Origin of the sequence: Parabacteroides goldsteinii DSM 19448 = WAL 12034 (assembly GCF_000969835.1) — a bacterium.
GTDB lineage: Bacteria > Bacteroidota > Bacteroidia > Bacteroidales > Tannerellaceae > Parabacteroides > Parabacteroides goldsteinii.
In genome coordinates this window covers 1,881,768-1,939,438 of sequence record NZ_KQ033913.1, presented here as the reverse complement: position 1 = coordinate 1,939,438, position 57,671 = coordinate 1,881,768, and the positions used below count along the sequence as shown (strand labels likewise).

Sequence of the window (57,671 nt, the reverse complement as noted above, 5' to 3'; positions counted from 1 at the left end):
CCTTGTGGGAGTGAGTATGCCGGTATTCTTTGGCATTGATTTTGCCAAACAATCGGCCGAGGCGGCAACCATTACCGGGGCGCAGCCGATGATGTCGTGGCCGATGATCCTGTTGCATGTTCTTATTGTCTCTTTCCTTTCTAATATAGGAAAACTTTTCCCGCTGTTCTTCTATCGCGACCGACGCAAACGTGAGCGTCTGGCATTGTCGATCGGTATGTTTACGCGTGGTGAGGTAGGAGCAGGTATTATTTTCATCGCTCTCGGATACAATTTAGGTGGACCGGCCCTGATGATTTCTGTCCTTACTATTGTGTTTAATTTAATTTTAACTGGTATCTTTGTGGTCTGGGTAGAAAAATTGACCCGCAGCGCCTATCAGCTCGAAATGGCAGAGAAGCAAAGACAATAACACAGTTAGGAATTACGGAGACAGGTCAGCAAGCTGTCTCCGCAAATATTTTAAACACAATGGATCGTACTATTAATGTTATCCTGAAACCATTGCGCCGTTTCGCTACACAGAAGTCGAGCGCCAGTTTTCTATTGTTTATGGCCACCATACTGGCTATGATACTGGCCAATTCCCCTTGGGCGTATGCTTATCATCATATATTATCTTATCCCATAGATCTTCAGATCGGTAAATTCAATTTGTTTTCGCATCACGGAGAGCCGATGCCGATGCTGGCTTTTGTGAATGATGCCCTGATGGCTGTATTCTTCTTTGTGATAGGGTTGGAGATCAAGCAGGAGGTTTTGATCGGCGAACTCAGTTCGGTCCGTAAGGCGATCCTTCCGGTAATTGCCGCTTGCGGTGGTATGATCGTGCCGGTCCTTTTCTTCCTTCTGGTGTGTAATACAGGACCGGAAGCACGCGGGGCTGCTATCCCAATGGCTACCGATATCGCTTTTGCCCTTGCCGTTCTGGGACTTTTGGGGAAGCGGGTTCCTCTGAGTATGCGAATTTTCCTGACGGCGTTGGCTGTTGTCGATGATATCGGCGGTATAATTATTATCGCTTTGTTTTATAGCGGGCATATTGCCTATCAGCCGTTGCTGATTTCCCTGGCCCTGTTGGCGTTATTGTATGCCGGAGGGAAGATGCGGGTAAATAATAACCTGTTCTATTATATTGTCGGTTTTTTTGTCTGGATTTTGTTCCTGGAATCGGGTATCCATCCTACCATTGCAGGGGTATTGGTTGCCTTCACCGTTCCTGCCCGTCCGAAGATCAACCTGAACGATTTCACCTGTGATATGACCGGCTATCTGAATATGCTGGACTATACGGAGGTGCGCCAGTCTAAAAAGGCCGCCGTGCTGACTCCGACGCAGATACAGGTATTGAACAATATCCATTCGCTGGCGGATAGAACGATCAGTCCGTTGCAAAGCATTGCCGACAAATTGCATCCGATGGTAAATTACCTGATCCTTCCGCTGTTTGCCTTTGTGAATGCCGGTGTCACGTTCGGCGATATCCAGCCTGCGTCTTTGGTCAATGTGCCGTTGGCAGTCTTCCTGGGATTGTTTGTCGGAAAGACATTGGGGATTTTCTCTTTTACCTATTTCTTTGCCCGTACAAGCCTCGCCTCTATGCCTGCGGGAATGACACGTTGGAATCTGTTTGGTGTGTCGATGTTAGGAGGTATTGGTTTCACAGTTGCACTGTTCATCGCTAACCTGTCGTTTAACACTACGGATGCTGTAGGCATGGATTTGCTGAACCAGGCTAAACTTGGCGTATTTACGGGATCGTTTGTCTCTGGACTTTGCGGATACTTATTGCTGAAAAAGGTGCTGCCGAAGGCGGCAAATGAGTGATAACATACATTTGACGCACCTTTCTGCAATCAGATTCTTATACTTCCCAAATCTTATACCCCTTATTCGCAACGACATAAATAACAAATTGGCGAATATGGAAATCCGGCAATAATTCTTTGGCATCGGCAGCATAGCGGCACACCTGTTCGACATCTTCCGGATACAGCACTTTCACGTATAGCATAGGGTATCTTATAACTTCTCATAGCGAAACATGTTAATCATTCCTCCCAGATAGAGAGTTTTAAGAAATGGGACTAAAGTCCAAAGAACTAAATACTTTATTAGTCAGTCAGCTAAAGCAGACGGCAAATGAACTTGTAATAGCCAAGTGACATTGATGACAAGATAGCTCAAATATGACAAGGTATGAGCCAGCTTTTTGCGAATATATATAATAATGCGGAATAATCTGAAAGATCTCTTCGGAAGCGAGAAGCCTTCCGTAAATAAGTTCATCTATAAATTCAATCAATTGCCTTCAGAAAAGCAGGTCAGAGTTTTAAAGGCGGTACGCGAAGCCGCCTTTTGTGACTGGAATGAATTGCCACCGTATTACCGTGATTTTCTTCTCTCCCTGTTCAGCCGCTACCGGACAGAAACCCTGGATTCCTTACATCAGGATACGATTCTGGGTGAAATGACTTTTCAACTGAAGAATCCTCATTTGATCTTGCGTGTAATAGCCTTGCTGGAAGGGCGGAAGAATGGGGGATCTCCGTGTTATCTGGATGTTGCCTTCTGTTTTCTGCTGGTCTTCCCTTTCCCTTGTTCGGTGGAATACATCGGAGATTGCCTGCGCACCAAATTTGTGACCGTCGACGATATCGACTTGTTAATAACTGTTGGTGATTTGCAGGATGGAGCGGGACATATACCGTTTAAATCTAAATAAGTATAAATAACGGCCATAATTGTCTGCCGGAATATGCGGGAGAAAATAAGTTTTAGTCAATATACAGGTTTTTGCCCGGGGGAACTCCTCTTTTCGGGTGAGTGATTTTCGTATTCCGGCAGAATACCCGTTTGGTTGCTGTCCTATCTTTGTTATGTGCTCCGATAGTGGACATACAATTCATACATTATTCATTTAATACATTAATTATTATGGCAATGAAGTTTAAGCTGGTTACGAGAAAGAACATGGGCCGGATCAAGAAGAAGTTCCGGAGAAAATTTATGCACAGATGGTGTGTGGCGATTATGTTCCTTTTGATGAATTTGTGGAAGAGGTTGCCGACAGTTCGGGTGTGGGGAGCGCCGGGGTAAAGGCGGTGATCGACCGTACGGTCGTTGTGCTGGTTCGCCATATGCAACACGGACGAAGAGTACAGGTGGGAGACCTGGGACATTTCCGCTATAACTTCGGATCAGAAGGAGTGCCGGATGAAAAGAGTTTTGCAACGAACATGATCCGCGAGCCGAAGGTTCGTTTCTTTCCGGGGAAGGCGTTGCGCGTGGCTAAAAGTCGGACGAGTTTCGAGAAGATTGCGCTTGGCGATAAGGCGGAAGAGAATGGTGGCGGAAGTGGCGGTGACAGACCGGAGATTGAGTAATTGAGTATTGAAGATCGGCGGTTCAATATGTAAGGTTATGAAACGGTTGACGGTTCAGTTGATTATTGCAATCCTGCTCACAATGAGCGGGATTGTCCTTCTCTTCAGCGGATTCTGGATCGATCCCGCATTGGAAGAGTTTACCTACAGCTGTATCGCGGTAGAAAATGCACTCGACAACACGCCTCCTGCCGCAGCAAAGACGGCTTTGAATCATCTGGTTACTTATTTGCTGGAACCTTTACGGAAGTTTTACAAATCCCCTGTTGCGATCCTTAGCGGATACCGTAGCGATGCCGTGAACCGTCTTGCCGGCGGTGTTGTTGCCAGCCAGCATCGGAAAGGGGAGGCTGCTGATTGTTATGTGGCAGAGGGACCGGAGCAACTACTGGCAGCTCTGCAAAACTCCGGCCTCCCTTTCGACCAGGCTATCTTATACAAACGCCGCCGTTTCCTGCATCTTTCCTTAAAGCAGTTCGGAAGGAACCGGATGCAGGTACTTGTTTATATGATTTGTGTTATTTGTTTGTTTCCGGGCTGCGGATTAAGAAGGAACATACGCCAATCGGAACAGTACGGTTACAGCGATTCCGTCGTTTTCATCCGTAGTGACAGCCTGTTACTTCAACAACATTCAGCCCTTCACGACTCTTTATCTTGGGAATTAAAGCAAATCATCTATCTTCCGCCAGACACGTCCGGCAGGTAACCCCTGCAAAGCATCACCTTCGCCCGTCTTCTCCATACCACCCACCAAACCGACAGCCTTATTACCGAAACCGGTTCACAACAATCCAGGTCCGCATATACGGAAGAAAGATCACTTACACAGAAAGAACATCGCGCAACGGGCTATCGGGTTTTGATATTGATGGTAGTCGGGGGAGGCTTATATTAGTACTTGGAGATATCTGGCAAGAAAATATCAGTCGTAAAGCAATATTTAAGTTGAAACTTATTAGAAAAGAAATATATCCTTATCTTTGTACAAAATGATATATCTGAACAATGATTACAATGATATCAATAGAGAACTATAAGTCAATAACCAAACTGGATTTTTCTCCGGGACGTTTTAATATACTTATAGGGGAGAATGGAGGAGGAAAATCTAATCTTCTTGAGGCCATATCATTTGGGGTAGCTGCTTCTTTGGATAAATTAGATAATGAATTTCTTGGATTGAGAGGTATCAGAGTTACCGAACCTCAGTTTGTGATGTCATCATTTGAGAATAATCCTCCAAAAGAAATTGTTATTTCTTTTCTAACTGATAGGAAAACTTCAAGTATAATTTGTCGGATCGATCCTAAAACAAAAAAGGCAGAATTGTTTGCTGGCTTTCCTATCAGCGGGAATGCGGAAGCGGAACCATTGAGTTATGAAACTATCTCACATATTAAAAACATATTATCTAAAGAAGGGATTTATGTGAACAAGCTGGATATTAGATCCACTTTAGCTGCAGAAGCACATCCTTTTTATGGAAAAGTAGATCCGGAACTTGGGCGTTTTGTTTTTTATTGTCCGGAGGAATCTGCCTTACGTACATTTCGTGATGAATATCAATTATTACCTTTGGGTAGAAAAGGCGAAGGTGTCTTTAAATATTTGAAAGAATTGTCCCAATCTGAAGAAGGAAAGCTTGTTTTAAATGAAATCAATGAGAACCTGTCTCTCCTTGATTGGTTTCATCATATAGAAGTTCCTGCTACAGGGTTATCAAATGATTATACGGTATATATTAAAGATCGCTATTTGACAGATACTATGTCGTATTTTGATCAGAGAAGTACCAATGAAGGTTTCCTGTATCTGTTGTTCTATTTCACATTGTTTATTTCAAAAGATACTCCTGCTTTCTTTGCAATTGATAATATAGAATCGTCTTTTAATCCGAAATTGTGTACTAAAATTATAGAGGTTTTGCAAAAGTTAGCGGTAAAACATAATAAGCAGGTGATCTTGACTACTCATAATCCATTTATATTAGATGGCTTGGATTTATCGGATGAAGATCAGAGATTGTTTGTTGTCAGACGAAATGATGAAGGGCATACGAAAATCAGGCATATTGAATATAAACCGGAACGAAAGAAAAAACTGTCAGAGCTTTGGATGAGTGGAGCTATCGGAGGATTGCCGGATAACTTTTAATATAGATACGGAAATGACCATCGCATTAGTAACAGAAGGTATCTCCGAATACCGCATAACAAAGCATATTCTTACAAAATACTTTAAAGGGTATAACGAAGATATTGACATCAATCAGATGCCACCGAAATTGACTGAAGATGAAAAGAAACAGGCTGATGGTGGTACCAAAGGTGGTTGGGTTGAGGTTTTGAAGTATTGTGAGAACCAGGAAAAACTGGAATCAATCGTTCAAAGTTTGAGTAACATTTAATACAGATTTATTATGTGTAGGATATTTACTTTTCTATTGTTTTGTCTGGTCTCGTTTTCTATGTCTGCCCAATCCTCGAAGGTGGAAGTCTCTTATGAACTTTGTAAGGATGATATGACACGGGAATTGATGGATTTTCAGGATATTCGTTATTATCAGGTATTTATTAAAGGTGATTTTTCAGGAAAGATGTGTAATTTGGTGATGGTACATTGTCGGGATGGTCAGTTGTCCTATGATGAACCGATTCGTTTTCAGGAAAAGGATTCGACGATCCGGCTGACCTATTTTGCCCAGTCTATTGATAATGATACAGCCAAAATCTCTCTGAAAAGTAAAGCTGTACATTCAACTCGTAAATATGATGTGAAGAACTGTAAAAGTCATATACTTATGGAAACCTATACGGAAGTTCCTCTGATTACGGCGGATACTATACCGGTAATTGCTTATACAACAGGCTTGGTTCAAAATTTTATGTTTGAAGGGAAACCTGTAACCGGTATTGATTATTGTGGATTACGTTTTGCGAAAGTTAATCCTAAAGAGTGGTCGGAAAAGTACGGGGTAAAGGACTTTGTTTATTATATCATTTATTTTGAACCTTTCGACATAGGGAAAGAATAACTATTTCACCTCGAAAAGTATCTTACGCTGATTACCCCAGTTGTCGATCAGAGTGAGCATGTGTTTACCGGACTCCACTGTGCAGGCGATCTGGTGGTTGTCTGTTGTTTCTCCAAGGTACGTGTCGTCGAGATGCCAGTAGATGGTGGCGTCGGGACGGGCATGGGCGGCTTTGAAGATAAACTTCTCCTGTTTGCCGGAGAATCCTTTCGGTAAGTATAAGATGGCGTTGTGTTCCGGGTAGATCAGTTCGATCTGCCGGCTTTGTGCCTGTTCGCATCCCGGTTTGATGGGAGGGAGGGGGACGTAGTCGATATGGTAGTTACGGTAATAATATTCCTGTGAAGGCGGGAGCACGAACCAGGGACGGGTGATCATCCGGTCGACAGACTCGCAGGAACTGTTTACACGAAAACGTCCGTCTGCCGATAGATGGACGAGTTTGTGGTAAGGACATACCGGGGTGTTGATGCCGGAACGGGGGATATACAATGTGTCCGTCTGATCACAGATCCGGGAGGCTTTGTGTCCGCTGTTGCGACAGATCACCGCCTGTTCCAGTTCGTCGTAAGGCATATCGAACCAACTGCTGCCGGGTAACAGTGAGAAGAGGTCGAAGAGGACAGGGGCTGCATTTCCTACTCCTGTCAGGCCCGGGCGACCTTCGCCAGACGCATTTCCCACCCATACGCCGACGACATAGCGGGGAGTAGTCCCGATAGCCCAGGCATCGCGTCCTCCGTAACTGGTCCCGGTCTTCCAGGCGATCTGCTTCATCGATTCGAATTGTTGCCAGTCGGCTTCTTCTTCCGGGCGGTTGAGGGTGGACATGGCTTCGTAAGTAAACCAGATGGAGGCGGCTGATAATAATGGCTTATCGGTAAGTCGCTTGTCTGTGATTGATTGTATGGGTTCTTTTTCTTTGTTGGGGAATGGTGTCAACGGATGAATATCCTGCGGATTATATCGTCCGTTGTAAGGACGGTAATGGGTGAGAACCCGGGACAGGGAGGCATACATTCCGGATATATCCCATAAAGTACCTTCTGCGCCTCCCAGAATCAGGGACGCTCCGTAATGTTCTTCCGAGAAACGGAGGGAGGTCATACCTAATGTCTTCAGTAAGGTCATGAAACGGCCGGTATTATATTGCGACAACATGCGGACCAGAGGTACGTTCAGCGAACGTTCGATTGCCCGGTGGGCAGGGACGGCACCGTTAAATGTCTTGTTATAGTTCTGCGGCATAAAACCGTTGATGTTCAGAGGTACATCCGATACGAGGGTGGAAGGGAGTATCTGTCCGTCGTGCAGCATGCCGGCATAAAGGAAAGGTTTCAGGATGCTCCCCGTGCTACGGGGGGAAGTGATGATATCGACCTGGTTTCCCCGTTTTTCGTCGGCCTGGAAGGTGGCATTTCCAGCATAGGCCAGGATTTCTCCGGTTTCCACGTCGGCGATAAGGGCAGCCAGGTTATGGATATGGTTGGAACTGCTGTATTCCCGGGCATAACGGTTGACGAGTTCCTGGGTTTGTTTCTGCAAGGAATACTGTACCGATGAGGTGATACGTATTCCCGGTGTGCCGGCGGCCAGCCGTTCCAGCAGATGAGGAGCTTCGTTGGGCAAGGGCACCGGGGCTTCCGGCAGGGGTTCCATGCAGGATAGTTCGTATTCGGTATTGTCGATGATATTTCTTTCTTTCAGCGTGTGCAGGAGTTTGTCGCGTTTTGTTTTCAGTTGTTTTCGGTTCCTGCCCGGATGGATAAGGGCGGGAGAGTTGGGTAGTACGGCCAGTGTGGCACTTTCCGCCCATGAGAGATCGGAAGCGCTGCGTCCAAAGTAACGCCAGGCCGCTGTCTCGATGCCGACAACGTTCCCTCCGAAGGGGGCATGGGAAGCATACAGGTTGAGTATTTCCTTTTTACTATGGGTCGTTTCCAGGAAGAGCGCCCAGCACATCTCGATACTTTTTTCGTACACGGTACGATCCCGGTTTCCCCGGGCGAGGCGTGCTAGCTGCATGGTCAGTGTACTTCCTCCGCTGACGACGCGGTGGTACCGGACATTCAGATAGGCGGCACGCAGAATGGCCGCCGCGTCTATCCCCGGATGATAAAAGAAATAACGGTCTTCATAAGTAGTCAGGCAGGTAATGAATTTATCCGGCAGAGAATCGGTCGCCGGAAACCGCCATTGCCCGTCCGGTGCAATCCTCGCCCCCAGCAGGTTACCCTCCGAAGAGTAAAGTAATGTCGAGTAAGATACGGGGAACAGGGTACGGGGAACCAGCAGGTACATCCCTCCCCAAAGAAACAGGATAAACAGCAAAATAGATATTATCCAGGTTTTATTTATCGTCATAATGCCCTAAAGCTGATACTATATAAACTGTCACGATATTTTCATCTACTATGATCTCTGCTCTATGTAATGTTTTAGTTGCCATACTTTCCATTGTTATAGTTATTACAAAGATAAGGATAAAAATGAAAGATCAGGTGGAATACGTTCTATCGTAGAATATAATTCTTTATATTTGTGAAATAAGTAGATGTGCTGATGTTTGTTTTTGATCTTGAATAAGTAGTAACCGTTAATTGGAAGAAATATGGCAAGGTATCTTTATTTGATGTGTTTATGCTATTTGTTGTGCCTGTTGGGCAGTTGTACTTCAAAGAGTAGTGAAGGCGAGACGGGAGAGTTGCCTTTTAACCCGCATGTGGAAGCGTTTACCTCGGGTAAAATATCCAGGTATACACCGGTGTATCTGATATTCAATCAGGATATACCACAGGATAAATTACAGAGCGACCGGTTGTCGAAGCTGGTCCGCATCAAACCGGATATAGCCGGAGAGTTCTCTTTTGAGAATAACCGGACTATCGTTTTCAAACCTGCAAAAGAGTTTGACCGGAATACCTCCTACAAGCTGACGGCCGACCTTTCCGAATGGTTTGACGTGACAGGCAAGGACAAGCAGTTTACCTTCGGCTTTTCTACTTTCCCTATGGCGTTGCGTGCCAATCTGGAATCGATGGAGATCAACAAGAAGAACGAGAACGGTTATGATGTACTGTGCACTTTGCTGACCCCCGATAAGGAGACACCGGAAACAGTTGAATCGTTGGTCCGCTTCTCAGAAAAGGTGGATGCTGTATGGCAACACAGCCCCGACGGTAAAAAACATCAGGTTACCTTGCAGAATGTACAGGCCGGAACCGACGGAAGCCGTACGCTTACCCTTTCCGTTGCCCCGAATAAACTGGGCGTTGCCGAAGATAAGCAGCTATCCGTAAGTATCCCGGATATGAACGATTTTGAGGTTTATGACGTGACTTATGTGACGGAACCGGAACGGTATGTGGAAGTGACGTTCTCTAAAGAGCTGGATTCTTCGCAGGATATGCAGGGATTGGCCTTTATCGCCGGGAATACCTCCGAGACGGTGAATGTGGAGGGGAACCGTCTGCGTTTATATCCCGATGCTCAACGTACGGGAGTTATGAATGTACATCTGAACCATCAGATACGCAGTAAGAACGGCCTTACTCTGAAAGAAGATATTACCCGCCAGGTCGAGATCAGCAGCCTTCTGCCGGATGTCAGGTTTGTCGGGCAGGGAGTTATTATACCGCAATCCACTCAATTGCTTGTGCCTTTCCAGGCCGTTTATCTTCGTGGCGTTGTGGTACGTGTGATAAAGATATTGGAGCAGAATATCGGCCAGTTCCTCCAAGTGAATAATCTGGACGGGACTTCGGACCTGATGCGTGTGGGCCGCCTGGTTGCACGTAAGACGATCTTCCTGGATGAAGACGGCAGCGATCTTACCCAATGGAACACCTATGCTATCGATATGAAGCAAATGATGGAACCTGAACCCGGTGCCATTTATCGTGTCGAACTTTCTTTCAATAAAGATCTGTCGGCCTATCCTTGCGACGATTCCGTGAAAGTCTCCCGCGAGCAATTGCTTGCTGAAGATGAAATCAAATTCAAAGAGGAAAGTTCGCGTTTCGATAATGGCGGATACTATTATTATAATGGTGATTTCGACTGGAGTGATTATAATTACAGCGAACGGAATGACCCCTGTTCGAATAGTTACTATTATAATAAGGTAGAAGGCAAGAATGTGCTGGCAACCAACCTCGGCCTGATAGCAATGGCAGGTGAGGATAATGAAATGACAGTCCTGGTGCATAACCTGATGACGACTCATCCGGAGAATGGTGTCAATGTCGCAGCTTACAACTACCAGAACCAGCAGCTGGCATCGGGTATTACGGACAGCCAGGGACAGACCCGTCTGAAGATAACTTCGGGCAAGCCTTTCTATCTGATCGCTTCTTTGGGAAATGAACGCTCGTATCTGCGTGTGGATGGCGGATCGGCATTGTCGTTAAGCTCTTTCGATGTCTCCGGCGAGGTCGTACAGAAAGGCATTAAAGGATTTATCTATGGTGACCGGGGCGTCTGGCGTCCGGGCGATACCTTGTTCCTGAGTTTTATGCTGAACGACCGTGCCAAAAAACTTCCCGCCAACCATCCGGTGGTAATGGAACTGTATAACCCGTTGGGACAATTATATCTGCGTAAGACACAGACCCGGGGAGAACTGGGTGTGTATTCGTTTGCCATGCCGACGGAACCGGATGCACCGACAGGCGCCTGGAATGTAACTGTAAACGTGGGAGGCGTCAGCTTCACCAAACGCCTGCGTGTGGAATCCATCAAGCCGAACCGTCTGAAGATCGACCTGTCCATGCCCGAAAAGACATTATTGCGCGGCGAACCGCTGAACGCACGTCTGCATACGGAATGGTTGCAGGGAGCAACGGCAAGGAACCTTAAATACGATATTCAGGGAACCTTTATCTCTACACCGACCACTTTCGGCAGCTTTAAGGATTTCTATTTCGATGATCCTTCGAAAGTGTTTAACAGCGAAGAGAGCAAACTGATTTCCGGAACGACCGACGAGAAGGGAGACGCCCTTGTGCAGGCGAAGTTTGAGATCGGTTCGACGGCCCCGGGTATGCTGATGGCAAACTTCGTTACCCGTGTGTACGAAGAATCGGGCGATTTCAGTATCGATGCCAACCGGATGTTGTATTCGCCTTATAAGCGCTATGTCGGTATCAAGTCGCCGCAGCAGACACGCGAACAACTCAATACAGGAAGTAATTACACCTACGAAGTCGCTTCGGCCGATTACCTGGGTAACCCGCAGGCCAATACGGAACTGGAGGTGCAGGTCTATAAAGTGTATTGGTACTGGTGGTGGAGTTCCGACAACAGTAGCCTGGCAAACTATGTCTCCGACTCCTATAACAAACCCGTCAAAAATATGACAGTCCGTACCGGGGAGAACGGGCGCGGGACCTTTAGCTTATCGTTCGGCAATGAAGAGTGGGGCACTTACTTTATTTCCGTGAAGGATAAGGAAAGCAAGCATTCGACCGGTGTCATGAGTTATTTTGACTGGCCTTATAACGAGGGACGGAGGAATGCCGACGGCAGTGAATCGGCCAGCATGCTGACCTTCAAGACGGATAAGGATAATTACCAGCCGGGCGAGAAACTGGTTATCACCATCCCTTCAGCCAAAGGAAGCCGTGCCGTTGTCAGCATAGAAAACGGCACGAAGGTATTGTCCGTCACCGAACATACCTGTGACGACCAACAGACCGTAATCAAACAGGACGTGACCAAAGAGATGCAGCCGAATGCCTACGTCTATGTGACGTTGTTGCAGCCTCACGGAATCACGAAAAACGATTTGCCGATCCGTATGTACGGCGTTGTCCCGTTCACGGTGACCTCTCCGGAAAGTCATTTATATCCCCAGATCAGCATACCGGACGAGATCAAGCCGGAAGCCAACTATGAGGTAACCGTTTCCGAAAAGGACGGCCGCGAAATGGCCTATACCTTAGCCATTGTGGACGAAGGCCTGCTCGACCTGACTCGTTTCCGCACCCCTGAACCCTGGAAGGCGTTCAATGCCCGCGAAGCCCTGGGTGTAAGTACCTGGGATATGTATAATTTCGTAGTCGGCGCTTACGGCGGACGTATCGAACAATTGTTCAGCATCGGTGGCGACGATGCCCTTAACAAGGGGCCGAAAGCCATTGTGAACCGTTTCAAGCCGGTTGTCATGTTCGACGGCCCGTTCCTGCTGAAGAAAGGGGAGAAGCAGCGTCATTCCTACCGGATGCCGAACTATAACGGTCGGGTGAAGGTCATGGTCGTAGCCGGCAACGGTGAAGCCTACGGAAATGCCGACAAGAGCGTTTTCGTGCGCAAGCCTGTGATGTTGCTCGGAACGTTGCCCCGTGTGATCGGTGTCGGTGAAGAGATGGTTGTCCCCGCCACCGTATTTGCTACCGAGAACGGTGTCGGAAATGTCAATGTCTCGATCAGTTGTTCCGATAATATGGAAGTTGTGGGACCGGCCACCCAACAATTGAACTTTACGGAGAAGAGCGACAAGCTAGCCTCGTTCCGTATCAAAGTGAAAGACCAGCCGGGAGCCGGACGCGTAACGATCACTGCATCGGGCAAAGGCGATAAGTCGGTTTACACGACGGATATCGAGATACGTTCAGTCTCCCGTCCGCAGGTGAAGGTATTGCCTGTCACCCTGGAAGCCGGCAAGTCCTGGAAAGAAACGGTTCAGATGCCGGGAATGAAAGGTACCAATTCGTTGACACTCGAAGTATCCGACGTGCCGCCTTTGAACCTGTCTTCCCGCCTGTCATACCTGATCGGTTATCCGCACGGATGCGTCGAACAGATCACCTCCAAAGGTTTCCCGCAATTGTACGTCGGTGAATTTGCTGCTTTGTCGAAGGCACAGCAGACAACGACCGGAAACGCTGTTAAGGAAGTCATCCGTCGCTTGCGTTCTTACCAGACGGTAGACGGTGCATTCTCTTACTGGCCCGGCGGAACCAGCAGCAATGCCTGGGGAACGGTCTATGCCACCCACTTCCTGCTTTCTGCCGAGACGAAAGGATATCTGGTGCCCGACGGCATGAAACGGAATGTCCTGAATAACCTCCGCCGTGTGGCACGCGACTGGAAGCCCGTCAACTCCTATTATTCCCGTTCGGAAGAGATGACGCAAGCCTATCGCCTCTATGTCCTCGCCTTGGGACAGACGCCGGAAGTAGGCGCTATGAACCGCCTGAAAGAAAATAAATCGTTGCAACCGATGAGCCGCTGGCTGCTTGCCTCCGCCTATGCCTTGATCGGCCGCAGCGACGTGGCAAAGAACCTGATCGAAAAGACTACGGAGCTGAAAACAGATTATTCGGACTACGACCTTACATTCGGTAGCGACCTGCGCGACCAGGCCATCCGCCTGATGACGCTTACCCTGCTCGGAGACGGTAAGGAAGCCGCCCTGCTCACCCGTGACATCTCGAAAGAACTTTCGTCGGACGATTGGCTGAGTACGCAATCCACGGCCTTTGCCCTGGTATCCCTCTCCGAATACATGGCAAAATACAAGGTGGGCGGATCGATGGATTTCACCTATTCCTGCGCCGGAAAGAATGACAAAGTCAGCTCCGTCAAGAGCGTTTGGACGGAAACCTTACTGGAAAAAGCTGGGGCATCCGCTTCCGTAGAACTAAAGAACACCGGAACATCGACCTTGTTCGCCCGCATCATTACCGAAGGTATTCCCGAACAGGGCAAGGAAGAAGCCTATGCGAACGGCCTGTCGCTGGCCGTCAGCTACACCGACCAGAACGGCCGGGCTGTGAATATAGCTGACATGCAGCAGGGAACGAATTTCATAGCCGTGGTGACGGTCAAGAATCCTACCGCCCGTGGCATAAACAACCTGGTCTTGACGGAAATATTCCCTGCCGGCTGGGAAATCCTGAACACCCGCTTCCTGAACGACGGGGCGACAGACAAGACAGCCACAGGCATAAATTATCAGGATATTCGCGACGACAAGGTGTATAGTTACATCGACTATCTGCCTTCCGGTCGCCAGGTAACGGTAAAGATCAACCTCTGTGCTGTTTATCCGGGACGTTTCTATCTGCCCCCGGTTTATTGCGAAGCCATGTACGATAATCTGGTACGGGCGAATACCGAAGGGAAAGAGGTGGTTGTAGAGTGAAAAAGAGTCTTTTAGGTCTAAGAAATCCCGGTTAACTGTTTAAAGTGGACTTCTTAGGCCTAAAAAGTGGCTTTTCAATGGTGAAAGTTTATCTTTTAGGCCTAAAAGACGTGTTTCAAACGTTTAAAGTAGACTTCTTAGGTCTAAGAAATGACTTTTCACCGTTTAAAGTTCATTCCCTAGGTCTAGGAAGGCAACTTTCACCGTTTAACCGGCATTCCCGAACTTCCAAATCGTAAGATAGTCCAACTACATCGAAACAAATGCTTGTTTTATTCAGAAGTAACCTTTTTATCTTTGCCGTGGATAAATACAACTGATTCATGAAGAAAAAACACTTACTCTTTGCTTTGTTTTGTAGCGGACTTCTATCCTGTACAGCGCCTACAGCAACTCAACAGTTAGCCGGGGATATCCTGGCCGACCAAAGTTTTCATACCGTCGACAGTATGGCCCGTGCCGTAATCCGCAGCGGTTTTAATGCCGGAAGCGGTTACTCCCAGATATGGGCGCGCGATATGAATACCTTTATTGAAGTGGCCTGCGAAGAAAGCAACCCGTCCGATCTGCGCAATGCGATCCTGCTGTTTTTTGCCCTGCAACAGCCAAACGACGAGATGATAGACGGATATGTCCTGAAAACAGACTTCAACTGGGGTGACGATCATCCTTATTATTCTGATGCTGCGCCCGACCATGTCGCTTTCAAGAATACAGTCGAAACAGACCAGGAATCTTCCCTGATCCATATCGTAGGAAAGTATATTCGCAAGACCGGCGACACCTCTATCCTGAACGAAGTGGTAGCCGGCCGTACCGTCTACGACCGTATGGTCGGAATGATCGACTATCTGATGAAGGAACGTTATAACGAACAATATGGCCTTCTCTACGGAGCCATGACGGCAGACTGGGGCGACGTGCAACCCAACGACGATTTCGGTTGCGATATGAATGAATTGTCGGACCCAGCGATCGATGTCTACGACAATGCCATGTTTATCATCGCCCTCGATTTTATGCAGGAAATGACTGCGGATAATGTGGATAAGACCCGCTGGAAAGAACTTCGCCAGCATATAGCAGCGAATACCCGCAAACATCTCTGGGATGAACAGCGTCAGAAGTTTATTCCCCATATCTACCTGGAGAAATCTCCGATACCGGAAGGCTTTAACGAACTGGATGTGCATTATCACGGAGGAACCGCCATCGCGATAGAAGCCGGCCTGTTGTCTCCCGAAGAAATAGCCGTTGTCAATGCGCAGATGTTGGAGAATGTCCGCCTGTCCGGTATGCCGAGTATCGGTCTTACGTTGTATCCTACTTATCCGGAAGGGTTCTTCCGTGGTGGAATGTCCAAACCCTATATTTATCAGAATGGGGGAGACTGGACCTGGTTCGGCGGTCGTATGATCCAGCAGCTTATTGCCAACGGCATGGTGAAGGAAGCCTACGAAGAAGTGCGTCCGATGATCGATCGCGTCATAAAGAACCAGGGATTTTATGAATGGTACGGCAAAGGCGGCGTACCCAGCGGTTCCGGTCATTTCAAAGGTTCGGCCGGGGTACTGGCGAAAGCTATCGAGATGTTCAATCAATGGTCGGAAGAGAATAAATAATAAAATATCATATAAATGAGAAAAAGTAATTACGATAAAAGCCCCTCGACAACCGTCGACGGGGCTCTTTGGAAAGGTTGGGAGTCTGTTTTGGATAAGTTGAAGGACGTATGCAACGTCCCGGAAGAGTTGGCACGAAAGGTCGTTGTCATTGAATGTTATCATGGTGTATACCCGGAGGAACTGGCTGAACACCTGGCAACATTGCATCCTTCTTTGATGATTCATTCGGATCAATGTTTTAAAGGCGTAGAAGATATTGAGAAGATGACGCGTCCTTATCTGACAGACGATCGCCTTTTTGGACGCCGTGCCCCGTTTTACTATGCAGACTTCCTGGATGCGGACAAAGTAAAAGAATGCCGGGAAAAGATAAAAGCTGCGACCGGACTGGTAATCGTTTACGGGCATGCTGCGGCAGAGGTTGTTCCCGAAGCTGATGTACTGGTCTATGTCGATATGGCACGTTGGGAGATACAACAACGTTTCCGCCAGGGAAAGATCGACGGCCTGGGAGTAAAAAAACGGGAGGAAGCGCCTTCGCTCCATTACAAACGCGGATATTTCATTGACTGGAATGTTTGTGACGCCCTGAAAAAACAACTGTTACCGAAAGCAGATTACTGGCTGGATACTCATATCCCCGGTATGCCTAAAATGATAACCGGCGAAACCCTGCGTGCCGGACTGGAAAAGACAGCCCGTAAACCGTTCCGTGTGGTTCCTTTCTTCGACCCGGCCCCCTGGGGAGGACAATGGATGAAGGAAGTTTGCGACCTCGATAAGGAACAAGCAAACTTCGGCTGGTGTTTCGACTGCGTGCCCGAAGAGAACAGCCTGTATCTGAAAGTAGAAGGCGAACTGTTTGAGATGGCCTCTAATAATCTTGTATTTTATCAAACCCGTAACCTGTTGGGAGGCCCGGTCGAATCGCGCTTCGGACAGGATTTCCCGATCCGTTTCGACTTCCTGGATACGATGGGAGGGGGCAACCTCAGTTTGCAGGTACACCCGACTACCCAGTATATCCGTGATACGTTCGGCATCTATTATACACAGGACGAAAGTTATTATCTGTTGGATGCCGGAGAGGATGCAACCGTTTACCTCGGTCTGAAAACGGGCGTGAACCCGGATGAGATGATCGACGCATTGAATGAAGCCCAGGTATCGGGTAAGCCGTTCGATACGGAGAAGTACGTAAACAAATGGCCGGCCAGGAAACATGATCATTATCTGATCCCGAACGGCACTATCCATTGCTCCGGTTCTAATGCGATGGTACTGGAGATCAGTGCTACCCCGAGCCTTTTCACATTCAAGTTATGGGACTGGGGACGCCTGGGGTTGGACGGCAAACCGCGTCCTATCAACATCACCCACGGTTCGCATGTGATACAATGGGAACGGCAGACGGAGTTTGTACGCGACCAGTTGGTCAATCATTTCGAACCGCGTGCCGAAGGCGAAGGCTGGGTAGAAGAACGTACCGGTCTGCATGAAAATGAGTTTATCGAAACCCGCCGCCACTGGTTTACCGGCACAGTGCCGCACAATACAGGTGGGGGAGTCAACGTTTTTAATGTGATAGAAGGAGATGAACTGATCGTGGAAAGTCCGGTAAATGCGTTCGAACCGTTTATCGTTCATTATGCCGAGACATTTATCGTACCGGCCGTAGTCGGTGATTACACGATCCGCCCGTATGGCATTTCAGAAGGAAAAACCTGCGGAACGATCAAGGCTTATGTACGGACGAAAGGATAACAATCGAATATCAATTAAACACACATATATATAATGTATAACGATAACCGCATAGTAATGACCCTTGATGCCGGAGGGACCAACCTGGTCTTTTCGGCTATCCGTGGGGGAAATGAGATAGTGACTCCTATAACGTTGCCCTCTTGTGCCTGTAATCTGGAACAGTGCCTGGGGCAATTGGCAACAGGTTTTTCCCGGATTCGCGAACAACTGACGGAAGCCCCGGTTGCCATCAGTTTTGCTTTTCCCGGACCAGCCGATTATCCGGCCGGTATTATCGGTAATCTGCCGAACTTTCCTTCTTTCCGCGGAGGCGTAGCGTTGGGCCCGTACCTGGAAGAAAAGTTCGGCATCCCTGTCTTCATCAATAATGACGGCGACCTTTTTGCTTATGGCGAAGCTCTTACCGGCGCATTGCCGGAGGTAAATCTTCGTTTGGAAAAGGCGGGAAGCATTAAGCGTTATAAAAATCTGCTCGGCGTAACACTCGGTACCGGTTTTGGTGCCGGAGTCGTGATAAACGGTGACCTGCTGATGGGAGACAATGCGGCCGGAGGCGATATCTGGTGCTTCCGCAACAAGAAACACCAGCAATATATCGTAGAGGAAAGTGTCAGTATCCGAGCCGTGCAGCATGTCTATCGTGAGCTTTCCGGCGACACTTCCGCTTTGACTCCGAAAGATATTTTCGATATCGCCGAAGGTACCCGTCCCGGAAATCAGGATGCCGCCCGCCGTGCCTTTGCCGAATTGGGGGAAATGGCCGGGGATGCCATAGCGCAGGCCATCACTTTGATCGACGGTCTGGTCGTGATTGGCGGAGGACTGACCGGTGCTGCCAAATATTTCATGCCTGCCTTGCTTGAAGAGATGAATAGCGAGACCGGTATGATGGACGGAAGCCGTTTCAGCCGTCTGCAAAGCAAAGCATTCAATTTGGATGACGAAGCGGACTTCAACCGGTTTGCCCGAGGGGAAGCGGTGAAGATACCTGTTCCCGGTTCGGATCGCCAGGTGGATTACGACCCTTGCAAACGCATCGGTGTCATGATAAGTAAGCAGGGGGCCAGCCGTTCGGTCGCTTTGGGTGCTTATGTATATGCCTTGAATCATTTATAAGAATGTAAAAATAAATACGCCATGAATACAAACTGTTTAATAACTCCGGTTCTCACCCTTCTGACAGGCTTGCTGGTTGTTTCCTGCTCGCCGGTGAAAGAAGAGAAGGCGGTTGCGGAGAACCTGTCCCAATATGTGGAACCGCGTATCGGGACGGCACATTGCCGCTGGTTCCATTTCACCCCCGGTGCGATGCCTTTCGGTATGGCGAAACCTGCTCCATCGACAAACGCCCATTTGGGGAATAACTCCGGCTGGGAAGCAACCGGCTATGACTATCGCGATACTTCCATTGAAGGTTTTCCCTGTCTCCACGAGTTTCAGGTGGGTGGTATCGTCCTGATGCCGACGGTGGGTGAGTTGAAGACTGTCCCCGGTGCCGTGAATGATTCGACCGGAAGCGGTTACCGTTCCCGTTTCGATCATTCGGAAGAGATTGCCACTGCCGGTTATTATTCTGTGAATCTGCAAGACTACCATATCCGGGCAGAACTGACAGCCACCCCTCGTGTGGCTTTTCAGCGTTATACGTTCCCTGCTTCTGAAGAAAGCCGTATCCTGTTCGATATAGGTAACCGGCAGGGTGAAAGTGGTGCTGTGAAGGATGCCTCCGTTACGTTAAATGATGACGGGACGGTTGAAGGCTGGGTGATTACCTTGCCGGAATATGTAAAGAAATACCAGCCGGGCGCAACAGTGCCGTTGTATTTTTCTGCCCAGTTGGATAAACAGCCTTCCGGATATGGCACCTTCATCGGTGAAAAGGTACAGCCGGATGCAAAACAGGTTTCCGGAGTCGGTTCGGGATTATATCTTACCTATAAGACTGCGGAAGGAGAAAGCATTACTGCCAAGGTCGGCCTGTCATATACCTCTGTGGAAAATGCCCGTCTGAACCGTGATACGGAAGCCCGCACGCTTACCTTTGACGAGGCGAAAGAGGCGGCTCACCGGCAATGGGAAAACTACCTCGGACGCATCCGGGTAGAGACACCGGTCAAAGAAGATAAGGTGAAATTCTATACCGGTCTTTACCATGCCCTGCTGGGACGCGGCCTTGCCAGCGATGTAAACGGAGCCTATCCCCGCAACGACGGTAGTGTAGGGCAGATACCTTTGGAAAATGGCAAGCCTGCCCATAACCTTTATAATACCGATGCAGCCTGGGGAGCGCAATGGAATCTTTCGCAAGTTTGGATTCTGGCTTATCCTGAATATGCATCCGATTATATCAGCAGTCATTTGCTGGTCTACAAAGATGCCGGATGGTTGGCAGATGGCTTGGCCAATAGCCGTTATGTATCGGGGGTAGGGACCAACCTGCTGACTACGATTCTGGCCGGGGCTTATCAGTGCGGTATCCGTGATTTCGATGTCGACCTGGCTTATGAGGCTTCTATTAAAAATGAACTCGACGGTACGAACCGTCCGCTGGGGGCCGGAAAGGTCGATACGGATAAGTTCCTTGAATACGGATATGTCCCCCATCTGGAAAATGGTAATGGTCCCGACGAGGCCTTTATGTTCTCCGCTTCCCATACATTAGAATATTCTTACAGTGCCTGGGCAGTCGCTCAATGGGCAAAGAAATTGGGTAAGACTGACGACTATGATAAACTGATGTGGCTGTCGAAAGGCTGGGAACGTATCTATGATCCGTCCACTAATTTTGTTCATCCGAAGAAGGCTGATGGAAGTTTCATTGATAACTTCAACCCGATGCAGGTGTGGCGCGGTTTCCAGGAAGGAAATGCCTGGCAGTACACGTTCTATGTGCCGCATGATGCGGAAGGCCTGGTCGGCAAGGTCGGAGCCGATGTTTTCAATCAGCGTCTCGACAGTATCTTTACTGTTTCCCGCGAGCTGATCTTCAGCGGTGGTACGGAGGTCGGAGCCTTTGCCGGTCTGCAAACTTTGTATAATCATGGCAACCAACCTTGCCTCCATATCTCCTGGCTGTTCAACGAGGCGGGACGTCCTTCGCTGACCCAGAAATGGGTACGTGCCATTCTGGACGAGTTCTATGGAACGGACGGTATTCATGGTTACGGTTACGGGCAGGATGAAGACCAGGGACAGTTGGGTGCCTGGTATGCGATCGCTTCCCTGGGACTGTTCGATGTCAAAGGACTGACAGACCCGCAACCTTCTTTTGCTTTGGGCAGCCCTGTATTCGATAAAATAACGATTCAGCTGAATAATACATACTATAAAGGAAAAGAATTTGTTATCGAAACAAAGAACAACAGCAAAGAAAACTATTATGTTCAGCAGTACCGTCTGAACGGTAAAGTCTATCCAACTACCCGCATTCCTTTTGAAACAATTGCAGCGGGAGGACGTCTGGAACTGGATATGGGGAATCAGCCGGTAGATACATATAATGATTATTGAAAAAACAATACATACCATGAATAAACAAAATTCGAAAGCCATTTATCCCATCCTCTTCGGTTTCTTTGTGATGGGTTTCGCTGATGTTGTCGGCATAGCAACCAACTATGTAAAGGTAGACTTCTCCCTGTCCGATACATTGGCAAACCTGATTCCGATGATGGTTTTCCTTTGGTTCGCCCTGTTTTCTATTCCGACAGGAGTTATGATGGGAAAGCTCGGACGACGTAACACGGTGGTCATCGCGTTGGCTGTTACAGCTCTGGCGATGTTGCTGCCTCTGTTCTTTTATGACTTTGCCTGCATCCTGCTGGCCTTTGCCTTATTGGGGATCGGTAATACTATTTTACAGGTTTCCCTGAATCCGATGGTGGCTAATGTAGTTAGTCCGGACCGTATTACGAGTGTCCTGACTCTGGGGCAATTTATCAAGTCGATTTCCTCTTTCCTCGGCCCGATCATTGCCGGGGCGGCTGCCTCTTTCTGGGGTGACTGGAAATTGATATTCCTTGTTTACGCAGTAACGACACTGATCTCTACGATCTGGCTGATCTCCACGATCCCGGGAAAGGAAAAGCTGGAAGAGGCCGGGGCTACCTTTGCTACCACCTTATCCCTGTTCAAGGATAAATATATCGTATCCCTGTTCCTGGGGATCCTTTTTATTGTCGGTATAGATGTCGGCTTGAACACTACTATCCCCAAGTTGCTGATGGAACGGACAGGTATGCCCGTTTCCGAAGCCGGACTGGGTACCAGCCTTTATTTTGCCGCCCGTACGATTGGTTCGTTTGCCGGAGCTTTCCTGCTGGCGAAACTCTCCGGTGCCCGCTTCCTGAAATATAGTATGTTTGTTGCGATAGCAGCATTTGTCTTGTTGTTGCTGGTTCCGGATATGTGGAGCATGTTTGTTATGATCGTTATTGTAGGGTTGGCGTGTGCGAATGTCTTTTCGATCATCTTCTCATACGCCCTTCAGCACAAGCCGGAACGGGCAAATGAAATATCCGCTCTGATGATTATGGGAGTATCCGGTGGTGCCCTGATAACGCCGTTGATGGGAATTGTAGCCGATGGTTTCGGACAGGTTGCCGGATTGTCCATCCTCCTGCTTTGCATCCTTTATATTTGTATAATCTCTTTTAGAATCGATAAAAAATAGATGCTTATGAAAACGCTTAAAACCTTATTCCTGACAGGGCTGGCATTGTTTGTCCTGTCATCCTTTGCCTGGAGCGCTTCGACCGCTCCGCCGGGGATCGAGACGCATCTCTTTCCCGCTTTGTATAAAACAGCGAAAGGACCGGTACAGAAAGTACGGGTTACGGTAAAACACGAAGGAGCCTCCGCCAATGCAACGATTACCCTGGGCGATCAGTCCCGGAAAGTGAAATTGAATGACGGGCCGAATCCCTTCTTTTTTGAGATACCGCAGGTACAGTCTACCGTGCAGTTGCCTCTGACAGTAACTGTCGGTAAGGAACAAGAATCTACCCGGGTGGAAGTAAAACCTGTCCGTCACTGGCAGATGAATATGGTGCAGCATACGCATACCGATATCGGTTACACCCGTTCGCAAACCGAAATCCTGGCAGAACATCTCCGTTACATCGACTATGCGCTCGACTATTGCGACGCCACCGATAATTACCCCGACTTTGCCAAGTTTCGCTGGACCTGCGAAATCGCCTGGGCCGTCAGCGAATACCTGAAATGCCGCCCTGCCGAACAGATCGCCCGCCTGAAAAAGCGGGTAGCCGAAGGACGCATCGAACTGGCTGCCATGTATCTGAACTTCGACGAATTGCCCGACGAACAGACATTGGCCGCCTCCCTTTACCCGTTGAAGGCTTTCCGTGAAGCTGGAATGAAAGCGGAAGTCGCTATGCAGAACGATGTGAACGGTATCGGCTGGTGCTTCACTGAATTTTTTGCCGATGCAGGTGTGAAATATGTCAATATGGGAACACACGGTCATCGTGCCCTGATATGTTTCGACATACCGACCGTATTCTGGTGGCAGTCTCCTTCCGGAAAAAAGGTGTTGACTTATCGTGCCGAACATTACAACCAGGGAAACTTCTTCGGTATCCACACCGATAACTTCGAGCAGTTCGAAGAACGCGTCCTGAATTATCTGGGTGAAATGGAAGCCAAGAACTATCCGTACGATATCGTTGCCGCCCAGCACTCCGGTTATTTTACCGATAATTCGCCCCCTTCGACAAAGAGTTGCGAGATGCTGATGAAGTGGAATGAGAAATACGAATGGCCCAAACTCCGCACGGCAGTTGCCAGCGAGTTTATCAAAGATGTAGAGACGAACTATGCCGATAAGATACAGACCATCCGTGGCGCATGGCCTGACTGGTGGACAGACGGTTTTGCTTCCGGTGCCCGTGAAGCGGCTATTTCCCGTATCACTCATTCGGACATTATCGCTAACCAGGCTGGTCTGTCTTTTGCCGGTATGCTGGGAGCCAAACTTCCTGCCCAGATCGGTAACCAGATAGACGACATCAACAAGGCCCTGCTGTTTTATGATGAACATACATTCGGTTACAGCGAAAGCGTCCGTAATGCCTATTGCAAGGAAACCTGGGAGCAGCGTTCCCTGAAACAATCGTATGCCTGGGAGGCTTACCGTCATTCCGGTTTGCTGGGAGAAGTGACGATGGGATTGTTGCAGTCTTTCGTGCCGAAAGCCGAATATCCCTCGGTGGCTGTCTTCAATACGTTGAACTGGACATATAGCGGTATAGCCAAAGTGTATATCGATCACCAGATATTACCTCGCGAAAAAGCCTTTGAAATAGTGGATGCTTTCGGGAATATCATTCCTGCGCAACCGGCGGAAAGCCGTTCGGACGGTACTTACTGGTCGCTTTACGTGAAAGACGTACCTGCTTTCGGGTATGCCCAATATTATATAAAGGTAAAAGACGAGCCTCGTCCTGCCGTGCAATTGGCAGATAAATTGGAGAATGCTCATGTCGAGAATCCCTGGTATGCCATCGACTTCAATACTCGCAAGGGAACCATCAGTAAACTGTTCGACAAGGAACTGAACAAGGAGCTGACTACCCCGAATGCCGAGTGGGAACTGGGCGAATTTATCTACGAGATCATCGACAGCCGTCATCCGATGGAACAGTACCGCGCACCGCAATTCCTTCGCCGCCGTCCCGAACGGATCCGTTTCGAGCGTTACGAAAAGGGAGCGATCTGGGATACGTATCGTTTCCGTGGCGAGACCGTTGCCGGTCGTGAACCGAACAACCTGATGGTCGAGTTCCGTGTATTCAATGTGACAAAGAAGATCGATATTGTTTACCGTCTGCGTAAAAAAGCCATTACCGATCCCGAAGCTGTCTATATCTCGTTCCCGTTTGAGGTGAATCAGGGAAAGATATTCCTGGATGTTCCCGGCGGAACGATCGAAGCGGGTGTAGACCAGATTCCCGGTTCATCGAACGACTGGTACACCGTCCAGAACTTTGCTACGGCGCGTAACAGCGAATCGCAGGTCGTGATGGGCAGTCCTGAAATACCGTTGATGCAGTTCGGGGCAATCAACACCGGACGCTATAAAGCCGGTGCCGTTCCCCAATCCACCAATATGTATTCCTGGCCGATGAACAACTATTGGGTAACCAATTTCAATGCCGACCAGATGGGTGAACTGCAATGGAGTTACTTTATCAATTCAAGCAAAGACAACTCGATTGGTTATGCCACCCGTTTTGCCTGGGAGAACCGCATCCCGTTCCTGACCCGCGTATTGCCGGCGGGAGCGAAGGGAAGCAAAGTCGTATCTCCTGCTTCCGTGTTCAATATCTCATCCGACAACCTGTTGCTGGTGAATATGAAACCTGTTGAAGGAGAAAACGCCGTGATGCTTCAGTTGCGCGAGATTGCAGGAAAACCGGCTGAATTTGCCGTTACTTCCGATAAGGTCAACTTTACGAAAGTCACTGTTTGTGATGTAGTGGGAGACCCGGTTGCCGGAAATGCAACAACAGATTTTGTCCCCTGGGAGAATAAGTTTATAAAACTTTCCTGGTAATCTATCTGTAAGATAAAGCGATGCCACTTATGAAACTATCCTTCTGTGATAAAGGATTTTCATAAGTGGCATCGCTTTATTATTATGACCCGGTAAATAAATGGTTGAAATGCCGGAAACAATGTTTCCGGGGACCTGACCCACCGTCGAAATGGAATTTACAATGTTTCCGGGGACTTGACCCACCGACGAAATGGAATTTACAATGTTTCTGAGGACCTGACCCACCGACGAAGTGGAATTTACAATGTTTCCGGGAGGTCGACAGTGGGTTATCTCCCCGGAAACATTGTTTCTCGTAAAGGCACTCACTTCCCGGATTATTATGTAAAGAGCCCCTTTATGTGATTTTGTATGTGAATTAAAGATATTTGTATTCTTTCTCTTCCGGATTGTCTTTATCTTTGTGTGATTAATGAATTTGATGATTTGGCTTCATTTAAACATATAAATTCAACCCAAAATAAGAAAACATGAATAAGAAAAATGTATTGGCTATTGCTTTGGTCGCGATGACGGCCTGGATTGGAAAGCCAGCTATGGCAGCTCCCGGTAACGACGCCTTTGACCCGGTAGAGTATGCAATGCCGTTGATGGGAACTCAATCGAGCTTTGAACTATCGACAGGAAACACTTATCCCGCCATTGCCCGTCCCTGGGGGATGAACTTCTGGACTCCCCAGACAGGAAAGATGGGAGACGGATGGCAGTATGTATATACCGCAAATAAGATAAGAGGATTCAAACAAACCCACCAGCCGAGCCCGTGGATCAACGATTACGGACAGTTTGCCATTATGCCTGTTGTGGGCGCTCCTGAATTTGACCAGGATAAACGTGCCAGCTGGTTCTCCCATAAGAGTGAAGTGGTGAAACCTTATTATTATAAAGCCTATCTGGCCGATCACGATGTGATAACGGAGCTGACTCCGACCGACCGTGCCGCTCTGTTCCGTTTCACCTTCCCGGAAAACGACCATTCTTACATAGTGGTAGACGCGTTGGATAACGGTTCTTATATCAAAGTCATCCCGGAAGAGAATAAGATTATCGGTTACTCTACCAAGAATAGCGGCGGTGTTCCCGAGAACTTCAAGAACTACTTTATTATCGAATTCGATAAACCTTTTACCTACGAAGCGACGTTTGCCGACAACACGCTGAAGGAAGGTTCGAAAGAACAGACTTCCAGTCATGTGGGTGCCGTGATCGGTTTCAAGACGAAGAAAGGCGAGATCGTTCAGGCCAAGGTGGCTTCTTCCTTCATCAGCTTCGACCAGGCTGCCATCAATATGAAAGAATTGGGTAATGATAATTTCGATACCCTGGTTTCTAAAGGCAAACAAGCCTGGAACGATGTCTTGGGTAAGATCGAGGTAGAAGGAGGAACATTGGACCAGTACCGTACATTCTATTCCTGCATGTACCGTTCACTGCTTTTCCCGCGTAAGTTCTACGAAATAGATGCAGCCGGAAACGTAGTTCATTACAGTCCGTATAACGGTGAAGTGCTGCCGGGATATATGTTTACCGATACCGGTTTCTGGGATACGTTCCGTGCCCTGTTCCCGTTCCTGAACCTGATGTATCCGTCTATGAACAAGGAAATGCAGGAAGGTCTGATCAATACCTATAAGGAAAGCGGCTTCTTCCCCGAATGGGCAAGTCCGGGACACCGTGGTTGCATGGTGGGTAACAACTCGGCTTCCATCCTGGTAGATGCTTATATGAAGGGCGTAAAGGTCGATGACCTGGAAACGATGTACAAAGGCCTGATCCACGGAACGGAAAACGTACACCCGACTGTGTCTTCCACCGGCCGTCTGGGACATGAGTATTACAACAAACTGGGATACGTGCCTTACGATGTCAAGATCAATGAAAACGCAGCCCGTACGCTGGAATATGCTTATAACGACTGGTGTATTTATCAGATCGCCAAAGAACTGGGCCGCCCGAAGAAAGAACTCGACCTGTATGCTAAACGTGCCATGAATTATAAGAATCTGTACGACAAGGAAAGTAAGCTGATGCGCGGAAAGAATGCCGACGGTACTTTCCAGTCACCGTTCTCTCCGTTGAAGTGGGGGGATGCTTTCACCGAAGGCAATAGTTGGCATTATACCTGGTCTGTCTTCCACGATCCGCAGGGACTGATCGACCTGATGGGTGGCAAAGACTCTTTTGTGATGATGCTTGATTCTGTATTTGCCGTTCCGCCATTGTTCGACGACAGTTACTACGGACAGGTAATCCATGAGATCCGCGAAATGCAGATCATGAACATGGGTAACTATGCACATGGCAACCAGCCGATCCAGCATATGATCTACCTGTATAACTACGCCGGACAACCCTGGAAAGCGCAGTACTGGGTACGTGACGTAATGAATAAGATGTACACTCCGACACCTGACGGTTATTGCGGTGACGAGGACAACGGCCAGACTTCCGCCTGGTATGTATTCTCAGCCCTGGGATTCTATCCGGTGGCTCCGGGTACTACGCAGTATGTGTTGGGCGCCCCGTTGTTCAAGAAGGCAACACTGCATTTCGAGAATGGAAAGAACCTGGTGATCAACGCTCCCGAAAACAGCGACAAGAATATCTATATCGAGTCGATGTCATTCAACGGCGTGAACTATACCAAGAACTATCTCGACCACAACGAACTGCTGAAAGGCGGTGTCCTCGATATTAAGATGGGCGACAAACCCAACCTGAACAGAGGTGTTAACCCGGAAGACTTCCCTTATTCATTCTCAGTGGATGAAAAGAAGAAATAATAAATACTGAATTGAATACTAAGATGAAATTAAACAAAAAAATCAAGACATCTGTTGCCTTGCTGGCTTCAGCTTTTTTACTGGCCTCCTGCGCTGCCGGAGGAGGTCTCCCGTCGGAGCAGAAAAGCCCGGTAGACTATGTCAATCCCTATATGGGAAACATCAGTCACTTGCTGGTGCCTACCTATCCGACCGTACATTTACCTAACAGTATGCTCCGTGTTTATCCGGAGCGTGCCGACTTTACAGGTGATATGTTGAGCGGACTGCCGGTTATCGTAACCAGCCACCGCGGAAGTTCTGCTTTTAATCTGAGTCCGTATCAGGGAGAAGAATCCGGATTGAAGCCGGTTATCAATTACAGTTATGACCATGAGAAGATCTATCCGTATCGTTACCAGGTATATCTGGACGATAATAATATAGATGTAGACTTCGCCCCTTCGCATCAGAGTGCCGTCTATGGCATCACTTTTGAAGGAGAAGGGCCTGCCTATCTGATCTTCAACAGCCGTAACGGACAGTTGAAGAGCGATGGAAAGAGCGTCAGCGGTTACCAGTTCGTAGACCGGAAGACGAAAGTCTATCTCTATGCCGAAACAGACAAAGCTCCGCAACAATGTGGCGTATTGGGAGATAACACCGTGAAATACGGCGAAACATCGGTAGAAGGTAAAGACGCTGCCCTTGTCCTCTCTTACGGAAATGACGTAAAGAAACTCGGTGTGCGCTACGGTATCTCCTTCATCAGCGAAGACCAGGCAAAGAAGAACCTCGAACGTGAGATTGCTGCCTATGATGTGGACGTTGTAGCCAAGATCGCCCGCAACGACTGGAACGATGCCCTCGGCAAAATCCAGACGCAAGGCGGAACCAACGACGACAAGACCGTATTCTATACCTCTTTATACCGTTGCTACGAACGTCCGGTCAACCTGAGCGAAGACGGCCGTTACTACAGTGCCTTCGACGGTCAGATCCATGAAGACGGCGGTCGTCCGTTCTATACCGACGACTGGATCTGGGATACCTACCGTGCAACCCACCCGTTGCGTATCCTGATCGATAACGAACGTGAAAGCGATATCATCAATTCCTTCCTGTTGATGGCGGAACAGATGGGTACGAACTGGATGCCGACCTTCCCGGAAGTGACCGGCGATTCGCGTCGTATGAACTCCAACCATGCCGTAGCCACCGTGATCGACGCCTGGAAGAAAGGCCTGCGCGGCTTCGACCTGGAAAAGGCCTATATCGCTTCAAAGAAAGGTATCGAAGAGAAAACACTGATCCCCTGGTCGGCTGCCCCTGCCGGATGGTTGGATGATTTCTATAAGGAACACGGTTATATCCCCGCATTGAAACCCGGCGAAAAGGAAACGGTAGCCAACGTCTCTATCTGGGAAAAACGCCAGCCGGTAGCCGTTACGCTGGGAACAGCCTACGACCAATGGTGTCTCTCACAGATAGCAGCCGAACTGGGTAAGACTGACGAAGCCAAACATTACCTGCGCGAATCCTACAACTACCGCAACCTGTTCAACCCCGAAACCCGTTTCTTCCATCCGAAGGATAAGGACGGCAAGTTCATCGAACCGATGGATTACCGTTATGACGGTGGCCTGGGTGCCCGCGATTATTACGATGAGAACAATGCCTATGTGTATCGTTGGGACGTACAGCATAATATCGGCGACCTGATCTCTATGATCGGTGGTGACAAAGCATTTGTTTTGGATCTCGATTCCATGTTCAACGAACCGCTCGGTATGTCCAAATGGAGTTTTTATTCCTTCCTTCCCGACCATACCGGCAATGTAGGTATGTTCTCGATGGCCAACGAGCCGAGTTTGCATATCCCGTATCTGTACAACTACGCCGGTCAGCCCTGGAAGACACAGAAACGTATCCGTACGCTGTTGAACCAGTGGTTCCGTAACGACGTGATGGGTGTCCCCGGTGATGAAGACGGTGGTGGTATGTCTGCTTTCGTAGTGTTCAGCCAGATGGGATTCTATCCGGTTACTCCCGGTTCGCCTACCTATAATATAGGTAGCCCGGTATTTACCGATGTAAAGATCGACCTGGGTAACGGAAATACGTTTGAGATCAAAGCAAACAACGCTTCCGAAGAAAACAAATATGTGCAGTCGGCCCGCCTTAACGGCGAAGTCCTGAACCAGCCCTGGTTCCAGCACAGCGACATTGCCCAAGGCGGTCTGCTTGAACTTGAAATGGGCCCGAGAGCCAATAAAGAGTGGGGGACAAAGACACCTCCGCCTTCAGCAGCTCCGATGCCTCAATAATGATTTTCTTTCCGGATTTGATCTGGAATTCTTAAAATAAAATCAGCCAGGTAGCATATGGGTTTGCTACTTGGCTGATTTTTTTTGATATTCTGTTGTGGTCGATATTAATTGGTTGGTTGTTTCCGCTTTATACGGATAAATGTTTATCTTTGTTCAACAACTAGATAAAAGTTAAAATAGCGTATAATGATGAGTCGTAAATTACCGATAGGAATACAAGATTTTGAAGATATTCGGAATGGGAACTATTTGTATGTCGATAAAACAGCATTGATTTATGAATTGGTGATGAAGGGAAAGCCTTATTTTCTCAGTCGTCCCCGTCGTTTCGGAAAGAGTTTACTGATTTCTACATTGGAGGCCTATTTTCAAGGAAAAAAAGAACTATTTGAAGGTTTGGCCATTGAAAAATTAGAACAGGAGTGGAATACTTATCCGGTGTTGCATCTTGATTTGAATGCCCGTAAATATGAAACGGAAGCAGATCTGGTAGCTATTTTAAATCAATATTTGGAAATGTGGGAAGCTGTTTACGGAGATGAAATGAAATTGCGTGTTCCGGAAGAACGTTTCTTTTATGTTATTCGTCGTGCTTGGGAACAAACCGGGCGTCAGGTAGTTGTTTTGATCGACGAATACGATAAACCTCTTTTGCAGGCGATTAATAATGAATCTTTGATGGAAGCCTATCGGCGTACGATGAAAGCGTTCTATGGCGTTCTCAAAAGTGCTGACCGTTACTTGCGTTTTGTATTCCTGACCGGTGTCACTAAATTTGCACAAGTAAGCGTTTTTAGTGATTTGAACCAACTTAATGATATAAGCCTCGACTATAATTATGCAACTCTTTGCGGTATAACACATCAAGAGTTAACTGCGAACTTGCGTCCCGAATTGGAACAGCTAGGTCAAATGCAGTCACTGACATGGGAAGAAACAGTTGAAATGATGGTGAAGCAATACGACGGCTACCACTTTCATCCGAACCGGGAGGGAGTGTTTAATCCTTTCAGTACGTTAAGTGCATTAGACAAAAGAGAGTTTGGCGATTATTGGTTCCAGACCGGAACTCCCACCTTTTTGGTAGAGTTATTGAAGAAAAGTGAATACGACCTTCGTCTTTTGATCGATGGTGTAGAGACACAAGCATCGGCTTTTACCGAATACCGTGCTGAACGGAACAACCCGATCCCGTTAATCTATCAAAGCGGATATCTGACAATCAAAGAATACGATGCTCGTTTTAAACTCTATAAACTGGAATTTCCAAACGAAGAAGTGCGTTACGGATTCCTAAACTTTATCACTCCTTTCTATTCTTCCATCACTGAAGAAGCAAGAGGCTTCTATATCGGTAAATTTGTCCATGAACTGGAGTCCGGCGATGTCGATGCTTTTATGCGACGTATGCGTGCTTTTTTTGCGGATTTCCCTTATGAATTGAATGACAAGACAGAGCGTCATTACCAGGTTGTCTTTTATCTGATCTTTAAATTGATGGGGCAGTTCTGTGATGCAGAGGTCCGTAGTGCCAAAGGCCGTGCGGATGCAGTTGTCAAAACCGGAGAATATATTTACGTTTTCGAATTTAAGTTGGACGGAAGTATAGAAGATGCTTTACAACAAATAAACGATAAAGGATACCTGTTACCTTATCAAATAGATCATCGTAAACTGATAAAAGTCGGTGTTTCGTTCGATCGGAAAGAACGAAATATCGGAGAATGGGGAATCTTCCATGATCTCCAATAGCTTCCTAACCTTAACCGATTTGGCTATAAAGATTAAAATCATGCTGAGAGTGCAAAAACTAATTTAGGTAAACTTTCTTTATAAATAATATTCAATAATTGACAAGGTGAAAGTGAAATGACTAGAAAAAACGATCGTTTTTTCTAGTCATTTATTCGTGTGCAAAATTATTCTTTATAATCCAATAATCAAAGCCTTTTCAGAATTATTATGACCTTAATTATCAATATTTCTCCTCTGATTTATACAAAATCTCTGTTAATCAATGATTAATGATTTTAAACAGAAAAAGGATGACTAGAAAAAACGATCGTTTTTTTTAGTCATCCTTTTCTTTGTGTAGGCTTTGAAAAACAAGCGATAATCGTCAGTTCAATTATGGGACTGACGAGCATTTTTATAACATATAACTAGTATTAATGTGTTGAAAATCAAAGATTTTATTATCCTCTTCTCGAAGCAAAAATACTTCAATCGCTGGGTAATCTTTTTTATAGACCTGTTTTTCTCGGTTTTATCCACTTTTTTAGTATTTGCGACCCTTGGCAATATTTTGAAAATAAGTCTGCCGGTACGTGAGTTTATTTATATAAATCTCTTTTCCATCCTATGCAGTACAATTTGTTTTCTTTCCTGCCAGACCTATAAAGGTGTCATTCGTCATTCAACTTTTACAGAGACGGGGCGTATTGCTATTGCCTCTTTTGTGAAAGCTACTTTGATGATTGTAGCCCTTTCCTGTTTTATCCACTCGTTATCTTTTCTTCAAATCTTTTTAGGAGGTTTGCTTGATTTATTCCTGACTTTCTTTATTCTGACAACGTTTCGTGCTTTATTAATAATGATGTATAGCATGATAGTTAGAAGTATTGCTTCCAATAATGAGAAGTTATTAATTTATAGGGAAGAAGGTACATCATCAAGCTCATCTGTAATTTCTCTATGGAAACAATCCGATAGTTGTCAGATTGGAGGATATATACGAATAGGGGAGAGAAGTAAAATTCGTATAGGAGGCTATCCCGTTTATTCTGTCAAGAATCAGATGGAATTTAATGCTTTAGTGGATCGAAAAGGGATCAAGACGATTTTGTTTACCGACTATCATGTCGTAAAAGCAGAAAGTGAACGTCTGGTGCGTTATTGCGAGAAAAAAAAGATTCGTATGTTGGTATTTTCAGCAATGAACGAGTTAAAAAGCAGAACAGTCAACCTGCATAATTTACCTGAGATTCGTATTGAAGACCTGTTAGGGCGTGATGAAATAAATATCAATCTAAAAAAAATAGCAGGTGAATTAAAAGGAAAAGTTACGCTGGTTACAGGAGCTGCCGGTTCTATCGGTAGTGAACTTTGTCGTCAACTATGTAAATTAGGATTAAAGCAATTGATCTTGTTTGATAGTGCCGAGACACCTATGCATACTCTTCGTCTGGAGTTGGAAGATCGATATCCGGAAGTTGTTTTCACTCCGATTATGGGAGATGTCCGGATGTTGGCTCGAGTGGAAAGTGTTTTTAAACGATTCCATCCTCAGTATGTTTTTCATGCGGCAGCCTATAAACATGTTCCCTTGATGGAAGAAAACCCTTGCGAAGCTGTGCACACCAACGTCCAGGGAACCTGTAATATGGCAGACATGTCTGTAAAATATGATGTAGACAAATTTATCATGATCTCTACGGACAAGGCGGTTAACCCTACGAATGTGATGGGAGCCTCCAAACGTTTGGCCGAAATCTATGTACAAAGTCTGAGTATTGCGATAAATAAAGGAATCCATCCTGGTAAAACTCGATTTATCACTACTCGTTTTGGGAATGTATTAGGGAGCAATGGTTCTGTTATTCCTCGTTTTCGTGACCAACTGGCAAAAGGAGGTCCTTTGACCGTCACTCATCCCGACATCATCCGTTATTTTATGACAATTCCGGAGGCCTGTCGTCTTGTTTTGGAAGCTGCATTTATGGGAGAAGGGAACGAGATTTTTGTGTTTGATATGGGGACTCCGGTAAAGATAGCCGATCTGGCACGTCGAATGATAGAGTTGGTAGGTCTTATTCCCGACAAAGACATTGAAATAAAATATACCGGTCTTCGTCCGGGTGAGAAATTGTATGAAGAGTTGTTGGCAACTAAGGAAAATACGCTTCCTACCATAAATGCTAAAATTTTCCGTGCGAAAGTGCGTGAATATGATTTTGCCGAGATATCAGCCGGTATTGATCATTTAATAGATTTGGCAATCCAAGTAGAAAAGTTGGAAACCGTAAAAATGATGAAATCGATCGTGCCGGAGTTTATAAGTCGGAATTCGGAGTATGAGAAACTGGATTGGGAATCCAAGGTCAAATTAGAGTAAGGATTAAAAAGAAGAATAATAGATATATTTACTTAATAAAATGGTAAAGCAGGTACGTTATTAGAAGATAAATCAAGAAAAGTAAATAGTTTACGAAAAACGAAAAAAAGGATTAGGAAAAACGGTCGAAAGTTTGTTCCTTTGCAAAAGAATAAACTAGGAAAGGAGAATTATCATGAATAGTAGCATAGAAATCTATATTGAGCAATTTGGTCCTATACGTGACTCACGGATAGAACTAAAACCGTTCATGGTGTTTTCCGGAGAATCGGGGACTGGTAAAAGTTACACAGCTCTGCTTGTTCATTATATATATAAGGTGTTATGTGATAACGAAAAATTCGACTTTTTTGTTCAGAACGGAGTTTCGTATGACAAGCATAAAGAGCAATTGCCCGATGCAAACCAAGGGTTCCTGTATGAGTTTACACTGCAAGAGTTTGAAGCGTGGTGTAGTCAGTCTGTCATCAAATACGTGGGAAAGATGGTCGGGAATTATTCTTTAACCGGAAAAGTTTCTATCAAATTCAATGGACTTCCGACTGACTCGTATAGATTCAGCTATACCAAGGAGGTATTAGAGAGGGATGGTGAGATGATATATTACGATACGGTGTTGATGAACAATGGATTACCTCTTCGTCTCCCATATAATTCAACAGGATGGAATGGAGTTCCTTATGCGATTCTTTTTACTGAATATATAAAATCAATATTCGGAATCAGTCAGAACGATACGTTTCTGTTGCCTCCTTCCCGTGGAGGTATAGTCTGCTTGAATGATATCGGTAGGAATGCCTTGACAGGAATGTACCAAGAATTTATGTGGAATTTGTCTGAATTAAAGGCTGTTGAACCCAAAAGTGAAACAAACGATGAGGATTATTCTGCGTTGAGCCGAGAATTGATAGATGGAAAAATCAATTTTCGTAACAATGATTTGTATTATGAGCAGCAATCCAACAACGAAATACCCATCATGGCGAGTGCAGCTTCTATAAAGGAACTTGCCCCGTTTGTGATTATGCTCCAAAAAGGATTAGTAGGTCTTTACTCTATTATGTTCGAAGAACCGGAAACAAATCTTCATCCGGAACTTCAGATAAAGGTTGCTGATATATTGGCTCAGCTTTTGCATACGAAATGTCGTTTCCAGGTGACTACTCACAGTGATTATTTTCTTCGCCGGATTAACGACCTGCTCCGTTTGGATTTGTTGAAGAAGAAATGCGGTAAGGATGAATATGAAACTTTCTGTCGTGAACACCATTATAATCCGGAAGTGACGATCCCGGCTAAACTCGTAAATGCTTATTACTTCAAACGCAATTCGGACAAGACGGTTCGTGTGGTGTTACAAGACCCCACAAGCGGAATACCGTTTGATACATTCCGATCTGTATTGGACAATCAGTTGACAGACAGTTCATTCGTTTACGACAAAATATGCGAACTGGATGAAACGGCTGATTGATGAATATAACAATCTATACCCAAACTACGCATCAACCGGTGTGGTAGAGGTGAGTCATACCTTTGATGAGACAAATAACAGTGGTAAGCCTGACACATTACAACACTTGACCGTGAATGGAATGAATGGCATTGTCATTCCAAGCGTAATCGTGAAGGACCATACGTCCCTTTTCTCGAAAGCCGGTTCAAACGAAGTCTTAAAAGAAGATTGTGACGGTATATTTTTCACAGAACGGAACGAACAGAAATACATTTATCTGTGTGAATTGAAAAGTTCATTTTCCACACAACAAATAAGTAAGGCGAAAAACCAGATTGTCGGTTCGTACCTTAAACTTCATTCTTTATTGAGTTTGTTGCAGTCGTATAACCCGGATGAATGGACAGTAAAAGGGGTTATCGCATCTTTTATTCCTAAGGATGAACAGCAGGCCTATCTATTGAAAAAAAAAGAGGAAGGCAATAATGTATGTGGTTTTTGCTATAACCTCAATAGAGATAAAAGATACCATATGCCCAAGATGGATTGCTGTAAGTTTTATTCTCCTATGAAAGTGCCGGATTTGACATTGCATTATGTATCCGTACCAGACAAAAGTGCGAGTTTTGCAGTGGATTTCAATGAGTTGTTATAGACTCATAAGATTATATTTGATTAGTATATAATCTCAATCATGTATAAAAATTTCTGTAAGTCCTCAAATTAGGGCATATCTATGCCTTTATCCTAGAGGCAAATTTATATTTAATCATGTCTGCTACATCAGAAAATAACAAGCGGATAGCGAAGAACACGCTATTCCTTTATCTGCGTATGCTTCTGATCATGGGGGTGACGCTGTACACCAGTCGGGTCGTGCTACAGATATTGGGAGTAGAGGATTTCGGTATTTATAACGTGGTAGGAGGAATCGTGATACTTTTCACGTTTGTCAATAATGCCATGATTATTTCCACGCAACGGTTCTTGAATTATGAGTTGGGACGTGAAGATTTGGTGGCGACTCGGCGTGTATTCTCGGCCAGTGTCACGATCCATCTGGGGATAGCGTTGCTGACGTTGGTGTTAGCTGAGACTGTAGGGTTGTGGTTCTTGGAGCATTATATCCAATATCCTTTGGATAGGGAACGGGCGGTGATGCTAACCTATCAATTCACGATATTGACTACTTGCGTCAATATCATGCGTACTCCTTATAATGCAGTCATTATTGCCCATGAACGGATGGCGTTCTATGCTTATATCAGCGTGATTGAGGCTGTGCTTCGTCTATTGATAGTTTATTTGTTGGTTTGGGTCTCTTGGGACCGTTTGATCTTTTACTCGTTCTTAATGTTTGTCGTGCTGGCATTGGTGTTGGTTTGTTATTATCTGTATTGCAGACGATCGTTTGCTGTATGTCATTATCGTTTCTTTTGGGACAAGGGGGTATACTGTGAGTTGTTGGGATTCTCTGGTTGGAGTCTGTTCGGGGGAGTGGCCAATATGGGAGCTTCGCAAGGATTGAATATCTTACTGAATCTTTTTTTCGGTGTGACGGTGAATGCAGCCATGGGCATTGCCAATCAGGTACAAACAGCGGTCTATAGTTTTGTGGGTAATTTTCAAACGGCATTCAACCCTCAGATCGTGAAATCTTATGCGTCAGGCGATCATAGTTATTTCATCGATTTGATCATGCGTACCTCGAAATATTCCTATTTTTTGCTGTTCGTCATCTCTTTGCCGTTTTATATCTGTTGCGAGGAGGTGTTGTCGCTATGGTTGGAGGAGGTACCAGCACATACGGTATCATTTTGTCGCTTGATGATATTGTTTTCCTTGCTGGATGCTTTACAAGGTCCGCTCTGGGTATCGGTACAAGCCACAGGAAAGATTCGTAACTACCAGATACTGATGAGCGTGATAATCTTGGCCAACCTGCCTATCAGTTATTTATTTTTGAGGATGGGGTATGTACCGGAGGTGGTATTGACGATCCGTTGTTTATTGAATTTCTTGATCTTGTTCATTCGGCTTTGGTATTTGCGACGTTTGTATGGTTTTCCCGTGTGTAGGTATTTGCAGGAAGTGGTTGGTCGGGTAATTATGGTAACAACCGTTGTTTATCCTATTGTCTATTTGCCTTTGGGGACAATGGGTTTTGTTTGGAAAATTATTCTGTTAGGGATAATTTCTTTTTTGATGGATGGTTGGGCTATGTATTATTTGGGTTTGGATTACAAAGAACGAAAACTATTGATGACCCAGTTAAAGAAGATCTATGAAAAATGTAAATGAAATAAAAAATTGTTATGGCTGTGGTGTATGCGCTACGGTCTGCGGTAAAAAGATCATTGAGATTGGATTGAATAAAGAGGGTTTCTATGAACCGAGGGTTATTGATCCAGATCGATGTGTAGACTGTGGTTTATGTTTGGATGTATGTTCATTTTTACAACAAGAGCCGTCTTTACTACATACTGAGATTCACAGTTATGCAGCTTGGAGTAAAGATGTGGCTGTACGGAGAAAGTGCTCTTCTGGTGGTATAGGTTTTGAGTTGGGGCGAACTCTGATAGAGGAAGGCTATAAGGTATGCGGTGTGCGTTATGATGCAGAACGGGCAAGGGCCGAGCATTACATAGCTACGACCATGGAGGAATTGATACCTAGTATAGGTAGTAAATATATACAGAGTTATACGGTTGATGGCTTTAAAGCCATCAACCGAAAAGAAAAATATCTGGTGACAGGTACGCCTTGCCAGATAGATTCTTTCCGTAGGTATATTCAAAAGTTCAATGTAGAAGATAATTTTGTTTTAATGGACTTTTTCTGCCATGGTGTCCCCTCTATGCGTTTATGGCAAAAGTATCTTCAGGAGGTGGAGAAATTAACAGGGGAGGTCACTTATGTCTCGTGGCGTAATAAATTCACGGGTTGGCATGATAGCTGGGCGATGGCGATAGACGGTAAAGAGCGTGGGGGGGAGGTGGATTGGCATGATTCATACAATCTGTTAATAAGGGAAAAAAAAAGTTTCTATAATTCAAGATTGTCTCAAGGAGACAGTTTCTACCGCTTCTTTTTAAGCGATGCTTGTTTGGGCAAGGCTTGCTATGAGAGGTGCAAATATAAGTATGACTGTTCGGCTGCGGATATTCGTATTGGTGATTTATGGGGGAATACCTATAAATCGAATGAGGATGGCGTGAGTGCGGCGGTTACTTTCACAGAAAAGGGAAATAAGATATTGCGTTCTTGTGGTTGTGAGTTGATAGAACATCCTTTTAATGTTGTTGCGGAAGGACAGATGAAAAAATGTCCTCGTAGACCAAGGTTGCGGTCATGGATTCTTGTGCGTTTTTGTTCTGACCACTCGTTACGATCTACGTTGATCATGTATAAGTTATGCTGTTTGCCGAAACGAATCATAAACAAATTAATCAGAATATTGAAATGGGAAAAGTAGTGGGAATACTCTCCATGCAAAGGGTCTTAAACTATGGTTCTTTTTTACAGGCGTATGCTTTAAAACAGTTGTTGCTACAAAATGGAGCGGATGAGGTTTATTTTATAGATATAGAGAAAGGCCGTTCGCTGCCGGGCTATGAGTCGGGGTCTTCAATTTGGTCGAAAGTATGTACAGCCTTTTCTTTTTTATTCAAAGGACGTTTAGTCTCGTTGTTGAAGGATCGCCAATTTATGAGACGGGTTAGAGGCCGCATTGCTGCCCAATTTCCTGTATTAGGTTTGGACTGTTTGGCTCCTTTCCGTTTTGATGTGGTTTTTATTGGTAGTGATGAGGTTTTTAATTGTTGCCAGAAAAGCTTTTGGGGATATACTCCTCAACTTTATGGTCGAGTTTCTCAAGCGGATCGAGTAGTCTCTTATGCGGGTTCATTTGGACATACGACTTATGAGCAATTGTGGAGTGCTGGTGTTACTGAAGAGATTGGGGATACAATGAAAAAGTTATCGGCTATATCTGTCCGTGACAGGAATTCGTATGAGATCGTGGAGCGTTTAACGGGTGTTAAGCCAGAGATACATTTGGATCCAGTATTGATATATGGGTATGAGAAAGAGATTGTAGAGAGAAATATCAATATCCAGCAGTTTTATATGGTAATTTATAGTTATCAAGGGCGTATTTCTGATAAGGATGAAATAAAGAAGATCGTGGAGTTTGCTAAATCGAAGAAATTGAAATTGATCTCTGTCTTTTGTCGTTATGATTGGTGTGATGAGGCTGTCATACCGGAAACTCCGTTTGATGTTTTGGCTTGGTTCAAGAAAGCGGAATACATTGTTACGGATACATTTCATGGGACAATATTTTCGATCATAACGCATCGTCCGTTTTGCTCGTTGGTAAGAGATAGTAATGAACAGAAATTGGGCTCATTGTTAGAGCAGTTGGCCTTGGGTGAAAGGAAAATTTTGAAAGGAGATTTTCAGAAAATCGGATTTGTCTTGAACATACCTGTCGATTATGATAAAGTGGATAATGTACTCCAAAAGGAACGAAAGAAAGTAATGGAGTATATGCACAAACAGTTGGTGGATACAGGGGCCTAAAATTCATAATAAATAATGATTTTGAATTATAATTTAATGAGTTATATCTCTAATGTTATTAATAGATTTGTTCGTTCTTTTATCATAGTTGATGGATATTTATATTTGTGATTGTTCTTGAAAAGAGATTACTTTTAAATGAAAAAAATAAAATTTTTTCTTGCCTTATTCTTGTTTTTAATACTTTTTCAGTATTTCATTTGGATACAAAATCCAAATGAAATAATTGTTTCGTTTATGAAGTATTATTCTTGTTTTATATATGTGGCGTGTATTATAATATCATTTTGTTTAAAGACGAGGATTATTTTTCCATATATTCTTTATCTTTTTACATTTGGTATTTTTATGATGTCTCGTATATTTTTAGATGCTTTTGAAGTAGAAAATGCTTTTTTTGATGTTGCAACATGGGCTAATGATTGGTCTTTTTTTTCTTTGCCTATCAAATATGAGATGTTAAACGCTATTATATTTTATCTGTTATTTTCTTTTTTAGGCTTTTTGACTTCTAATTTGTTTATCGGTAAGTCTGGGTTTGATATAGATATGAAAGAAAATTCTCTAATGCTACAAATACGGAAAATAGGATTTTTTTTATTTATAGTTTTTTGTTTGCCTTATTTGGCTTATTTGTATCAGGCTGTATTGTATGTTGTTGATAATGGTTATTTGTCAGTGTATTTGAATGAATCTGAAACAACTGTTAGTAACCCATTTTTACGAATTTGTGATGATTTTTGTATTGCAGGTATATATTTGTATTTGAGTACATTTCCAAGTGGTAAAAAATACGTTTTTGTTGTTTGTTTTTATTTTATTACATTGTTGATAATGCTAGGAACAGGTGGTAGAGGAGCTACGTTTTCTCAGATTTTAATGTTTTTGTCATATATAGTAATTCGTGGTATCAAAATAAATGTAAAGCGGGTGTTATTAATTGGCTTAATAGGGGGAGGATTAATATATATTGCTCAATTTGTTAGCAATTATCGTAATAATGGTTTTAATGGTGTAGAAGAAAAAAATGAAATTCTGTTTACACAATTATTGTATTCTTTTTTTTGGCAACAAGGTACTTCTATTCAAACTATAGGGCGAACAATACAATTTGAAAATGAAGTTTATAATGGATGGCTTTATTTTATAGGTCCTATTACGAATAGTTTTAGGGAGAATGTGGTGATGAAAAAAATGGGATTAGGAATACCTAATGGACAAACTTTAGAAACGGTTAGGACTGGGTATTCTTGGGCTGATAACCTTTCATACAGGGTTTCTCCTAAGTACTATTTGACTGGACATGGTATGGGAAGTAGTACAATAGCAGAGTGTTATGTTTTAGGACATATGTTTGGGATTATGATTGTAGGTTATATATATATATATGTAATGATGTTGTTTATAAGTAAGTGTAAAAATCGATATTCATATATGTATCTACTATTTTATATGCTTCCAGCCTTTTTTATATCTCCAAGATCTAGCCCTTTAATAGTAGTGACAAACTTATATCGACCACTTATTATTTTATTTTGTATTCAATTGGTTTATTTTTTCAAGATGAAGTTTTGTTGTAATCGTTTTAAAGTTGTATTACGTGATGAAAAATGATGTTTTTTTGAAAGATACAATATCGAAAAATATCTTAATAATAACCCATGCTTTTCTTCCAGATTTAGATGGAGGAATAATTGTTGCTTATGATTATGCAAATCTTTTGGTAGACTTGGGTTATAAAGTGACTGTATTATCGAAGGAATATAAGAATCCAATCCAAAATACTAAATTTACATATATTCAAGTACCCAATAAATATGATGAGTATTTTTGGATGTATAATTATGGAACGTTCCTAAAAAATATGGATTTGGATGGTTTTGATCTTATCCTGTTGAATCAGTGTCCTTCTGTTGCCATAGCAGGAAAATATTTCTCGAAAGAACAGCTGGCTCGAACTGTGCCAATTGTACAAGGTGTGGAGGTTGAATGGGTTTATAGGAATGTAGACCTGAAGAGTAATCTTTTCTATAACGTGTTTTTGAGGATGAAACATTATCATAGGAAGTGTTTAATGAATTGTAGAAAAGTTGTCTCGGTCAGTGATTTTCATAGACAAAAAGTAATCTCTGCTGGAGATTTTCAATTCATATCAAATAAATTTCAAGTAATCTATACAGGAATAGATAAAGAACTATTTAGGGAAATTCCTTCTGATTTTAGAAGGCAAATAGACGCTTTTGGTAAAGATATATTACTTACGGTTAGTAGGATAGAAAAGATGAAAGGTCTTGCGGAGATGTTATCTGTTTATAAGCGTTTGATAGAAAAAAATAATCGATATATCTGGATAATTATTGGTGATGGCCCTTATTTGAAATCGTTGAAGGAAGAGGTTAAAAGAGAAGGGTTAGCTACATCTGTTATTTTTTTAGGAAGAAGGAGTAGAGATGAGTTAAGTTTTTATTATTCTGCTGCCGATTGTTTTTGGTTGCTGTCGAATTATGACGAATGTCTTCCTTTGGTTTATTTGGAGGCTCAGTCTTGTGGTATTCCTGCAATCGGACGTAAGAAAGGGGGGACACAAGAAACGATCCAGGATCGTAGAACTGGTTTTCTTGTTAAGTCTGACGAGGAGTGCCTTGAGATTCTTTTAAATAGAGAATATAGGTATATTGAGAAAGATGCACTTCGTGATTTTTCTGCTTCTTTTGATAAAATACAAGCGGCTCAAAGTTTAATATCTTAAAGATTCATATTCTATACATAATGAAAAATATTGCTATAATTTTAGCCGGAGGTTTCGGTCAACGTTTGGGTGATACAACTCCTAAGCAATTCTTGAAGTTAGCGGGGAAAAAAGTGATTGAACATACAATTGATGTTTTTCAAAATCACCCGTTAATAGATGAGATTGTTGTGGTTTCTAATCCTAATTATGTGCAAGAGGTGGAAAGTATTTTGGTGAAGAATGAATATTCCAAGATAAAGAAAATCCTTAAGGGAGGTAAGGAGCGTTATCATTCAAGCTTGGCGGCGATTAATGCTTATGAGGGAGAGGTGAATATGATTTTCCACGATGCGGTTCGTCCATTGGTCAATGATCGTATTATATCTGATTGTATCAATGCCTTGAAAACGTATAATGCGGTGGATGTTGCGATCAAGACGACTGATACGATCATTAAAGTTGATGCGGCGGACCATATTACCGGAATACCTGCTAGGGAGTATTTGCGTAACGGACAGACTCCGCAAGCTTTTAAACGTTCTACGATAAAGCGGGCTTATGAACTGGCGTTGAAAGATGTTGATTTTCAAACGACAGATGATTGCGGGGTTGTCTATAAGTATCTTCCGGAGGAGTTCGTGTATGTGGTCAAAGGTGAACAGTTTAATATGAAATTGACCTACAAAGAAGATCTGTTTTTATTGGATAAGTTGTTTCAGCTAAAATCAATCGATCAACAGAGCGAAACGGTAACTCCTAAGACTATAGCCGCTTTGCCTTCATCGGTTATTGTTGTTTTTGGTGGAAGTTATGGTATTGGACTCGATATTATCCATATTTGTCGTCAGTATGGGGCGCATATCTATTCTTTCAGTCGTTCAGAGAATGGAGTAGATGTTTCTGATCCCGTTTCGGTGACTGATGCTTTGAGAACTGTCATGGATAAGGAAGGGCGTATAGATGCGGTTGTCAATACGGCTGGAGTTTTGAATCGGGAACCTTTGGCTACAATGACTTATGAGGAGATCTGTAAAAGTATTCATGTGAATTATCTTGGAGCTGTTATTGTTGCAAGGGAGTCTTATCCCTATTTAAAAATGAGTAAAGGGGCGTTACTGCTGTTTACTTCCAGTTCTTATACGAGAGGGCGGCAACTTTATAGCTTGTATTCATCTTCTAAAGCTGCTATCGTGAATTTTGTACAAGCGTTGAGTGAAGAATGGCAGGATAGTGGTATTCGTATCAATTGTATTAACCCGGAGCGAACTAAGACTCCTATGCGTGAGAGAAATTTTGGCATAGAGCCGGAAGATACCTTGTTGAAATCAAGTGTTGTTGCGTCGGTGTCGGTGAATACGATATTTTCTTCCTTGACAGGAGAAGTGGTGGATGTTAAAAAAAAGACCGTAAAGGATGAGATCAGATAGTGAATTGATGAATGAGTTAGCCCATAAAACGAGCTATTTGCATGAGATGACACCTTCGGAATCTTGTGCCATGAAGCAGGCTCTGTTGGATATATATAAGGATGTCGCGAAATTGTGTGAAGAAGCAGGCTTGACATTACTGCTTAGTGGTGGAAGTTGTTTGGGCGCAGTTCGACATAAGGGGTTTATTCCTTGGGATGATGATTTAGACGTAATGATGAGGCGTGATGATTATGAAGAATTGATTCGACTGTGTAAGGAGGGGAGGTTAGGTGATAAATATGAGTTTGACTATCCTAATAAGGATGCTGACGCGAAAACAGTATTCTTGAAGATATATAGAAAGAACTCCTTTAATATAGAACTTTTCAATGAAAACTCCCCCTTCCCAAAGGGTTTATATATTGATGTATTTGCTTTAGATTCAGTACCTCAGTCTAAGTTTATGCAAGCCATGAAAGGTTTTGTTGCCAATGTAATCCAGTTTATATCCATTATGGTTTTGTATGCGCAGTATCCTAGTAAGTCTTTGTCTGAATTTGTATCTCTAGATTCATCGTTAAAGAGAAGATACCAAATTAAGAAAATGCTGGGATCTATCTTTGGTATTATTCCACATGCGAAATGGGTTTATTGGTTTGATCGTTTTGTGGCTTCTTCAAAGAATGGTAACCCTCTAGGTATTCCTACTGGTAGAAAATATTATAATGGAGAAATATTTGATGCTTCTGTATATTTTCCTCCCAAAGAGGCTTTATTTGAAGGAGAAATCGTTTATATACCTGCTGACTATGATCGGTATTTGACTAATCTTTATCATGATTATATGCAATTGCCTCCAGTGGAAAAAAGAGAGAGGCATTTTATTTTGAAGTTTCAATTGCCTAATGATTGAAGCGTAGAAAAATTTTTGTGTTCTATTATTTAGAATGAAAAACAAGCTATTTAGCGTACTTATTTCTGTTTATAAGAACGATAACCCTGATGATTTTAGAACAGCTATCGAGAGTGTGACCATTAAGCAGACGGTACAACCGGATGAAGTGTTCGTCTATGTGGATGGACCTGTACCTAATGCTTTGGCGAGTACTATCAAGCAACTTGAAATGGAGATTCCGGCTGTTTATGTACATTGGGAGGTTGAGAATAAAGGTCTCGGCAGGGCTTTGCAATATGGTATGGAACATGTGAAGCATGAGTTGGTCGCACGAATGGATGCAGATGATATATCTGTTCCGGACAGATTTGAATGTCAGCTTTGTCAGTTTGAGAAAGATCTAGAGTTGAGTGTTGCAAGTGGGCACATTGTTGATTTTATTGGTACTCCTGAAAATGTTATCGGTAAGCGTACAGTTCCCATAGGTAGTGAGACATGTATGCAATATATTAAGAAACGCGATGTAGTTAATCATCCTGCGGTGATGTTCCGAAAGTCGGAAGTGTTGCGAGCTGGTAACTATCAGGATTGGTATTTAAACGAAGATTCTTATTTGTGGTTGAGAATGTATCTAGTGGGATGCAAATTCAATAATTTAGATAGAGTACTTGTATATATGCGTTCGGGCGAAGGACAGTATGCTAGACGTGGTGGTTGGAAATACTTCAGGAGTGAAGCTGGTTTACAGAAGTTGCGTTATAAACATAGAATTATCAGTTTTCCTCGATACTTATTTAATATGACAGTCCATTTCACAGTGAAAGTGTTGATGCCAAACAGTGTAAGAGGGTGGGTATTTCAGAAGTTGTTAAGAGAATAAAATTATATCTAACAAAAGGTTTAGGTACTATTTGTGTTATTTTATAGTGTTGTTATATTTTATGAAGAAGATACCTTTTTCGCCTCCCGATATGTCAGAGGCAGAGATCAATGAGGTTGCCGAGGCTCTTCGTTCCGGTTGGATTACTACGGGGCCTAAGACAAAAGAATTTGAGAGATTAATTGCCATGTGCTGTCAGACGGATCAAGCTGTATGCTTGAATTCGGCTACGGCTTGTATGGAGTTGATATTGCGTGTTTTGGGCGTTGGCCCAGGAGATGAGGTGATTATTCCCGCTTATACGTATACCGCTACTGCAAGTGTAACATGTCATGTGGGGGCAAAGGTTGTCATGGTAGATACCGCTCCTAATTCGTTTGAGATGGATTATGATAAGTTGGCAGATGCGATTACGGAGAGGACAAAGGTTGTTTTGCCTGTTGATCTTGCGGGTGTGGTTTGTGATTATGATAAAATATTCGCTGTCGTAGAGAGCAAGAAACATTTGTTTTCGCCAGCGAACGATATCCAGAAGGCATACGGTCGGGTTATCGTACTTGCGGATGCCGCTCATGCTTTTGGTGCCAAATGGCATGGAAAGATGTGTGGTGAGATCGCTGATTTTACTTCGTTTTCCTTCCATGCAGTGAAAAACCTTACGACAGCAGAGGGAGGTGCGTTGACTTGGAGAAATCATGATGGGGTTGACAACGAGTCTCTTTATAAACAGTTTCAATTGCTTTCCCTTCATGGGCAGAACAAGGACGCACTTGCTAAAACGAGGTTGGGGGCATGGGAGTATGATATTGTCGCTCCATATTATAAGTGTAATATGACGGATGTGATGGCGGGTATTGGTCTAGCGCAGTTGAAGCGTTATCCGGAAATGTTGTATCGTCGTCGTCAGATTATTGAGAGGTATAATGAAGGACTGAAGGGGTGCGATGTGCAGGTCTTGGATCATTTTGGTGATGACCATTCTTCGAGTGGGCATTTGTATCTTGTACGTTTGCTTGGTGAGGATGTGGAATATCGAAATGCTGTGATAGAGCGGATGGCTGAACGTGGGATCGCTTGTAACGTACATTATAAACCTTTACCGATGATGACGGCCTATAAAAATTTAGGTTTTGATATCGTAGATTATCCGAATGCTTACAACCAATACCATAACGAGATTACTCTTCCTTTGCATACCAGTCTTACGGATGAGGACGTAGAATATGTGATCTCTAATTTTGTTGATATTATTACCCAATAAAATAATCAATCGATTTGAAACGTTTTTTTGATTTTGTAGCCAGTGGGATAGGTCTTATCTTGCTAAGTCCTTTGTTTGTTATTCTGGCAATTTGGATTAAGTGTGATTCTACCGGACCTGTTTTTTATAGGCAGATTCGTGTAGGACGTAACGACCGGGATTTTCAGTTGCTTAAATTTCGAAGTATGCGTGTAGGTTCTGATAAGAAGGGACTTATTACGGTAGGAGGGCGTGATCCACGGGTTACACGGTCTGGCTATTATATCCGTAAGTATAAATTGGATGAGTTTCCTCAATTGATCAATGTACTCAAAGGGGATATGAGTTTGGTAGGTCCTCGGCCCGAGGTGCGTAAGTATGTGGATATGTACACGGCTGAACAACGGTGTGTGTTGGCAGTCAGGCCGGGTATTACAGATTATGCATCTATAGTGTATATGGATGAAAATAGGTTACTGGGCCAGTCCTCAAATCCCGACAAAACTTATGTTGAGGATATTATGCCAGCGAAAATTGAACTCAATATGAGATATATTAATCATCCTACATTGTTTGAGTACTTTAAGTTGATAGTTCTTACGATTTTTAAAATAGTTCGATAAGCACGCAAACAACATGATGTATTTTGATTGGTTTTCATGTCGTTTGCGTGCCTGTAAGACACCGTCAGATCCATCTGTACTCCCATTCGGCATCAAAACAAGGACATGCCTTGGGTGCATGTGGGGTGAGGTGGTTATGGCCGGTGATGAGGGCTTGCGGGTAGAGTTGGCGGAGGATCGTTAGCAATTCTTCCAGCCGTTCGCGTTGGCGGGGCGTACGGGTATCGGCAGGATGCCCGTCGGGGTCGAGCCCGCCCTCGTAGCAGATACCGATGGAACAATGGTTCAGGCCTTTTACATGGGCACCCACCTCACCAAGTAGGCGAGGGTGGGTGGTGGTTCCGTCGGTACGGATGTAAAAATGATAACCGGTCGTGCGAAAACCTCTGCTCCGGTGGTCGCGTTCCAACTGTTCGGCTGTATAAGGCCGATTGCAACGGGTGGCGGAACAGTGGACCACGATAAAGCGGACACTATCAGTGGCATGGCGCATGAGTTCGATCTCGCCCTGCAGGACGGTTTCGCAGATAGGAACCATGGCTACAAGCAAGACTGGAGTCCCAAGGCTCCTAAAAGGGTGGCTACTACGGTGGCGATCACCTTTAACACGATACCCCAGATTTTGTGTTTGGGGTTTTCCGGTGCCGGATTGGCTTCAATGGTTTGTTGCATGTGTTTATAAATTTAATGAATTATTCGATTTCCGGTCTGTCACTACCTCCTCCTTCTTCCTCAGGAACTTGAGTCCCGTTGATGTTCACCTTTACTAAGGTAGTTTTTTCACCTAAGAGTGAATAACGGCGGGTACCGTTGAGGATCGTGTACGAAGGAGTAAAACCGGGGACGATGCTTCTGATTTGTGTTGCTTTCACCTCTTCGGCCTTTTCAACGCCTTTCCCTGTGATCAAACGGTTGTAGACCGTTCCGAATCCAAGCAGTTCAACTTTGTAACCTTTTTGAAGGTTTTGAATGACATAGCGTTGATAACGGTCCAGGACGTTTAGCACATCCCCTTTGGTGAGCGACGATTCTTCTGCAATTTGCTCGGCGGCATCACGGGTCGATAGTGTCCCGTAATAAAACGGGGCAGGTTTGAATACTTCTTTCCGTGGTTCTTCCCCCGGAATAGTATACTTGCGAACTAAAAAAGCTTGCGGCATACGTTTTGATATTTAATAGTTTAACAATGTTTACAATGCAAATATACGGCAAGGGGCCGGTGGCTGTGATGCCGGATGATGCGGCAGGGAGGGAAATCCATCCGCTTTTTTTCATGCATCTGTCGGTGGGCATCCTTTGTTTTTTAGAATGCCCATCCTTAGCCTCTTACAGTGGGCATTGTAAGCTTCTTAGGATGGGTATTCTTGGCCTCATAGGATGCCCATTCATGGATTCATTTTCAGCCGGGTTCTCCGAGGTAACGGATGATCAGCCGGACCTGTCGGGGTGTAAAGAAACGCTGGGTGGGCGAATAGCCGCTCAGAAGCAGTTCTTCATGCAATTCTTTACAACGGATGATCCAACGGCGCAGGCGATTGCATGCCTGGTGAGGTGCCAGCTCAGGGAAGTAGAGACTGGCGAGGTCTGATTTTTTGAGAGGATAAGAGATCATAATTGAATTGATAATTGATCATAGAAAATTAATATTTGAAAATCTGATGGCCGGATGTTGTGAAGGATGTGAAGTCAGTGAGGGCTGTTTTGTAAACTTTCCGGGAATACAAATAAATAACGGGGTCTCTTTAAAGAGAGGGCGGTATTTATTTATTTTCCCGCATAGTTTACAAACAGGGGGTAAAATCCTTCACATCCTTCACAGCGGTCGATGGTCAGCCCCCGTTTTTTTCCTCCTCTTGCGGTTCGGGCAAGATGGTGGTGATCTCGTCGGTAGTCCGCTCTGCGACCAGCCAGAAATTTCCGTTGCGGGTATGCAAGTTTTCAAAACCAAGCTCTTTCATGATGCGTCCCACTTGTCCGGTTGTCAGCCGTATGCTGTTGCCAAAGCGGGCGACAATCTGGCTGGCTGTGATGTAACGCCCTTTTTCCAACCCGTAAGGTTTCCGATAAAAAGCAAGGATCAATTCCCTGGCAGGGTTGGGTGTTTCAAAACGCCGGTTTCGGCGGTTGAGTTCGTCGATCTCTTCGCCTTGGAACCAGTAGCGGAAACCGCTGTCGAGCAAGGCTTTTGCTTGCGCATAGACGGCATCGTGGTCGATCGGATGTTCCCAGGGACTGTCGATGTCTGCCACTTCAAAAACAAGCCATCGGCGGTTTCCGGTATCGTCGGTGAGGAAGAGCGGGTTGTTGCCGGTAGCGCAGAAGGAGGCGACGTGTGGCAACCGTACTTTGTTGCGGCCGTAAGGAAGTCGTTCGTCGATGTAGAGTGCGGTGGTCATTGCTTTGAGTTGGTTCAATTCCGTTGGGCGCATGGTGTCGATCTCTTCGAAATTAACCAGGAGGAATTCCGAAAGGGTCAGCAGGTCGTCTTTGCCAAGCCGCTGGCTGTTGGTCTTCGTTGTGAAGTAACGCCGGAGGCAGGGTGGGAGCAGGTTTTGCATGAAAGAGGTTTTGTAGCTTCCCTGGCGGCCGATCAGCACGAAGATGACATGGTTGACAGTCCGTTCGTCCAGTGCTCCCGCCAACATCCCCACAAGCCATCGGCGGAAGTAGGAAGCGAATTTTTCAGGGGAGTTGTCTGTGGTATGCACCATTGCGGCGAGTTTGCCGATCGGGTCGCTCGTACCGTCCCAGGGCGGGAGGGTATTGAGATAGTCTGTCAACGGATGGTATTCGGGCACGAAGTCGCTGGTCAACAGGGTGTGCAGGCGGGAAAGGTCTGCATTGATACCCTCTTTTTGCATGGCTCGCCAAAGGGAATTTTCTATGGTGTCGGTCATGCGTTGCCATTCACTGCTGCCTTGCAGGCGTATTTCCGCCTGTTGGGTGAGTCGGTTGCGACGGATTTCCATGTAACCGTCAATGAAACGCTCCATCTCCTCGACCGAAGCACAACCTCGTGCGCGGGTTGTGCCACCGGCTACCGTCTGTTCGAACTTGCGGAGCTTTTGTGTGGCATGTTCGGCTGTCAATGCATAGCAGCTTTTTGCAGTAGAGCGGACGGAGGCCGCATCGTAATCGGCAAACGTATCGAGTGCCCATGCAGTAGCCTCCTTTTCCGGGATGCCGAACCGGTTCATCCAGTAGAGGCAGCGGCAGATGTAATCGTTGTGACTGTGTGCTTCGTAGGCGATTCCTTCCTGTTCAACGAGGCGGCGCACGGTCAGGGCTGCCCGGGAAACGGAGGGTTTGCGGCCGCGTTTTTCCACCTTACTTGTCTGCTTGCCTGTCTGTTCGTCCGGCAATGGGAAACAGAGCGCGTCGGGGCGGTAGAGAGTATCGGGATCATGGCAGATGACAGACATGCGGGTCGGATTTTTGCATTTGAAGTCATATCCGATACCACTCAGGCCGGCGTAATATTCATTGACAGCCTTCCAGGCAAGCAGGAAATCATGCTTTGTGGCCGCATTTTCCATCCGGACGAATACCCGGATACCGACACCGGAGATTGTGGTATGGGCGAGGAAGGTATGAGGATCGGCTTTGATCCGGACAAGTATTTCGGTGAATTGCCCAGGTGGGATGTCATCGATGTCGACCATGATGAACCCGGAATAACCGGTAACGTGTGCGGAGGTACGTCCGCCTGTGAGCGAGACCGAAGCGATAAAGGCAGGTTGGGTCTGTTTGATTTGTTCTTTTTCTGCTTTCAGCTTCGGGAGAAGCAAATTATCGTTGTCTTGTTCCGCTTGGTGCAAACGGGCAATTGTCTGCCGATACAGTTCGGTTTGCGCTTTATGAAACGGCCCTGTCAGTTCGTTGACAATCGTTTCCCATGAAACAGGAACCGGTGTTGTCGCCCGCAATGAGGCGAAACGGCTTGGCTGGAATGGAATAGTGTTTTGAATCATGTTAACAACAATTTGTTTAATTAAAAAATAAAAACAGAGAAAACTGTGTATGAGAGGCATGCCCTTTTATACTTGTGCTAAAGATATGGTTCTTATTTTTTAGCATGGTACATGGATGAATGTACCAAATATAGGATATAGTAGCATAAATTAAGGTTTCTTTTGTTTTCGGGCCGTTTCATGGGGAGATGCCCTCAGTGGAAACGAAATGTCCCGGCAATTTTCCGACGTAGGTTCTAATAAATGGATTATGATTGCTTCTGATGAAGTTTGGCAGATACAAAGAAGGTGGAGATTACTATCATTCAGGCAATTGTCTGAATGTCTGCATATCGACCGCCGCACGCTTTCGAAACTGGACCATCACCATCCGGACGGCACGTTGACACTCGAAACGCTCGACCGCATTTATGCGACCTTCATGTACCTCTGTCCGGTATATTTCACCCCGGAGGAGGTGGAAGAGGAATACCGCAGGTTGGTTGATTCGCGGATACGTATTCTGATGTGTTCGGAGATAAGCCCTCGGGTACTGGCTCAAAAATGAAAGACTGAAAAATGGTGATATTGATAAATCAGCTTCTCGTATTACATAAAAAAATGAAAATTATATCTAACTTAATCCTTTTTGGGAGTATATGTATGCTTCCTTTAACCTCTTATGCTCAGTTTACGAAAGGGCTAAGTTTTCGGGCGGAGACCGGTGTCAGTTTCAGCGGAGGCGAACATAATCCTTTCTGGCTGACAGCAAACAAGCAGGGATTGTCCTCTATCGAAAAGAATAACGGGTATCTGCGTGCAGGTGTCTTCCGGGAGTTGGAAAACGATAAACGCTTCTCGTATGCTTTGGGAGCGGATCTGGCTGTGGCTTACAATTTTACATCGACTTTCGTGGTGCAACAATTGTATGCGGATCTGAAATATCGTTGCCTGGGATTGAGTTTCGGAAGTAAGGAGCGGCATAGCGAGTTCAATAATCCGTTACTGAGTAGCGGTGGACTGACATTCTCGGGAAATGCCCGTCCGATTCCGCAGGTTCGTATCGGTATTCCTGAATATACGCTTGTTCCGGGAACAAAAGGTTGGTTGGCTTTCAAAGGACATATCGCTTATGGTATGTTTACGGATGACGGTTGGCAAAAAGATTTTATTAAGCCGGGAGGTAAACATACAGAGCATGTGCTGTATCATTCCAAGAATTTGTATGTGAAGATCGGTAACCGGGAGAAGTTTCCTTTGATCTTTGAAGGAGGTCTTGAGATGGCTGCTCAATTCGGAGGAAATGCTTTTGTTGAGGACAAGAAGACCGATATGCCGAATGGGATAAAAGATTTCTTTAAAGTGTTTATTCCGAGTGGGGGGAGTAGTGATACGCCAATGGGGGAACAAACGAATATTTATGGAAATCATTTAGGCAGTTGGAATTTTTCTTTAACCTGGTATGCTCCTAAAGATTGGACAATCCGTCCTTATTACGAACATTATTTTGAAGATCATTCGCAGATGTTCGGAGAATATGGTTGGAAGGATTGCCTGGCTGGAGCGGAAATTACTTTTCCGAAGAATCCGGTGATCGGTAGTTTCGTTTACGAATATATTTCAACAAAGGATCAGACAGGTCCTGTTTATTGGGATCATACACCGGAAATACCGGAACAGGTAAGTGGAGCCGATAATTATTATAATCATGGTATTTATACCGGTTGGCAGCATTGGGGAATGGGGATCGGAAACCCACTCGTCATGTCTCCGATCTATAATAACGACGGAGAAATAGTCTTTAAAAGCAATCGCCTGCAAGGACATCATTTCGGGATCATGGGAACTCCTTGTGCCGATCTGCAATATCGTGTCCTTTTATCAGTAACCCATAATTGGGGTACTTATGGCGTACCATTTTATGAGATCAAAAAGAATGGCAATGCGTTAGTAGAATTAACTTATACGCCACATCAGTTAAAAGGCTGGGACTTTACAGGATCGCTAGGTGTTGACAGAGGTGGAATGTTGGGTAAAAGTGTTGGTGGCATGTTAACAATCAGAAAAACGGGATGGATATGATGACTTTAATAAATACGAAGAAAAGATATATAGTAGCGGTTTTGCTAGTTCTAATAGTCAGTGCCTGTGGAAAAATGCCGATTAATGGCGACTTGGATGGTCGCTGGCAGATTATGAAGATAGAATATGCGTCGGGAGAGGAAGAAGTTCCGGAACGTGCTTATTACAGCGTGGCTTTACACACGATCAATTTGATGAAGGTTGATGTCAGTAATCAAACGGGCAATATGGAATATACCGGAGACTCCTTGTTTGTAGTCATGCCAATCAGTAAAGTTGAAGACTTATTGCCATTTGGCATGAACGGGACGGAACAACGTTTCGGCGTCAAAGAATTAACATCGAAGTATCTGGTCCTGCAATCGGATTATGCCCGATTGGAGTTTAGGAAGTTTTGATTCAGAAATTATCAGAATTGAACTATCCGATTATTGACCGGTTGTACCCAGCTCCCCTCTTGAGAGGGGGAAGGGGGTGTGTTATTGTTTAGCCCTATAACTAGCTTTAACACACCCCTTATCCCCTCTCAAGAGGGGAATTAGTTACTCCCGTCACTATAAACAGATAACTCAATTATTTTCTAAAATCGAAATAACAACAAAACAAATAACAATATGAATATCGTAATCAGAAATGTATTATTGGGGGGGATACTGTGTCTGTCGGTTCCGCTTGCGGCACAGGTGCCCCAGGATTTGATTGATAAGGCGAAAGCCGCGGGTATGACGGATGAACAGATCCGTCGGGAGATGAATAAACGGATGGGGCAATCCGGTATGGAACAAGCTACACGTACCGCATCGGAAGCTGTGGTAACAGATCGTACGGTTACACTTTCGGAAGGAAAAGAGATGCCTTCCTTGGATGCCCAGCGGGAAGCCAATCGTCCGGCGGGAGATTTAAGCGGAACCGTATTTGGCCGTGAAATATTTTCAAACAAGAATCTGTCCTTTGAACCTAATCTGAATGTTCCGACTCCTAAAGGATATGTTTTATCTGCAGGAGACGAATTACTGATCAATGTCTGGGGAGATTCTGAACTGAATCTGAAACTGAAGGTTTCTCCCGAAGGAACAATTCTTATCCCTAATCTAGGTCCGGTCTCTGTCAGCGGACTGACTATCGAAACAGCTGAAAACCGTATCCGACAGGAATTAGGACGGATCATGTCTACTTTGTCGGGAGAGACGGACGGGGCTAATACATTTGTATCTGTTAGTCTAAGCCAGATACGCAGTATCAAAGTGAACATAGTAGGTGAAGTCGTTGCTCCGGGAACCTATACATTACCTTCGTTTGCCACCTTGTTTAATGCGTTGTATGCGGCAGGTGGAGTGAATGAGATCGGTTCGCTTCGTGGAATCAAAGTTTATCGGAATAGTAAGGAAGTCGCAAAATTGGACGTGTACGATTATTTGTTGAACGGCAAATACAATACGAATATCCGTCTGGAAGAGAATGATATGGTGATCGTTTCTCCTTATGACCAGCTGGCTGTAGTACAGGGAAAAGTAAAACGTAATCGTATTTTTGAATTGAAAAAGGGGGAAACGCTTTCACAGTTATTGAATATGGCCGGAGGTTTTACCGGGGATGCTTACAGGAAAGATGTCCGTATCAAACGAAAAGCCGGTAGCCGCTACCAGATAGCTACTGTTACGGAAGATAAATATCCTACTTTTGCGATGATGGATGGTGATTCCTTGTTGGTGGATTCTGTAATTCCTTTTTATGAAAACCGTCTGACAGTGACAGGGGCCGTTTGGCGTCCGGGAGAATATGAGTTGAATGGGGCGGTACATACAGTCCGTCAACTGGTTGATCAGGCAGCCGGTTTGAAAGGAGATGAGTTTGCCGGTCGTGCTCAGATCACCCGTTTGAATCCGGATTTTACAACGACTGTCATAGCTGTAGATATCCGTGGTATCCTGAACGGTGCTGCTCCCGATATGGAACTAAAGCCGGAAGACCAATTGAGCATTCCATCCCTGTTTGACCTTCGCGAACCTTATACGATCAAAGTAAGCGGAGCGGTAAATTACGTAGATACAGTTCTTCCTTACCGGAATAACCTGACTGTGGAAGATGCCATTATGATGGCTGGCGGTTTGAAGGAATCGGCTGCAACGGTGAATGTGGAAGTAGCCCGTCGTATTAAGGATACAAAAACTTACGAAAACACTAACCGTACGGCCGAAGTATTCAATTTTGAATTGAATGATAATTTAGGCTTGATCTCTACGGATGGAAAGAAAAGCGATACGGTCTTTACATTAGAACCGTTTGATGAAGTGTATGTGCGTTTCTCACCGGGTTATCAGGAACAACAGGTGGTAAAGGTCAATGGTGAAATTACTTTTGCCGGTGATTATGTATTGGCCGAAAAGAACTCCCGTCTGAGTGATATTATCGCCAAAGCCGGAGGAATAACTCCCGATGCCTATGTAAAAGGGGCAAGCCTGAAACGCCAGCTGACAGAAGATGAGATGCGCCGCCTGGAAACTCTGCTGCAACTGAGTGCAAATAAGCAAAGCCGTGACTCGGTAGCTTTGTCACTGGAAAACATCAAAGACTATTCAGTGGGTATCGATTTGGAAAAGGCTTTGACAAATCCGGGAAGTGCCCACGATGTGGTGCTACGTGACGGGGATGAACTTTATATTCCACAATTCCAGAGTACAGTGAAGATAAGTGGAGCTGTAACTTATCCGAACAGTGTGACGTATACAAATGGAATGTCTGTAAAAAGTTGTTTGTCGCAAGCCGGTGGTTATAACGATATTGCCCGTAAATATCCGATCGTAATTTATATGAATGGTAAAGTGGCAACGACCAGAAAGCGTTTTATCTTCTTCAAGCACTATCCGAAGGTAGAGCCCGGCAGTGAAATCGTTGTTCCCGCCAAAACGCAGCAAGATCGCAAAACAAGTTTGGCAGAAATCTTGAGCATAACCAGTTCGACCACATCGATGGCTGCAATGATAACCTCTATCATCAACACACTGAAATAATTATCAATTTTCAATCTTTAATTATCAATTAACAAGGTGGATATGATTCAAATGAACGCTCCTG

The 57,671-nt window shown here is 44.9% G+C and carries 42 protein-coding genes (1 of these 42 only partly in view); 35 read left to right on the top strand and 7 right to left on the bottom strand.

Annotated features, from left to right (window positions below; all coding sequences use genetic code 11):
* Both HMPREF1535_RS20925 and nhaA read left to right on the top strand, forming a co-directional pair.
* On the top strand, positions 1–412 hold the final stretch of the coding sequence (locus HMPREF1535_RS20925) for a cation:proton antiporter family protein (protein WP_046147367.1). Its footprint begins 791 nt before the window's first position; the window shows 412 of its 1,203 coding nt (coding positions 792–1,203); its start codon lies off the left edge, out of view; it ends in the stop codon at positions 410–412.
* A 59-nt stretch (positions 413–471) separates the two neighbouring features.
* Positions 472–1,827 carry a Na+/H+ antiporter NhaA gene (gene nhaA / locus HMPREF1535_RS20920; RefSeq protein WP_010802754.1) on the top strand — a complete coding sequence of 452 codons (1,356 nt, stop codon included), beginning with the start codon at positions 472–474 and terminating at the stop codon, positions 1,825–1,827.
* Between the two features lie 37 nt (positions 1,828–1,864).
* Here nhaA and HMPREF1535_RS25885 read toward each other — a convergent pair whose 3' ends face one another.
* Positions 1,865–2,014 carry a hypothetical protein gene (locus tag HMPREF1535_RS25885; RefSeq protein WP_154670880.1) on the bottom strand — a complete coding sequence of 50 codons (150 nt, stop codon included), beginning with the start codon at positions 2,012–2,014 and terminating at the stop codon, positions 1,865–1,867.
* Positions 2,015–2,230: 216 nt separating this feature from the next.
* Between HMPREF1535_RS25885 and HMPREF1535_RS20915 the strand changes: the two genes are divergently transcribed.
* The 6 genes from HMPREF1535_RS20915 to HMPREF1535_RS20890 all read left to right on the top strand — a co-directional run bounded on the left by HMPREF1535_RS20915 (position 2,231) and on the right by HMPREF1535_RS20890 (position 6,423).
* Positions 2,231–2,725 (top strand): hypothetical protein, encoded by a 495-nt coding sequence (locus HMPREF1535_RS20915; RefSeq protein ID WP_046147366.1) that lies wholly within the window; start codon positions 2,231–2,233, stop codon positions 2,723–2,725.
* A 292-nt stretch (positions 2,726–3,017) separates the two neighbouring features.
* Positions 3,018–3,386 (top strand): HU family DNA-binding protein, encoded by a 369-nt coding sequence (locus HMPREF1535_RS20910; RefSeq protein ID WP_242507815.1) that lies wholly within the window; start codon positions 3,018–3,020, stop codon positions 3,384–3,386.
* 37 nt (positions 3,387–3,423) lie between these two features.
* Entirely contained in the window at positions 3,424–4,095 is a 672-nt protein-coding gene (locus HMPREF1535_RS25210; protein WP_244275666.1) for a D-Ala-D-Ala carboxypeptidase family metallohydrolase, read from the top strand.
* Positions 4,096–4,403: 308 nt separating this feature from the next.
* Positions 4,404–5,543 (top strand): AAA family ATPase, encoded by a 1,140-nt coding sequence (locus HMPREF1535_RS20900; protein WP_244275664.1) that lies wholly within the window; start codon positions 4,404–4,406, stop codon positions 5,541–5,543.
* A gap of 13 nt (positions 5,544–5,556) precedes the next feature.
* Positions 5,557–5,796, top strand: a complete 240-nt coding sequence (locus HMPREF1535_RS20895) for a hypothetical protein (protein ID WP_007658106.1) — start codon at positions 5,557–5,559, stop codon at positions 5,794–5,796.
* A gap of 12 nt (positions 5,797–5,808) precedes the next feature.
* Positions 5,809–6,423, top strand: coding sequence for a hypothetical protein (locus HMPREF1535_RS20890; RefSeq protein ID WP_046147364.1), 615 nt, complete (start codon positions 5,809–5,811; stop codon positions 6,421–6,423).
* Here the strand turns inward: HMPREF1535_RS20890 and pbpC are convergent, their stop codons facing one another.
* Complete coding sequence (pbpC, locus tag HMPREF1535_RS20885) at positions 6,424–8,724, bottom strand: penicillin-binding protein 1C (RefSeq protein WP_167769564.1); 2,301 nt, start codon at positions 8,722–8,724, stop codon at positions 6,424–6,426.
* Positions 8,725–9,034: 310 nt separating this feature from the next.
* Here pbpC and HMPREF1535_RS20880 point away from each other — a divergent pair, with 310 nt between their 5' ends.
* The 23 genes from HMPREF1535_RS20880 (at position 9,035) to HMPREF1535_RS20770 (ending at position 48,564) form a co-directional block, all read left to right on the top strand.
* Positions 9,035–14,569 (top strand): alpha-2-macroglobulin family protein, encoded by a 5,535-nt coding sequence (locus HMPREF1535_RS20880; RefSeq protein WP_046147362.1) that lies wholly within the window; start codon positions 9,035–9,037, stop codon positions 14,567–14,569.
* A 323-nt stretch (positions 14,570–14,892) separates the two neighbouring features.
* On the top strand, positions 14,893–16,191 hold the full coding sequence (locus HMPREF1535_RS20875) for a GH36-type glycosyl hydrolase domain-containing protein (RefSeq protein WP_007658098.1): 1,299 nt from the start codon (positions 14,893–14,895) through the stop codon (positions 16,189–16,191).
* Positions 16,192–16,206: 15 nt separating this feature from the next.
* Positions 16,207–17,958 (top strand): class I mannose-6-phosphate isomerase, encoded by a 1,752-nt coding sequence (locus tag HMPREF1535_RS20870; protein ID WP_046147361.1) that lies wholly within the window; start codon positions 16,207–16,209, stop codon positions 17,956–17,958.
* A 30-nt stretch (positions 17,959–17,988) separates the two neighbouring features.
* Entirely contained in the window at positions 17,989–19,077 is a 1,089-nt protein-coding gene (locus tag HMPREF1535_RS20865; RefSeq protein ID WP_046147360.1) for an ROK family protein, read from the top strand.
* A gap of 21 nt (positions 19,078–19,098) precedes the next feature.
* Positions 19,099–21,471: a GH92 family glycosyl hydrolase gene (locus HMPREF1535_RS20860; RefSeq protein ID WP_046147359.1), complete on the top strand. Its 2,373-nt coding sequence runs from the start codon at positions 19,099–19,101 to the stop codon at positions 21,469–21,471.
* A gap of 16 nt (positions 21,472–21,487) precedes the next feature.
* A complete protein-coding gene (locus HMPREF1535_RS20855; RefSeq protein ID WP_010802781.1) occupies positions 21,488–22,633 on the top strand; it encodes an MFS transporter in 1,146 nt (381 codons plus the stop codon).
* Between the two features lie 6 nt (positions 22,634–22,639).
* Positions 22,640–25,537, top strand: a complete 2,898-nt coding sequence (locus tag HMPREF1535_RS20850; RefSeq protein ID WP_046147662.1) for a glycoside hydrolase family 38 N-terminal domain-containing protein — start codon at positions 22,640–22,642, stop codon at positions 25,535–25,537.
* A gap of 473 nt (positions 25,538–26,010) precedes the next feature.
* Complete coding sequence (locus HMPREF1535_RS20845; RefSeq protein WP_046147358.1) at positions 26,011–28,323, top strand: GH92 family glycosyl hydrolase; 2,313 nt, start codon at positions 26,011–26,013, stop codon at positions 28,321–28,323.
* Between the two features lie 23 nt (positions 28,324–28,346).
* On the top strand, positions 28,347–30,629 hold the full coding sequence (locus HMPREF1535_RS20840) for a GH92 family glycosyl hydrolase (protein ID WP_046147357.1): 2,283 nt from the start codon (positions 28,347–28,349) through the stop codon (positions 30,627–30,629).
* 189 nt (positions 30,630–30,818) lie between these two features.
* A complete protein-coding gene (locus tag HMPREF1535_RS20835) occupies positions 30,819–32,384 on the top strand; it encodes an ATP-binding protein (RefSeq protein WP_007658079.1) in 1,566 nt (521 codons plus the stop codon).
* 421 nt (positions 32,385–32,805) lie between these two features.
* A complete protein-coding gene (locus tag HMPREF1535_RS20830) occupies positions 32,806–34,746 on the top strand; it encodes a UDP-N-acetylglucosamine 4,6-dehydratase family protein (RefSeq protein WP_082207567.1) in 1,941 nt (646 codons plus the stop codon).
* 175 nt (positions 34,747–34,921) lie between these two features.
* Positions 34,922–36,220, top strand: coding sequence for an AAA family ATPase (locus HMPREF1535_RS20825; protein WP_046147355.1), 1,299 nt, complete (start codon positions 34,922–34,924; stop codon positions 36,218–36,220).
* Positions 36,204–36,857, top strand: coding sequence for a hypothetical protein (locus HMPREF1535_RS20820; protein WP_046147354.1), 654 nt, complete (start codon positions 36,204–36,206; stop codon positions 36,855–36,857). The genes HMPREF1535_RS20825 and HMPREF1535_RS20820 overlap by 17 nt, the downstream gene beginning before the upstream one ends.
* Before the next feature lie 116 nt (positions 36,858–36,973).
* Complete coding sequence (locus tag HMPREF1535_RS20815) at positions 36,974–38,503, top strand: lipopolysaccharide biosynthesis protein (protein ID WP_046147353.1); 1,530 nt, start codon at positions 36,974–36,976, stop codon at positions 38,501–38,503.
* The gene (locus tag HMPREF1535_RS20810; protein WP_046147352.1) at positions 38,487–39,677 is read left to right on the top strand and encodes a Coenzyme F420 hydrogenase/dehydrogenase, beta subunit C-terminal domain; all 1,191 of its coding nucleotides are present in this window, start codon (positions 38,487–38,489) and stop codon (positions 39,675–39,677) included. Before HMPREF1535_RS20815 ends, HMPREF1535_RS20810 begins: the two co-directional genes overlap by 17 nt.
* A complete protein-coding gene (locus HMPREF1535_RS20805; RefSeq protein WP_046147351.1) occupies positions 39,665–40,786 on the top strand; it encodes a polysaccharide pyruvyl transferase family protein in 1,122 nt (373 codons plus the stop codon). Before HMPREF1535_RS20810 ends, HMPREF1535_RS20805 begins: the two co-directional genes overlap by 13 nt.
* Positions 40,787–40,924: 138 nt before the next feature.
* Entirely contained in the window at positions 40,925–42,400 is a 1,476-nt protein-coding gene (locus tag HMPREF1535_RS20800) for an O-antigen polysaccharide polymerase Wzy family protein (protein ID WP_046147350.1), read from the top strand.
* Positions 42,390–43,535, top strand: a complete 1,146-nt coding sequence (locus HMPREF1535_RS20795; protein WP_046147349.1) for a glycosyltransferase family 4 protein — start codon at positions 42,390–42,392, stop codon at positions 43,533–43,535. Before HMPREF1535_RS20800 ends, HMPREF1535_RS20795 begins: the two co-directional genes overlap by 11 nt.
* A 20-nt stretch (positions 43,536–43,555) precedes the next feature.
* Positions 43,556–44,944: a bifunctional cytidylyltransferase/SDR family oxidoreductase gene (locus tag HMPREF1535_RS20790; RefSeq protein WP_046147348.1), complete on the top strand. Its 1,389-nt coding sequence runs from the start codon at positions 43,556–43,558 to the stop codon at positions 44,942–44,944.
* Positions 44,931–45,839: a LicD family protein gene (locus tag HMPREF1535_RS20785; protein ID WP_046147347.1), complete on the top strand. Its 909-nt coding sequence runs from the start codon at positions 44,931–44,933 to the stop codon at positions 45,837–45,839. The genes HMPREF1535_RS20790 and HMPREF1535_RS20785 overlap by 14 nt, the downstream gene beginning before the upstream one ends.
* 34 nt (positions 45,840–45,873) lie before the next feature.
* Positions 45,874–46,701 (top strand): glycosyltransferase, encoded by an 828-nt coding sequence (locus HMPREF1535_RS20780; protein ID WP_011966605.1) that lies wholly within the window; start codon positions 45,874–45,876, stop codon positions 46,699–46,701.
* Positions 46,702–46,762: 61 nt separating this feature from the next.
* A complete protein-coding gene (locus tag HMPREF1535_RS20775; protein ID WP_046147661.1) occupies positions 46,763–47,962 on the top strand; it encodes a DegT/DnrJ/EryC1/StrS family aminotransferase in 1,200 nt (399 codons plus the stop codon).
* 14 nt (positions 47,963–47,976) lie between these two features.
* Positions 47,977–48,564: a sugar transferase gene (locus HMPREF1535_RS20770; RefSeq protein ID WP_046147346.1), complete on the top strand. Its 588-nt coding sequence runs from the start codon at positions 47,977–47,979 to the stop codon at positions 48,562–48,564.
* 64 nt (positions 48,565–48,628) lie between these two features.
* On the opposite strand, the gene HMPREF1535_RS20765 is transcribed toward HMPREF1535_RS20770, so the two are convergent.
* The 5 genes from HMPREF1535_RS20765 to HMPREF1535_RS20750 form a co-directional block, all read right to left on the bottom strand.
* A complete protein-coding gene (locus HMPREF1535_RS20765; RefSeq protein ID WP_010802794.1) occupies positions 48,629–49,102 on the bottom strand; it encodes an N-acetylmuramoyl-L-alanine amidase in 474 nt (157 codons plus the stop codon).
* Positions 49,103–49,104: 2 nt separating this feature from the next.
* Entirely contained in the window at positions 49,105–49,236 is a 132-nt protein-coding gene (locus tag HMPREF1535_RS25880) for a smalltalk protein (RefSeq protein WP_007658059.1), read from the bottom strand.
* Between the two features lie 20 nt (positions 49,237–49,256).
* A complete protein-coding gene (locus HMPREF1535_RS20760) occupies positions 49,257–49,724 on the bottom strand; it encodes an HU family DNA-binding protein (RefSeq protein ID WP_007658058.1) in 468 nt (155 codons plus the stop codon).
* A 239-nt stretch (positions 49,725–49,963) separates the two neighbouring features.
* On the bottom strand, positions 49,964–50,176 hold the full coding sequence (locus HMPREF1535_RS25540) for a DUF4248 domain-containing protein (RefSeq protein WP_010802796.1): 213 nt from the start codon (positions 50,174–50,176) through the stop codon (positions 49,964–49,966).
* Between the two features lie 217 nt (positions 50,177–50,393).
* Positions 50,394–52,535, bottom strand: coding sequence for a VapE domain-containing protein (locus HMPREF1535_RS20750; protein WP_046147345.1), 2,142 nt, complete (start codon positions 52,533–52,535; stop codon positions 50,394–50,396).
* A gap of 208 nt (positions 52,536–52,743) precedes the next feature.
* Here HMPREF1535_RS20750 and HMPREF1535_RS20745 point away from each other — a divergent pair, with 208 nt between their 5' ends.
* The 4 genes from HMPREF1535_RS20745 to HMPREF1535_RS20730 all read left to right on the top strand — a co-directional run bounded on the left by HMPREF1535_RS20745 (position 52,744) and on the right by HMPREF1535_RS20730 (position 57,607).
* A complete protein-coding gene (locus HMPREF1535_RS20745) occupies positions 52,744–53,082 on the top strand; it encodes a hypothetical protein (protein WP_242507811.1) in 339 nt (112 codons plus the stop codon).
* Between the two features lie 53 nt (positions 53,083–53,135).
* Positions 53,136–54,596, top strand: a complete 1,461-nt coding sequence (locus HMPREF1535_RS20740) for a capsule assembly Wzi family protein (protein ID WP_046147344.1) — start codon at positions 53,136–53,138, stop codon at positions 54,594–54,596.
* Entirely contained in the window at positions 54,593–54,994 is a 402-nt protein-coding gene (locus tag HMPREF1535_RS20735; RefSeq protein ID WP_046147659.1) for a lipocalin-like domain-containing protein, read from the top strand. The genes HMPREF1535_RS20740 and HMPREF1535_RS20735 overlap by 4 nt, the downstream gene beginning before the upstream one ends.
* 216 nt (positions 54,995–55,210) lie before the next feature.
* Positions 55,211–57,607, top strand: a complete 2,397-nt coding sequence (locus HMPREF1535_RS20730) for an SLBB domain-containing protein (RefSeq protein WP_046147343.1) — start codon at positions 55,211–55,213, stop codon at positions 57,605–57,607.
* Positions 57,608–57,671: the final 64 nt, after the last annotated feature.

Excerpts from the sequence above, each read along its gene's own strand:
- HMPREF1535_RS20810 (WP_046147352.1), top strand. The coding sequence starts at position 38,487 with ATGAAAAATGTAAATGAAATAAAAAATTGTTATGGCTGTGGTGTATGC.
- HMPREF1535_RS20745 (WP_242507811.1), top strand. The coding sequence starts at position 52,744 with ATGTCCCGGCAATTTTCCGACGTAGGTTCTAATAAATGGATTATGATT.
- HMPREF1535_RS20890 (WP_046147364.1), top strand. The coding sequence starts at position 5,809 with ATGTGTAGGATATTTACTTTTCTATTGTTTTGTCTGGTCTCGTTTTCT.
- HMPREF1535_RS20875 (WP_007658098.1), top strand. The coding sequence starts at position 14,893 with ATGAAGAAAAAACACTTACTCTTTGCTTTGTTTTGTAGCGGACTTCTA.
- HMPREF1535_RS25210 (WP_244275666.1), top strand. The coding sequence starts at position 3,424 with ATGAAACGGTTGACGGTTCAGTTGATTATTGCAATCCTGCTCACAATG.
- HMPREF1535_RS20795 (WP_046147349.1), top strand. The coding sequence starts at position 42,390 with ATGAAAAATGATGTTTTTTTGAAAGATACAATATCGAAAAATATCTTA.
- HMPREF1535_RS20780 (WP_011966605.1), top strand. The coding sequence starts at position 45,874 with ATGAAAAACAAGCTATTTAGCGTACTTATTTCTGTTTATAAGAACGAT.
- HMPREF1535_RS20900 (WP_244275664.1), top strand. The coding sequence starts at position 4,404 with ATGATATCAATAGAGAACTATAAGTCAATAACCAAACTGGATTTTTCT.
- HMPREF1535_RS20860 (WP_046147359.1), top strand. The coding sequence starts at position 19,099 with ATGAATACAAACTGTTTAATAACTCCGGTTCTCACCCTTCTGACAGGC.
- HMPREF1535_RS20845 (WP_046147358.1), top strand. The coding sequence starts at position 26,011 with ATGAATAAGAAAAATGTATTGGCTATTGCTTTGGTCGCGATGACGGCC.
- HMPREF1535_RS20785 (WP_046147347.1), top strand. The coding sequence starts at position 44,931 with ATGAGATCAGATAGTGAATTGATGAATGAGTTAGCCCATAAAACGAGC.
- HMPREF1535_RS25885 (WP_154670880.1), bottom strand. The coding sequence starts at position 2,014 with ATGCTATACGTGAAAGTGCTGTATCCGGAAGATGTCGAACAGGTGTGC.
- pbpC (WP_167769564.1), bottom strand. The coding sequence starts at position 8,724 with ATGTACCTGCTGGTTCCCCGTACCCTGTTCCCCGTATCTTACTCGACA.
- HMPREF1535_RS20895 (WP_007658106.1), top strand. The coding sequence starts at position 5,557 with ATGACCATCGCATTAGTAACAGAAGGTATCTCCGAATACCGCATAACA.
- HMPREF1535_RS20800 (WP_046147350.1), top strand. The coding sequence starts at position 40,925 with ATGAAAAAAATAAAATTTTTTCTTGCCTTATTCTTGTTTTTAATACTT.
- HMPREF1535_RS20870 (WP_046147361.1), top strand. The coding sequence starts at position 16,207 with ATGAGAAAAAGTAATTACGATAAAAGCCCCTCGACAACCGTCGACGGG.
- HMPREF1535_RS25540 (WP_010802796.1), bottom strand. The coding sequence starts at position 50,176 with ATGATCTCTTATCCTCTCAAAAAATCAGACCTCGCCAGTCTCTACTTC.
- HMPREF1535_RS20820 (WP_046147354.1), top strand. The coding sequence starts at position 36,204 with ATGAAACGGCTGATTGATGAATATAACAATCTATACCCAAACTACGCA.
- HMPREF1535_RS20765 (WP_010802794.1), bottom strand. The coding sequence starts at position 49,102 with ATGGTTCCTATCTGCGAAACCGTCCTGCAGGGCGAGATCGAACTCATG.
- nhaA (WP_010802754.1), top strand. The coding sequence starts at position 472 with ATGGATCGTACTATTAATGTTATCCTGAAACCATTGCGCCGTTTCGCT.
- HMPREF1535_RS20835 (WP_007658079.1), top strand. The coding sequence starts at position 30,819 with ATGATGAGTCGTAAATTACCGATAGGAATACAAGATTTTGAAGATATT.
- HMPREF1535_RS20740 (WP_046147344.1), top strand. The coding sequence starts at position 53,136 with ATGAAAATTATATCTAACTTAATCCTTTTTGGGAGTATATGTATGCTT.
- HMPREF1535_RS20915 (WP_046147366.1), top strand. The coding sequence starts at position 2,231 with ATGCGGAATAATCTGAAAGATCTCTTCGGAAGCGAGAAGCCTTCCGTA.
- HMPREF1535_RS20850 (WP_046147662.1), top strand. The coding sequence starts at position 22,640 with ATGAAAACGCTTAAAACCTTATTCCTGACAGGGCTGGCATTGTTTGTC.
- HMPREF1535_RS20840 (WP_046147357.1), top strand. The coding sequence starts at position 28,347 with ATGAAATTAAACAAAAAAATCAAGACATCTGTTGCCTTGCTGGCTTCA.
- HMPREF1535_RS20880 (WP_046147362.1), top strand. The coding sequence starts at position 9,035 with ATGGCAAGGTATCTTTATTTGATGTGTTTATGCTATTTGTTGTGCCTG.
- HMPREF1535_RS25880 (WP_007658059.1), bottom strand. The coding sequence starts at position 49,236 with ATGCAACAAACCATTGAAGCCAATCCGGCACCGGAAAACCCCAAACAC.
- HMPREF1535_RS20910 (WP_242507815.1), top strand. The coding sequence starts at position 3,018 with ATGGTGTGTGGCGATTATGTTCCTTTTGATGAATTTGTGGAAGAGGTT.
- HMPREF1535_RS20760 (WP_007658058.1), bottom strand. The coding sequence starts at position 49,724 with ATGCCGCAAGCTTTTTTAGTTCGCAAGTATACTATTCCGGGGGAAGAA.
- HMPREF1535_RS20750 (WP_046147345.1), bottom strand. The coding sequence starts at position 52,535 with ATGATTCAAAACACTATTCCATTCCAGCCAAGCCGTTTCGCCTCATTG.
- HMPREF1535_RS20730 (WP_046147343.1), top strand. The coding sequence starts at position 55,211 with ATGAATATCGTAATCAGAAATGTATTATTGGGGGGGATACTGTGTCTG.
- HMPREF1535_RS20825 (WP_046147355.1), top strand. The coding sequence starts at position 34,922 with ATGAATAGTAGCATAGAAATCTATATTGAGCAATTTGGTCCTATACGT.
- HMPREF1535_RS20815 (WP_046147353.1), top strand. The coding sequence starts at position 36,974 with ATGTCTGCTACATCAGAAAATAACAAGCGGATAGCGAAGAACACGCTA.
- HMPREF1535_RS20790 (WP_046147348.1), top strand. The coding sequence starts at position 43,556 with ATGAAAAATATTGCTATAATTTTAGCCGGAGGTTTCGGTCAACGTTTG.
- HMPREF1535_RS20855 (WP_010802781.1), top strand. The coding sequence starts at position 21,488 with ATGAATAAACAAAATTCGAAAGCCATTTATCCCATCCTCTTCGGTTTC.
- HMPREF1535_RS20735 (WP_046147659.1), top strand. The coding sequence starts at position 54,593 with ATGATGACTTTAATAAATACGAAGAAAAGATATATAGTAGCGGTTTTG.
- HMPREF1535_RS20805 (WP_046147351.1), top strand. The coding sequence starts at position 39,665 with ATGGGAAAAGTAGTGGGAATACTCTCCATGCAAAGGGTCTTAAACTAT.
- HMPREF1535_RS20775 (WP_046147661.1), top strand. The coding sequence starts at position 46,763 with ATGAAGAAGATACCTTTTTCGCCTCCCGATATGTCAGAGGCAGAGATC.